Below are 57,671 nucleotides of genomic sequence, written 5' to 3' on the forward strand. Positions count from 1 at the left end.
AAGGCTTTAATATTATTTTAGCGAATACAGGCAAAGCGAAAAAGTATGCTGACGCGTTAAACATAATTCATAAAACAGACAAATCTGATGCAACGATGCTTGCCCACTACGGCTGTGCAAAGCACGCAGTCGTTGATTATTGGCAACCTGAAGCGTTAGAAGTTAGAGAGCTTAAAGCCCTTATCCGTCGTTTAGATGCGCTTGAGAGTAACCGGCAACGAGAAACTAACCGATTAGAAGCAAGTGAATTCAGCAACGTTTCAGCACGTGTTCGCCAATCGATAAAAGTGACTATCGCATTTTTAGATGACGAAATTAAACAGCTTAAATCTGACATTGATGATCACATAGATAATGAGCCTGGTTTAAAAAGAAACAGGAAACTACTAGAGTCTATACCTGGCATTGGGCCTGTATTATCGAGAGAGCTGACATATTTGTTTGCGGCTAAAAAGTTTAATAAAGCCAAAGAAGCAGCAGCTTATTGTGGATTAATCCCACGGCACAATGAATCGGGTAAATTAAAAGGGCGAACAACAATCAGTAAACTTGGGCCAGCCAGAATTCGCTGTAAACTCTACATGGCAGCCATTGTCGCTGGGCAATGGAATAAAAGAATAAAACGACACAAGTTAACATTAATAAATAACGGTAAAACACCGATGCAAGCTGTATGTGCGAATATGAGAAAGCTCATCCATATATGTTTTGGTGTAATAAAAAACCAAGAAGCGTTTAAGCTCCAAGTAAGTTAAGTACGACCTTGAAGCTTAAAATGAGAGATGGTATCTACCAATAAAAAAGCACCGCGTTTATTGTAAACGCGGTGCTTAATATTTATTTTTGCTAACAGCTTAAAGCTTAAAGCTTACAGCTTACAGCTCTAACGTAAACGTTATACCCGCTACTCTTGGCTCACCTAATTGCACGTAGGTGTGTGTAGCGTAACCATCAAGTGGGTCGTTACCAAACTCAAAGCCGCGGGTTGGTACTTCTTCGTCAAATACGTTACGTGCCCATGCGCGCACTGCCCACATGTCGGCTTCGTAGCCTAGGCTTAGGTTTACTAAATTACTGCTAGGTGCTTTTGAATTATGGCTATCTGAGAAGTAGTAATCGTCCTTACCTTCAACACCAATCATACCGTACAGCTCATTAGTAAAGTTGTAACGTGCGCTAAATGCGTATTGGTATTTAGGTGATTGCGCTTGCTCACGACCGTCTTGATTTAAGCCTGATTGCGTTACAAAGTCGTCAATTTCTGTGTTTAAGTAACCCACACTACCTGTTAAGAATAAATCTTCGGTAAGTTGGTAACTACCTTCAACTTCTAGCCCGTAGTTGCTACCAGAGCTTGCGTTATCAACGTAGCCTGTAAATTGCTGACCTTCTACTTGCCATGCTTTTAACTGAATGTTGTCGCGGTGCATATAAAATGCTGCTAAACGCAGGGTAAATTTATCATCAAGCGATGAACCCTTAACGCCAAACTCGCCGCTCCAAAGGTATTCTGGGTCAAAGCTTGTATGCTGCTGGAAAAAATCAGCATCTAGGTTTAAGCCTTCATCTTTAGCTTTGGCTAATGCTTCTGAATTAATACCGCCAGCTTTATAACCACGGGTAATGCTGGTGTAGATCATAGTGCGATCAATCACTTGGTATTCAAGTGCTATTTTACCGCCTACCATTACGTCGTCAGTCTCTTCAATAAAGCCGTTGCTGTCGGTGTAATCACCTTGGTATTGCTCTACACGTAAACCGGTAATGAGCGTGGTTTTAGGGCCGATAGGTGTGGCTACTTGGCCGTAAACAGCTACGTTACTGGTTTCGTAGGTTGATGCAAATGGACTTGCAAGCCAAGTGTATTCGCGCTCTAAATCTACGTCGCGGTTTTGATAGTAAACACCGGCAACCCAATTACCTGTTTTAGAATTAAATTGTAAATTAGCCGATTGATCATCGCGATCACGCGTGTACACATCGGTTGAGCTATAACCCCAAGGATGTAAGCCAGCTGCACATAATTGTGGCTCGCTTGCATCGTTACATACCCAGTCTTCATCAAAGCTGTAAAGTAGCTCTGTATCAATGGCTGAAAGGTTTAAGCTTACATCAAAGGCATCAAAACCTGTGTAGGTATTATTAATACCAATGGCGTAGCTTTGTTGATTATCTTGGCCTGGCTCGTCGGCTACACTATTACGGCTGTTATCAAGCGTGAACGCATCGTAGCCGTTGTTTATATCAATGTAGTGCAGGTTTAACTCTGTGTTTAAATGCTCAGTAAGTTGGCTGTTTAATTTAAAGCGGGCTACTTGCTCATCCTGTTGTTGAGTTTCGTCGTTTAAATATAGGTTATCTACGTAGCCGTCTGATTTTCTACGAAAGTAGCTGACGCGGGCACTTGTGTCGTCGGTTAATCCTGTACTTGCTGCAAGGCCTGCTTCGCGCGAGTTATAAGTACCCATACCCACTTGTAATTTTAAGCTCGGATCGGCAGTTGCCTGAGCTGATTCCATTTGGATCATACCGGCCATGCCGTCTGCACCAAAGCGAGTGCCTTGCGGGCCGCGGTAAATTTCTACCTGGTCTATATCAAATAATAATGAGCTGCCACCTAAACCCGAGTAGTTAATTCCGTCAATAACTAAGCCAACCGATGGGTTAATTGGATCTACAAATTGTGAACGAAGTCCCACTCCACGAATTTGAATATAACGACCACGAGAGGCACCAGATGTAAAGTTTACGTTGGCTGTACTACCTAGCATTTCGTCTAAGTAACTTGCACCACGTTGATTAATTTCATCTTTGCTAAATAGGCTAGCGCTAGCGCTTAATGTTTGAATGCTTTCACGTTGAAAGTCGCCTGTAACAACAATTCGTTCTAGGTCGCTGTCATCAGCGTTTGCTATAAGTGGTGTACTAATTAGCGGTAATAACGCCGCAGTAATTAAAGACAAACGTAAGTTCATTAGGTTACTTAACTCCATTTTGGGGACTCGTATGGTAGCAATTATTTTAATACTTGTGTTATAACGCAGCGATTATACGTTAAATAATCAGGATTACTAATATGACCTTTAAAGTTGATTTTAAAGTGCGCCATTACGAATGTGACCTACAAGGAATTGTAAATAACAGTGTGTACTTTAATTATTTAGAGCATGCTCGCCATGAGTTTTTATTTGCAAATGGGGTTGATTTTGCACTACTAGCAAAGCAAAAAGTTAATTTAGTGGTGATACGCAGTGAGGTTGATTATAAACATTCGCTTGTACCAGATGATGAATTTTATATAGCAGTTGAACCTGAGCGTATAAGCCGTATAAAGTTTGCGTTTAAGCAAACCTTAGTGCGTAAACACGACAACAAAGTAATGCTACAAGCCAAGGTTATAGGCACCTCGGTTAATGAAAAAGGGCGCCCTTTTTTACCTCCCGAAATAGATAATTTATTTAAAAATTACACCCAAGATTAGCCAGTATAATTTTTAGGGGTTGTGACCTTTGGGGTTAAATTTAACCAAGTTTGTTTTATAGCAGCGCCTAGGCAGTGGGGTTGTTTATCGTAAATAGCGGGTAGCGTAGGTGCTGTTATCGAGCCCACTAAGTTACAAATCAAGCAAAGCGATTAAAGCGCCCATAATGTGAACACGTTTTAATCTGCAAAGTTCAACACTCTCTAAACTATCATAGAACAAAAATTTACATTTAAAACATGCATTTTTAACGGATAAACCGCATAAAAATTGTTACTATTACGATAATTAAATATTTAGTTAGAAATAGCATGAAATTAGCAGCACTACCGATGCTTTTAATCGGTTTATGTATTGGTTGTACAGCCACAGGGACGGTGACCACTGAGCAGCTAAAGTACACACAATGGCAACTATCAAAGGTTGATGGTTTAGCTGTGCCGACCTCTTACAGTGCATCAATGAGCTTTATTGAAGCGTTGCAAGTAAACGGGTTTGCAGGATGTAATAAGTTTTTTGGTGAAGGCGAGCTTAAAGACAGCAGTATTAGCGTTAATAAACTTGGCATGACGCGTAAGTCGTGCGGAGCAGACGTTGATGAGCTAGAGCAGCAGTTTTTACAAGCGCTAAGAGAAGGTGCAATGCTTACCATGCAAGGCTCAGAGTTAGTTATGCAGGGCGATCAAACTTTTTTATTTATTGCAAAGTAGTGGCATGAGTATTTAAAACTGCCCCTTGCAGGCAATTTTTAACTGGCGTACACTCAACGCTGATTTGATAAAAATAGCAAATCAACGAACATAATTTTACTTGTCGGAGTGCCTTAAATAATTAAGGCTGAGATCGCGAAAGCGGGATCCGTGAACCTGATCAGGTTAAAACCTGCGTAGGGAACAAGCTGCCTAAAATGGGACGCTTGTGCGTCTTTTTTTATGCGCACAACAAAATAACTAGCCATTTTAGGCCGCAAAGCAGCGTAACCACTGCTTTACGATCTTTCTCTATTCCTTATGGAATATCTGACAAGACAACCCTTTAGCAATGAGGTAAGTCATGTCAAACACTACAAATAAGTCTACACGACGAGAAACGCGCGCTGCTGCGTCAGATTACATTTATAATTTAACGGGTCAGCCATTTCCAAGCTCACAAAAAGTGTATGTTGAGGGCAGCCAAAGCGGTGTACGCGTGGGTATGCGCGAAATTACATTAAGCGATACGTTTATTGGTGGCGATGAGCAAAACCCTGTGTATGAGCCAAACGATCCACTGCGTGTTTACGATACATCAGGCCCGTATACCGACCCTAACTTTGAGCTAGACGTACGTAAAGGGTTACCTAAATTTCGTGAGCAGTGGATAAAAGAGCGCAACGACACCGAAGTGCTCGACTCAGTCACTTCGCAATTTGCTCAACAACGTATGGCCGATGACGGCCTTGATCATATTCGCTTTGATCATTTACCTAAAATTCGCCGTGGTAAAGCAGGCAAAAACGTGACGCAAATGCATTATGCTCGCCAAGGCATTATTACCCCTGAAATGGAATACGTAGCCATACGCGAAAACATGGGCCGTGCACAAATTAGAGAAGAGCTGCTAGCAGTACAGCATAAAGGCGAATCGTTTGGGGCGAGTATTCCCGATTTTATTACCCCTGAATTTGTACGCGACGAAATAGCCCGCGGTCGCGCTATTTTACCAAATAATATTAACCACCCCGAAACCGAGCCCATGATAGTTGGCCGTAACTTTTTAGTTAAAGTTAACGCGAATATTGGTAATTCATCGGTAAGCTCATCAATCGAAGAAGAAGTAGAAAAAATGGTGTGGTCTACCCGCTGGGGTGCCGATACCGTAATGGATTTATCAACCGGGCGTTACATTCACGAAACCCGTGAATGGGTAGTACGTAACTCGCCTGTGCCCATTGGCACTGTACCAATTTATCAAGCGCTTGAAAAAGTAAACGGAGTGGCCGAGGATTTAACCTGGAAGATATTTCGCGATACGTTAATTGAACAAGCCGAGCAGGGCGTTGATTACTTTACTATTCATGCCGGCGTATTACTGCGTTACGTGCCAATGACGGCAAAGCGTGTAACCGGTATTGTATCGCGGGGTGGCTCAATTATGGCTAAGTGGTGTTTAGCGCACCATAAAGAAAACTTTTTATATACGCACTTTGAAGATATTTGCGAAATTTTAAAACAATACGATGTGTGTTTTTCGCTCGGAGATGGCCTTCGTCCAGGCTCGATTGCTGATGCCAACGACGAAGCACAATTTAGTGAGCTACGTACGTTAGGGGAGCTTACAAAAATTGCGTGGAAACACGATGTACAAGTATTTATTGAAGGCCCAGGCCATGTGCCAATGCATATGATTAAAGCCAATATGGATGAACAATTAGAGCATTGTGGCGAAGCGCCTTTTTACACATTAGGCCCATTAACGACCGATATAGCACCAGGGTACGACCATATAACATCGGGTATAGGCGCTGCACAAATAGCGTGGTACGGCTGTGCCATGCTGTGTTATGTAACACCAAAAGAGCATTTAGGTTTGCCCAATAAAGAAGATGTAAAAGAGGGCCTAATTACCTACAAAATTGCAGCGCATGCGGCCGACTTAGCCAAAGGCCACCCCGGCGCTCAAGAGCGCGATAATGCGTTATCTAAAGCGCGCTTTGAATTTAGATGGCACGACCAATTTAACATTGGTTTAGACCCAGAACGTGCCCGTGAATATCACGACGAAACCCTACCGCAAGAGTCTGGCAAAGTAGCGCACTTTTGCTCTATGTGTGGCCCTAAATTTTGCTCAATGAAAATTACCCAAGAAGTACGCGATTACGCCAAAGATCTCGAATCACGCGGGATCGATCCTAACAATGTTGGTGATGCAATTGAGATCAAAATGGTTGATGTAGAAGCGCAAATGAAAGCGAAATCGGAAGAGTTTAAACAAACGGGCTCAGAAATTTACCACAAAGCAATATAAGCCAATAACAGGTTAGCGGCTTATGGCTGCTAGCCTGTTATTAAAAGGAGGTTTTATGTTTTACAACATTGCTGTTGTGGGGTTTGGTTTAGCTGGGCGCTTAGCTGCCCTTGAGCTTAGTAAGTCGCATCATGTAACCGTGTTTGAAGCCAGTGACGAACACACACAAAATAGTGCCGGTAAAGTGGCTGCGGCAATGCTTGCTCCGCTTGCTGAGTCGGTATTGTGTGAAACAGATTTAGCCATCATGGGGCTAAATTCACTCAAGCGCTGGCCAGAGATAGTAAGCGAGCTTGAAGGCGAGGTTTTTTATCAGCAAAAAGGCACGCTGGTCGTGGCGCACCAGCAAGATAAAGGTGACTTACAAAGCTTTAGCCAGCGTATTAAGCCTATAGCAGGGCACAGCGCGCAGGCGTTAAATGCTCAGCAAATAACACAGTTAGAACCCGAATTAGCTAATCGTTTTAACCAAGGTGTGTTTTTACCCTGCGAAGGGCAAATAGATAACCAGGCCTTTTATAAAGCAAGCTTTACCATGCTTAATAAACGTAAGGTTAAGTTTGTTTTTAATCAACGCGTTAGCATTCAAAACGGCGAGGTGAATAACCGCGCGTTTGATTACATTATTGATTGTCGTGGCTTAGGGGCTAAAGGCGATAAACCCCTTAGAGGCGTACGCGGTGAAGTGGCTAGGTTACATGCACCTGAGGTGAATTTAACGCGGCCAGTGCGTTTAATGCACCCGCGCTACCCAATTTATATAGCGCCAAAACCTAATAATGAGTATGTAATTGGTGCAACTGAAATAGAGTCTGATGATAGCGGCCCTGCAACGGTGCGCTCTACGCTTGAGCTACTTTCGGCGGCCTACACTGTGCACAGCGGGTTTGCCGAAGCGCGGCTGTTAAATATTCAAAGCGGGTTACGCCCCGCATTTAGCGATAACCGCCCTGCGGTTTTAAAAACAGGTAACGTAATTAGCATTAATGGCTTATATCGTCATGGCTATATGTTAGGACCCGCCTTAGTGGCTGATGCGTTATCTCAAATAGGGTGAGTAATAAATGACTATAACAATTAATGGTGAGCTGCTAACTATTAAAAGTGCAATGCTTGTTGATGTATTACAAAATTTTGGTGCAAAGCCTCCATTCGCGGTGGCACTAAATGGCGAATTTATTCCACAAAGTTTGCACGCCAGCACCGCAATTAACGAAGGGGATAGCATTGAATTGCTATCGCCTATTCAAGGTGGGTAGCATTATGCAAGGTAACGATTGCTTAATTATTTATGGCGAGCAACTAAATAGCCGTTTATTAATAGGCTCGGCGCTTTACCCCTCTCCAGCAGTGATGGAAGAGTCTATAAAAGCCTCTGGCGCGCAAATAGTAACGGTGTCATTAAGGCGCCAGCAAAGCGCTGCCGCAGGGGATGACTTTTGGCAGCTTATAAAAAACACCGGCCTTAAAATACTGCCTAATACCGCAGGGTGTCACAGTGTAAAAGAAGCCGTAACACTTGCTAAAATGTGCCGTGAAGTATTTGCAACCGATTGGATTAAGCTTGAACTAATAGGTGATGACTACAACTTACAACCCGACCCATTCGCATTGTTAGAAGCCACAAAAATATTAATTGATGATGGCTTTAAAGTATTACCCTACTGCACAGATGATTTAGTTCTTTGCCAGCGTTTAAACGCGCTAGGGTGTGAGGTGCTTATGCCTTGGGGCGCGCCTATTGGCACCGGTAAGGGGCTTTTAAATAGTTATAATTTAAAAACAATTCGTGAGCGCTTACCAAACACAACATTAATTGTAGATGCAGGGCTTGGTTTGCCTTCGCATGCCTGCCAAGCGCTTGAATTAGGGTATGATGCGGTATTATTAAATTCAGCGATAGCAGGGGCTGGTTGCCCAATTACGATGAGCCGTGCATTTAAAGCCGCGGTAGAGGCAGGGCGCTTTGCGTATAATGCCAAAGCAATGCCTGAAAAAGACTTAGCAGCCCCCTCAACCCCTACAATGGGTATGCCGTTTTGGCATCAGCAGTAAGGAAATAAAGAGTATGAATAATTTAGTGTGGACAATTGCAGGCTCAGACTCAGGTGGTGGCGCAGGCATTCAAGCCGATATAAAAGCAATGCAAAGCTTTGGCGTGCATGGCTGTACTGCAATTACCGCGCTTACGGCGCAAAATAGCTTAGGTGTAGAGGCCATTAACGCGGTATCTATCGATATTATTGAATCGCAATTACTCGCACTCGAAAGCGACATGAAAGCCAAAGTAATTAAAATTGGCATGCTGGCTAATGTGCAGCAAATTCAATTGATAAGCGAGCATATAGCGCATTATAAAGCTAAATGGCCTGTACCGCCTGTAATTGTTTACGACCCCGTTGCAATTGCTTCAAGTGGTGATGTATTAACAGAGGAAGATACCGTAAGTGCCATTAAAGAATGCTTAATGCCGCTGGTGGATGTAATAACACCTAATACGCACGAAACTCAATTATTAACAGGGGTGTATTTAATTGGCCCAAGCGCCGTGAAAGACGCTGCTAAAAAGCTATTAAGCTGGGGCGCAAAAGCGGTTGTTATTAAAGGCGGGCACTGGGATTACCCAACAGGTTATTGTATAGATTACTGCACACAAAACGGCGAAGAGTATTGGCTTGGGAATAAAAAAATTCAAAGCCCTCATAGTCATGGTACAGGTTGTAGCATGGCCTCGGTTATTGCCGCGTGTTTAGCAAAAGACTACCCCTTAAAAGATGCTTTTATTTTAGCTAAAGCTTATATAAATCAGGGCTTAAAGCAGTCGGTTAGATACGGAGAAGGAATAGGCCCTGTTGCACATACTGCTTTTCCTACACAGTTAGATGACTACCCGCAAGTAATAGAGCCTGGCAGCTGGCTTGGTGATGAGCTTGATTTTGATGTGCCGCTTGAATTTAATATGGCGGCTGATTTTGCACCTTGTGAGAGCAAAAAGCTGGGCTTGTATGCTGTGGTCGATAGCCTAGATTGGCTAGATAAATGTTTGCAGCAAGGTATTACTACTGCGCAGCTTCGCGTTAAAAATAAAACCGACCTTGAGCTTGAAGAGTTAATTAAGCAGGCCGTAGAGCTGGGTAAAAAGTACCACGCTCACGTATTTATAAACGACTACTGGCAGTTGGCAATAAAGCACGGTGCCTACGGCGTACACTTAGGCCAAGAAGATTTAGAAACCGCTAATTTAGCAGCGATTAAAGCTGCGGGGCTAAGGCTTGGGCTTTCTACCCATGGTTTTTACGAAATGTTACGTGCGCACAACTACCGACCAAGTTATATGGCATTTGGTGCTATTTACCCAACCACGACCAAAGATATGAGTGGCCAAATACAAGGTCTCGATAAACTTAAAAAGTGTGTGCCATTAATGCAAAGCTACCCAACTGTTGCCATTGGCGGCATAGATTTAACCCGCGCAAGCGAGGTTGCAAGTACAGGAGTAGGCAGTGTTGCGGTTGTACGAGCGATTAGTGAAGCGGATGATTATATTGCTGCAATTAGTGCGCTACAAAGTGCTATAAACCAGCCTAATGAATAAGCTTAGCGATAAAGAAACCCTGCGTTATAGTCGCCACTTGTTATTAAAAGAAGTGGGGTTAGAAGGGCAGTTAGCACTTAAAGCAGCCACCGTTGCAGTAGTGGGAGCGGGCGGGTTAGGTAGCCCTGCACTTTTGTATTTAGCTGCGGCGGGTATTGGTACACTTATTTTAATAGATGATGATGCGGTTGAGCTTTCTAACTTGCAGCGCCAAGTGCTTTATAAAGTTAATCACTTAGGGCAAAACAAGGTCGCGGCTGCTGGCAAAGTATTAACAAGCCTTAATAATCAAATAGAAATAGTGACTCATTGTAAAAAGCTTGATGATAACAACGCAGGTGAGCTTTTAAAAAATGCCAACATAGTACTTGATTGCTCTGATAATTTTGCCACACGTTACAGTGTTAACCGTTATTGCTTTACTCATAAGTTGCCTTTAATTGCAGGTGCCGCGATTGCAAGTAGTGGGCAACTTATGGGCTTTGACTTTAGGCAAAACAATAGCCCATGTTATGGCTGTGTTTTTGCAAAAAGTGACGCCGCTCCTGCTGTAAATTGTAGTAATGCGGGTGTAATAAGCCCACTGTTAGGAATTATAGGCTCTATGCAGGCACAGCTTACGCTTAATATGCTGCTAGGGCATGTTGCAGGTAGTGTGTTTATCAGCTTTGATGCGCTGAGCTTAAAGCAACAGCAATTTAAAATGATTAAAGATATAAACTGCAAAGAGTGCGGTGAATAAAGTATGAGGTAATTCGCGTGGCTAAACTCGGGGTTAAGCCATGAGAAGCTGCGCTTCTAACGTAAGCAAGCTCTTCGTCTACAGCTAAAATTAGCATCGTAGTTTAATTAATCTATAGGCGCCTTGCTTGCTGGCGCGTTGATATAAAATCTATTTACGCTTTTTCTTTTTTGCGTGAGCAAGCTTCACGCCTACCAATAAAAAAAAGCACCGCGTTTATGGTAAACGCGGTGCTTAATATTTATTTTTTCTTACAGCTTACAGCTTACAGCTTACAGCTTACAGCTTACAGCTTACAGCTTACAGCTTACAGCTCTTCACTTTCTTTAATTGTTGCAAATGCGGTGTTTAAACGTGTTACTGTTTCAGGCAGTTGGTCGTCTAAAATGTCTGCTTTATCTGCACCCCATGCTAGTACCACTGTTGAGCCTAGTTTAAAGCGGCCCATTTCTTCACCTTTTTTAAGGGTAATGGCGTTTTCGCCTTTAGTAGGGTAGTTCCAGCTAAACACATCGCTACCGGCGGGTGGTGTTACGGTGCCAGCCCAAATGGTCTCTATGCTGGCAACAATGGTTGCGCCTACTAGTACCATAGCAAGTGGGCCAATTTCGGTTTCAAAAATAGCCACTACACGTTCGTTACGAGCAAATAAATTAGGGACATTTCGCGCTGTAAGCGGGTTTACCGAAAATAAGTCGCCCGGTACGTAAATCATTTTACTTAGTGTGCCGTCTATAGGCATATGAATACGGTGGTAGTCTTTTGGCGCTAAATAAATAGTAGCAAATTTTCCGCCTAAAAATGGTGTTGTATCATCTTCAGAGCCACCTAATAGTGCTTGTAGACTGTAGTCATGACCTTTTGCTTGTATCAGCTGCCCATCAACAATGTCGCCCAGTTGGCTAATTGCACCATCAACAGGGTGAGTAATTACGTTCTCGCCTTGCGCCATTGGACGCACACCATCTTTTAATGGGCGAGTAAAAAATTCATTAAACGTTTTGTAGTGCGCAGGGTCTTCATACAAAGCCTCGTTCATGTCTACTTTATATTGTTTAATAAATAGTTTAATAAGCGTTGTAGTTAAAGCACCGGCTTTTGCTGCTGCTAATTTACCTACTACGCGTGAAATAAAGTGCTTTGGCATTGCATACTGCATTGCAATTTTAAATTTGTCTAAACTCACAGATTGTTTCCTAAATTAAACGCGAGGTGCGCGTGCACCAGCACGGCCATCGGCCATTGTTTCTAAAATACGGTGGTAGCTGTCGAATCGCAATTGCGAAATATCGCCATCGGCTACCGCTTGTTGAATTATACAGCCTGGGTCGTTTAAATGCTTACAGTCTCTAAAACGACATCCACCTATAAACTCTCTAAATTCTTTAAAGCACCAGGTTACCCGTTCAACATCTAAGTGCCATAAACCAAACTCACGTATTCCCGGTGAGTCAATTAGGTTACCACCACTTGGTAGGTGATGTAAGCGCGATACAGTGGTGGTATGTTGCCCTAAGCCACTGTTTTCTGATACTTCTTTAGTTAATATTTCGGCATCAGGAAGCACAGTGTTAACTAAGGTTGATTTACCTACGCCACTTTGACCAACAAAAATATTATTTTTATCAACCAGTACGTTTTTTAAATCATCTATGCCTTCGCCGGTTACACTACTTACAAGCAGTACCTGATAACCAAGGCCTCGATAAATATCGAGTACTTTTTGAATTTCATTTAGGCCTTCGTCGTCGATTAAATCGATTTTATTAAGTACTAAAATAGGTTCTATACCCATGTCTTCACAGGCAATTAAGTAACGGTCGATAATACTGGGCGTAAACTCTGGTAGTACCGCTGAGACCATTAAAATTTGGTCAATATTTGCAGCGATTACTTTTACGCCATCGTAAAAGTCGGGACGCGTAAGCTGTGAGCGGCGTTCTTGTGTTGCTTCAATAACGCCCGCTAAGTCGCCTTCACTTACTTTTGCGCGGCGAAATAGTACTTCATCACCACACACTAAGTTAGTAACGGTACGGCGAATATTACAGCGTAATACGTCACCTTCTTGTGTTTCTACATCGGCGTGTTGGCCAAAACGGCTGATCACGACAGCGTTTTCGGTTGCGCCCAGATTATCTGTTTGCCACTCTTGTGCGCCACCTTTTGCCAATTTTGTATCGGCATTATTTAAGCGCTTTTGATGATTAGCCTTGATCCTGCGAGATTGGCCTTTACTTAATTTTTTCTGTTTTGCCACTTTTGGCCTATAACCTTGGTTTAAATGTCGGCTTTGCGTATAAAAAAGCTTTAGCTCGACGGTTGATGCTAATATGATATATCGAAATGCGTTGGATCTAAAGAAAAGCACTGTTTAAGGTTACTATGACTATTAATGAATCTAATTTAATTTGGCTTGATCTGGAAATGACTGGACTTGAGCCGGCCACAGATAAAATACTCGAAATTGCAACAGTAGTAACTGATGCCGATTTAAATATACTCGCGGAAGGGCCTACTATAGCTATTCACCAAAGTGATGAGTTGTTAGATGGCATGGACGAATGGTGTACTACACAGCATGGGAAATCAGGTTTGACTGCCCGTTGTAAAGCCAGTACATACGATGAGGCTTATGCGGTTGAACAAACGCTTAATTTTTTAAAGCAGTGGGTTCCTGCGGGTAAATCACCGATGTGTGGTAACTCAATAGGTCAAGACAGACGCTTTATGAATAAGTATATGCGCGAGCTTGAAGACTTTTTTCATTATCGAAATTTAGATGTAAGCACAATTAAAGAGCTTGCCCGACGTTGGAAGCCTGAGGTACTAGAACAGGTAAATAAAAAAGGCTCTCATTTAGCTCTCGATGACATTAAAGATTCTATTATGGAATTAAAGGTGTATAGAGAAAAATTCTTTAATTTGTAAAAAACACTTGCAAACACATTAGATTATTGTAGAATCCTGCCCCGCTCAAGACGATAACCCTCGCGGGGTTGGTGTGTTTGAGTGGTTTAAATACTATCAGTAAGTTCGGCACTAGCTCAGTTGCCAGAATGTAGGACGCGACCTGTCGCGCACCAACGGACAAATTACTGACAATCTTTAAAGCGGCACTAGTTCAGTTGCCAGAATGTAGGACGCGACCTGTCGCGCACCAACGGACAAATTACTGACTAACTTTAAAGCGGCACTAGCTCAGTTGGTAGAGCGCGACCTTGCCAAGGTCGAGGTCACGAGTTCGAGCCTCGTGTGCCGCTCCAATTTCTCACCAAAAGAAATTGTAAAAATATATAGTTTATAAAGCGGCACTAGCTCAGTTGCCAGAACGTAGGACGCGACCCGTCGCGCACCAACGGACAAATTACTGACTTACTATGAAGCGGCACTAGCTCAGTTGGTAGAGCGCGACCTTGCCAAGGTCGAGGTCACGAGTTCGAGCCTCGTGTGCCGCTCCAATTTCTAACCAAAAGAAATTGAAGTATCGAATAAAATGTAATGTGGCACTAGTTCAGTTGCCAGAATGTAGGACGCGACCTGTCGCGCACCAACGGACAAATTACTGACAATCTATAAAGCGGCACTAGCTCAGTTGCCAGAATGTAGGACGCGAGCTGTCGCGCACCAACGGACAAATTACTGACAATCTATAAAGCGGCACTAGCTCAGTTGGTAGAGCGCGACCTTGCCAAGGTCGAGGTCACGAGTTCGAGCCTCGTGTGCCGCTCCAATCTCTCTAAATATCTCACTAAAATAAACACTTCTTTAAAACAATATTTTGATCTGATTAATACCTACGAAAATTATTTATAAATATTAAACGCACGAGTGGCCGCATGCCGCCGCGCGATATAAAGGGTTTTAAATAATGCGAAGTGACGAGGGTAAAAGAAAGGGAGGGGAGGTCAATACAAGGTTAAAAGGTTTCGCCTTGCAAGGTCGCTATAATACGTCTTGCACCGCCAGCGTCGCGATGCTCGCCTAAGTAAATACCTTGCCATGTACCTAGCGCTAAGCGCCCATTGCTTATAGGAATACTTAATTCACACCCTAACGTACTGGTTTTTATATGAGCTGGCATATCATCATCACCTTCGTAATCGTGACGATAGTAAGGCTGGCGCTCGGGAACAAAATGGTTAAAGTGGCTTTCCATATCCATGCGCACTGTTGGATCGGCGTTTTCGTTTATGGTTAAACTTGCCGATGTGTGCTGAATAAACAAATGTAATAGGCCAACTTTATAATTAGCCAGCTCGCTCAGCTGCGCGAGTATTTCATCATCAATTAAATGAAATCCTCGAGCACGCGGTTTTAAGGTTATTTGAGTTTGTTGCCAGCTCATAACTTATCAAAGCTAACTTCTATATTTGCATCGCCTGCATCACAGCTAAATGGCATAATTATTTTTTTGCCCTTACTTTTATGTGTGATGGTGTGGCCTTTACCTGCAACTACAATTGGCGTAGCCATATCAAAGTCATAGCCTTTTTCGCCGAGTAAGTTTTTAGCTCCACCGGTAACCATATTAGTAATTTCCCCAACCATATCAGTTACTTCATCGTCTATGTTGTCAGGGCGCTCACCAAGCATGCGTTCCATGATGGTCAGAGCTAAGTTTTCATCAAAGGTAATTGAAAATGAGCCACGAGTTTGCGCGCCCACCATGCCAATTAAACCAGATACATCGCCACAGGCGACTTCGTCTGTTTTTATACGCGGTTTACCTGGTTTTAACTCGGTTTGTGCCATTGTAGATAACACATTGATCAAAGAAGATAAAAATGGATTAATGAACTCAACATTCATGTTAGGTACTCTTAAAATTGGTGCTAAAGTGGCTATCTAAATATGAGTATAGCTTTAAAACAAACTTTGGGTTTAGCTTCTACAAGACTCACACTTACCGTGTGCTTCAATAGTTTGCCCTGATACAACAAAGCCGCTTTCTGCTGCTAAGTTGTTTAGCTCGTGAGAAATAACCGTAGAGTGCAGCTCTTTTACAAAGCCACAACTGTCACAAATTAATAGCTGCACAGGATGAATATGATCAAAGTGATGGCAAAGCATAAATGCATTGGTGCTTTCTATTTTGTGAATAAAGCCCAGCTCTGATAAAAAGTCTAGCGCACGGTAAATTGTTGCAGGTTTTGCGCCTGTTTCTGTTACTTTTAATTGTTCAAGTAAATCGTACGCCCCAACGCCGCCTTGGGCGCTAGCTAATAGGCGAAATACTTTTTCGCGGATAGGCGTAAAACGCGCACCACGGTTGTCACAAACTTGTTTTGCTTTACTTACGAGTGATTCTATATTCATCATTCTCTTATCCTTACGCTACCGTGATATACTAACATACTGTGTTGTACTTGCAGCGTTTTTATTAAACACTTTTTATCTAGGAACCCCATTAATGCATGAACTGGTAGCTATATTTATTTTCTTTTTTGCGGTGATAGACCCTATAGGTACAGTGCCTGTATTTATTGCTGTGACACGTGGGGAAGATGAAAAGTTTAAACGAAAAGTTGTTTTTAAAGCCGTGGGTGTATCCGCTGTGGTTTTACTCTTTTTTGTTATTGCCGGTGAGCAGCTATTAAATGCAATTGAAATACCGCTGTCGGCGTTTCAAATAGCGGGGGGCATAGTCCTGCTTATTTTTGCGCTTTCAATGATTTTTGGTGAAAGTAAGCCCGAGTCTGAGATTAAAAGTGTGCGCGACAGCACAGAAACCGCTATTTTTCCGCTAGCCATTCCCTCTATAGCAAGCCCAGGCGCCATGCTTGGCGCAGTACTGATGACCCGCAACGAAGAATACACGTGGGTTGAGCAAGTTACTACATCGTCGATGATGTTGGTTGTGTTAGTTGTTGTGCTTGTGCTGTTGTTACTCGCAAATCATGTGCATAAATTAATAGGCGACAGTGGCGCAAGTATTATAAGTAGAATCATGGGGTTAATTTTAAGCTCTGTGGCAGTTACAAATATACTCAACGGTATCGCGCATTATTTTGGTTTACAAATATACAGCTAACATTGATGCTAATTAGGCTTTTGTGTAAAATACAGCGCCTTTTTATGGGCGCATTTACTTATAATCCCCGAGGCTTTTACATTGCAAAAACGCATATTAGATAATCCAACGTTAAACAGACGTTTTTCTGTTGCACCCATGCTTGATTGGACTGATCGTCATTGTCGCACTTTTCATCGTAAGATGACTAAGCACGCTGTTTTATACACTGAGATGATCACCACGGGTGCGATTTTATTTGGTCGCGGCGATTACCTACACTTTAATCAGCACGAGGGGCCGGTTGCTTTGCAGCTGGGGGGTTCTGATCCCGAGGCGCTAGCAAAGTGTGCAAAGCTTGCCGGTGAGCGCGGTTACGATGAGATTAACTTAAATGTAGGCTGCCCTTCAGATAGAGTACAAAACGGGCGCTTTGGTGCATGCCTAATGGCCGAGCCTGAGCTGGTTGCACAGTGTGTTGCGGCAATGAAAAGTGAAGTTAGTATACCTGTTACGGTAAAAACACGCATCGGTATTGATGAGCAAGACTCGTATGAATTTTTATGCGCATTAATTGAAGCCAGCCATAAAGTTGGCTGTGATGACTTTATTATTCATGCCCGTAAAGCGTGGTTAAATGGTTTAAGCCCTAAAGAAAATCGTGAAGTACCGCCTCTTGATTACCCACGCGTTTACCAACTAAAAAAAGACTACCCACAGCTCGATTTAAGCATTAATGGCGGCGTTAAAACAATTGAAGAAAGCCTAGCGCATTTAGCGCATATAGACGGCGTTATGATTGGTCGCGAAGCATATAGTAATCCATTTATACTTAATGAGGTGGATGAAAAGATTTACGGTGAGGTGGCTAATACTCAGACTCGTCACGATGTGGTGCGCGCTATGTATGATTACATAGAAGAGGAAATGCGTTTAGGTGCTAACTTTTGGCATATAGCACGCCATATGCTGGGGATTTTTCAGGGGCAGCCAGGGGCGCGCGGATTTAGACGTCACCTTTCAGAAAACGGTCACGGTAAACAGGCTGATTTGTCGGTAATGGATAAAGCATTAAGTTTTGTGCCTGAGTAATACTAAAGCGCTGAGCAGTTATAAAAAAACCACTTTTTAAAGTGGTTTTTTTATAACTAAAATTTAGTCAAAAGATAAATAAATTAGTGATTTTCGCTTATTAACATTCAGTTTTTAGTCAGTTTAAAATAACTTATTAGCTGTCTAACTAATTGAATTTAAATGCTTATAAATAACTTTTTGTTACTTGGCATAACTCTTGGAATCCTGTTGTTGTTATCAATTAAAAACAACAGGACAAAACAATGAGTATATTTAATCGCGTAAATGATGTTATCCAATCCAATATTGCTGCCATGCTGGATAAAGCAGAAGACCCAGAAAAACTCCTCAACCTTATGCTAAGTGAAATGCAAGAAGCGCTTAACGAATGTAGAAGCACGGCCGCAGCCTTGCTGTGCGAAGAAAAAACGCTTAAACGCCAAATTGCACAAAAACAAAAAGACTTAACTTTGTGGCAAACAAAAGCTGAGCTGGCAGTTGCTAAAAACCGTGACGATTTAGCCAAGTCTGCGTTAGTAGAAAAACAGCGAGTAGATGAGCAAATTGCAGCAAAAAACACTCAGCTAAATACTCTAAAAGAGTCGATAGAGAAAATTACGGCAGATTGTGAGCGTTTACAGCAAAAAATGGCGCAAGCTAAAAGCAAACAAGCTCAATTAATAAAACGCCACGATATTGTTGCTGCACGTGAAAAAGTGAACATGCAATTACACAGTGACAAGGTCGCAAATGCTTTGTCTCGCTTTGAAATGATAGAGCAAAAAGTGGAAGGCATAGAAGCACAGGTTGATGCTTATGAACTTACAAATACAGCGCAATCAACCGCTGAGCAAATTGAGTCTTTAGTTAAAAATGAAAAAATAGATGCAGAGCTGGCTCGTTTAAAAGCCAGTGTTAAGCAAAGTAATACCAATACAACTGCGCGAAGCGCTTAAGGAGTAGAGTATGAATAACTTTAAAACACAGCGTGGTTGGTACAAAGATTCACTGAATAAAAAAATATCGGGCGTATGCAGTGGATTAGCGCGTCGCCTTGATTTTCCAGTGTGGTCAACACGCTTAGTAACAATTTTATTATTTATAAGTTTTCCGTTTGCAGTGGCGCTTGGTTATTTGATTGCTCACTGCTGCCTTAAAGAGCGTGCGTATTAGGAGAGGGATATGAAAACCTTAGCAATATGTGTTGTCGTATATGTGTTACTTTTTACTGATACTGTGTCGCTAATACATTTTGATTCATGGCAGTTCCCACTGTGGATTGCAGATATGAGCTGGGTAGGACTGGAGTTGGCTGGCGTATTAGTCGCTATTATTGCAGTGGTAGCCGTAATGGCTTTAGTGACCATGGGGTTAATAGGCGCAGGGATTGTCGCGCTGGTTGGCACCATTTTGGCACTGTTATTTGGTTCAGTGATGATAGCCTGGCCATTATTATTTGTAGCTGTACTGTGCTGGTTGGTGCTCGATAACAAAAAAGTAACCTCTTAAGCCTTAATTTAACTGACTATTATTAGTTAACTATGTTAAATTTAAAGTGAAATTTTATGCTTTCACAAGGAATAAAGCGATGATGAAGCAGTGCTTTTTTATGGCCTCGGCGTTAATGATTAATGTGTTTTCGTCATCGGTTGCTGCACATGCTGGGCACAGCCACGATACAGACGAAGCTAAGCTTGAAGTAAGCCATGCACAAGTAAGGGCGTTTTTGCCTGGTAGTAAGTCGAGTGTTGGCTATTTAACAATTTCTAACCACGGTGGTGGTGTTGCTAAATTAACTAAAGCAACCATCGAAGGTTTAGGCCGTGTAGAAATACATGAGCACAAACATGTCAATGGCATGATGAAAATGCAGCAGGTTAAAGCCGTTACTATTAAGGGTCATGAAAGCCTAAGCTTTGAGCCTGGTGGTTACCATTTAATGGTATTTGATCCACAAGAGCCACTAAAAGTAGGGCAAGAACGTAAACTCACGCTATATTTTAGTGACGGTAACCGCTTGTTTACTAATGCTCAAGTGGTTTCGCTTGAAGCGCAAGCTGCGCATTCAAAGCCATCTAAAAAACAACACGCTCATCACTAGGAGGATAAATGTCGCAACATAAAGGAAAAATAGCTGGTGCCTTGGTGGTACTACTTATTATTTTTTACGCTATTGCAGTTTATTGGAGCATTGAGCCGGCACGTTTTAACGTAGTAACTAATGCAAAAGAAACCGCGCAAGCACGCAACGAAAAAATGGTAACAGGCTATACAACCACCTCAACGCTTATTACCGTTGCTAGCACATTACTTGATAAGCAAGGTGGATATTTATCAAACGATGTGATGCCGCCAAGTGTGATAATGGATGACATGCCTGCGTGGGAATATGGCGCGCTTGAAATGGTGCGTGATTTAGCGCTATCAATGCGTAAAGACTTTAGCCGTTCACAGTCGCAATCTACCGAACATGAAGCCCTTAAAAAAGCGCAGCCGCAATTTAATATTAGCTCTGAAGCATGGGCATGGCCAAGTGCCGAGGGAGAGTACCAAAAGGGAATAGACTACCTTCTTGTGTACCGCTCACAAATTGCTAACGAGCATGAGCGCGATAGCCAATTTTATTCACGTGCAGATAATCTTCGTAGCTGGTTAAAAGAAGCCGAAAAGCGTTTAGGCAGTTTAAGTCAGCGTTTAAGTGCAAGTGTTGGCCAAGACAAAGTAAATACCGATTTAGCCGGTAATTCTTCAAACACGCAAGCGACCTACACACCACTTCAGCAACAAGTAAGAACGTCGTGGTGGGAAATAGACGACGTGTTTTATGAGTCGCGCGGTGCAACGTGGGCGTTATTACACTTTTTACAAGCGGTTGAGTATGACTTTGCTGATGTATTAGAAAAGAAAAATGCACGTGTAAGCTTACAGCAAATTATACGTGAGCTTGAGGCAACACAAGAAACCGTGTGGAGCCCAATTATATTAAACGGGAATGGTTTTGGCTTTGTGGCAAATCATTCTTTAGTTATGGCAAATTATATTTCAAGAGCCAATGCGGCTTTAATCGAACTTAGCGAACTACTAGCTCAAGGATAAAAAATGAAAAAGTATTGTTTAGCAGCTGCCCTTTCAATGGCATGTTTAGCCCCTGCAGCACAGGCAGACACTCTATTAGGTTTATATGTAGGTGTTGATGGCTGGCAGTCAGATAACGACGGTCAGTTTTCTTACAAAGATAACGCACCACAAGATTTTAATTTTGAAGACGAAACCTTTATTAGCTACTACGCGGCACTAGAGCACCCAGTGCCATTAGTTCCTAACCTAAAGCTTAAATACACTGAGCTTGAACTTAATGGCTCGGCAACCCTTACTGATACGTTTAGCTTTAATGGCTCAGATTACGTAGTTGGTACAACTGCAAATACATTAAGTGATTTAACTCACATTGATTACATTCTTTATTACGAAATTTTTGATAACGATTTAATTTCAATTGATTTAGGTTTAAACGCAAAGCAGTTTGACGGTGACATTGTTGTAACTGGTACCACTCAACAAGGCGGCACTAACTTCTCTGAAACTAAAGATTTTTCGGGCTTTGTTCCACTTGCATATGGCCGTGCTGAAGCAGGCTTACCATTTACGGGTTTAAGCGTGTTTTTTGAAGGCAGCTTTTTAGCTATCGACGATAGTAAAGTACAAGACTACCAAGTAGGCGTAGCATATGAACTTATTGATAACCTAGCAGTAGATGTAGCTATTAAAGCGGGTTACCGCTCAATGACGTTAGAGCTAGATGATGTTGATGATATTAATACCGATATTGACGCATCAGGCCCATTTGCGGGTATTCAAGTTCACTTTTAATTAGTGAGCTTACAGCGTGGTGTGTTATTTATTAACATGCCACGTTAAATCAAATTCTCCCTCCAATGCATTATTAATTAATTGCTTATACACCTTATTTACCGGGTAATTTATAAGCTTAGAAAGCTCATCGCCAGTTTGGGTAAACTTGTAATAGCTTAATACTAAGTCACTGCTTTTAGCTTTTAACGTCACTTTTTGCGATAAAAACGACAGGGTGAGTTCTTGACCTGCTTTTAATACCGCCGATTCTATTTCTTTTCTGTAGAGTAAATTAAGATCCATAAGCGTTAAAATATCAGGAAAGCTGATCCCCGTTTTTCCTAAATTAAGCGATACCTTATTGCCTTTTCGTAGTAAGTCGAAAAGTGAAGGCTTTTTATAAAACCCCAATAAAATAAAGTGGCTGTCGTCTTTTGCGTTGTAGCTGCTCAGCGATACACACTTTTGTAATGCATCAGCTTCGCGTTGGGTCATATGCTTGAGTGTTTGTAAGCTTTTTATAGAAAATGTACCGGGGTTGAGCGTCTCGCCAGTTAAAATTTTAGCCCATAGTGTTTGCATCGATTCATTTGAGGTGTCTTCACATAGGGCAATAAAGCGCTCTACCCAGTCAGCATCTGGTTGTTTATTGCTTGCCACATCGGGGCAAAATCCCATTGCTTTAGCTAAAATGGTTTCTATATTTTGCTGCTGTTTTATAAGCAGTAAATCTTGGCGCTTTTGGGCGCGCGCTAAAATAGGGTTATCGCTATTTATGTGATAAAGCGGGTTTAGATCGCCTTTAGAGCCGTAACTTTGATCTGTACTTGGTTGCCCAGTATTTGTGGTTATTTTTTTTACGGGGTAGCCAAGTAAAGACTCAATTATATTGGCGAGGTTAATTCTCGCTTGGGCTGATTTTACTGTCATCGTTATCCAGCTGTGTTTTTTGGTCGCGTAATTGCGCTACTGTTTGCAAGTTATTTAAGCCAAGTGACACTGTATTGCTTAATACATACTCACTAAAAATTGATAGATAACCCGAAATTAGCGGGGTATTGGTTTGGCCATTAATATTACACGTTACATTTACCACACCTTCTACTTCGGTAAATGTAATTTCACCTTCAATAATATGCTCATTTTTTAAAAGTGCATTAAAGGCCATTTTATTTTGCGAAAGCGAAGTAATGGTCATTTCTCCATACCCCCAGTCGCTTTGCCACGATTGATGCGCGCCTATGCCGCGACTAGGTTCGCCTAAAGTAAAAGTGATAGACGGATCTACTTTGCCCCAAGGTGACCATGTATGCCAAAGGCTAAAGTCAGACACCAGCGATTTAACGGTCGCTACATTGGCATTTATTTGTATGTTTTTATTTACGCTGTAATTTTGCGGCAGGGTTAAACCAATCAAAATAACCACTAAAACTAACAATAAGAGCGTTTTTATAAGGATTTTAAAAAATTTAATAGGCACACCTTTTACGAGTTTTTTAGTTTGAAATATAACAACTTTTTATTAATCGACTATAGTATGAATTAGCCTATAAACCAAAAATATATTTTTAGCACATAGGTATGAGCTTATATAAGTATTAAAACTGATAAAGGGTAGATAATGTCGTCAGAGCAAAGCGATTTTTTATTTTTAGCGCCAGACAGCGAAGAAGAAATAACCCAAGAATTATCTGATTTTTGGGATGTTTTGATCGTTGATGACGATCCTGAAATACATTCAGTGACTAAGCTTGCATTGTCGGGCGTAGAGTTTTGGGGGGCAGGGCTGCGTTTTCACGATGCGTACTCTGGCAGCGAAGCCATCGAAATACTCAAAAACAATAATACAATATCCGTTATTTTTTTAGATGTAGTGATGGAATCTGATGATGCGGGTTTGCAAGTTGTAAAACGCGTACGCGAAGAGCTTAATAATCAGCATGTGCGAATTATTTTACGAACCGGCCAAGCGGGCAACACCCCAGAAGAAAAAGTAATTCGCGAATATGACATTAACGACTATAAAACAAAAACAGAGTTAACTCGTTCTAAATTAGTAACTTCTTTAATTACCGCTATTCGCTCGTACGAGCAAGTATGCCAGCTTGAGTATCAAAGTGATGCAATGAACACCATTGTTTCGGCTTCAAAGTCTATTTTAGGGCTTACCGATATTAAAGTGTTATGCAAAGAGATTATTAAACACTTGGGTATTATTTTAGAGTGCCAACAAGTTGGGTTGGTATGCAGTAAGCTAGATGGCGATAACTTTATTCAAGTATTGGGTGGTAGTGGCCATTATGAGAGCTACTTTGGTGAAAAGCTTGCTAATGTTGATAGCGTTGCGCTTGAACAAGTAGATCAGTGTTTTGAGTCGGCTCAGCATTGCCAAACCGATTCGAGCGTAACTTTTATTGTTAAAAGTAAGCACCGCCAGGCTGCTATTTATTTAGAGTGCGAGCATAAACCGAGTGATGCGCAGCTGCAATTTGCAGAGATTTTTCTTACTAATGTGAGTGTAGCTCTTGATAACGTAAGGCTGTTTGTAAAACTAAGAGATGCGGCCTACAAAGATGTACTAACCGGTATTTCTAATCGTACTAATTTTATTGAGCGGGTGGTGCGTTATCAAAAACCACATGTTAATGACTACGTTTTTGTATTAATTGATGTGATTGGTTTTGCAGATATTAACAATGGCTTAGGACAAGAAATTGGCAATCATTTGTTAATCGAGATTGTAAAGCGGCTTAAAGATGCTTATCCAGACGCAAAGTTATTGTCGCGTATTGGCGCAGATGTATTTGGCTTTATTATTCGCCAAACGGAGTTTGACCTTGAACAATTTAACGACGTGCTAAGTGTGCCTTTTAGTGCTGGCGAGCATTTTTTGCCTGTCGATTTTAGAATTGGTTTATGTCAACAGCAAGACTTTCAAAGTACTGGGTTAGATACACTAAAAGTTGCCTATATTGCATTAAACCAAGCTAAAAAGCTTAAATGCAAAGAGGGTATTTACTACGATATTGATATGCAAGACAAAATGGCTTGGCGCTTAGGTATTATTAGGCAGTTACGTCATGACTTTGCTCGGCAAAAGCTCCAAGTGTGGTATCAGCCTCAGCTTTCACTTGATAATTTGTCTTTGATTGGCTGTGAAGCATTGCTGCGCTGGCCATCAGAAGATGGCTCGTTTATATCTCCTGCGGTGTTTGTGCCTTTAGCTGAGGATGCCGGTTTAATAGTTGATATTGGCCAATGGGTTTTAGAACAAGCTTGCCAACAGCAAAAACGCTTAGAGGCACTCGGTGAAGAAATTTGCATTGCTGTAAATGTATCTGTGCCGCAATTTAAGGTTAAAGGCTACGCTACAACAGTAAAAAAAACCTTACAAAAGTACGATGTTAAACCCTGCAATATAGAATTAGAAGTGACTGAAAGCGTGGTAATGGATGAATTAGAAACCGTGATCAATACCCTAAAAGAGTTAAAAGAATTAGGCGTAGAAGTGGCGATTGATGATTTTGGAACGGGCTTTTCTTCGTTAAGTTACTTACAAAGTTTACCGCTTGATAGGCTTAAAATAGACCGCGCATTTGTAAAAGATTTACCCGATAACGATACCGGTGCTATTGCTGCTTTAGTGGTGTCGCTTGGTGCTAAACTAGGACTAAAAACAATTGCTGAAGGTGTAGAAACACAGCAGCAGGCAGAGTTTTTGAAAAACTTAGGGTGTGATGAAGTACAGGGTTTTATGTACGCTAAGCCAATGCCTGAGCACGAACTTTTAGAGTTTATTAAAGAGCGAAATAAAAAAACTTAATATCAACAGACTTTACAGTAGGCGCGATATCTCTAGGCAATGTTGTATAAATAAGCAATGTATTAGGATATAATTCGCGCCTTTTGTTATTCTACGGCCAAAACTATGAGCTCCCTTAAAGCTGAACGCGCGCTATTTTCATACCCCAAATATTGGGCTGAATGTTATGGCACCGCCCCATTTTTACCTACCACTCGCGAAGAAATGGACGCTCTTGGCTGGGATAGCTGCGACATTATAATTATTAGCGGCGATGCCTATGTTGATCACCCTAGTTTTGGTATGGCGGTAATTGGCCGTGTACTTGAAGCGCAAGGCTTTAGAGTGGGTATAATTGCTCAGCCAGATTGGCAATCAAAAGATGCCTTTATGGGGCTTGGTAAACCAAACTTATTTTTTGGTGTTACAGCCGGCAACATGGATTCGATGATCAACCGCTACACGGCAGAAAAACGAATGCGCCATGACGATGCCTATACACCAGGTAATGTGGGTGGTAAGCGCCCTGACCGTGCGGTGATGATTTACTCTCAGCGCTTACGCGAAGCCTACAAAGGTGTGCCTATTGTTATTGGTGGTATTGAAGCAAGCTTGCGCCGTATTGCTCATTACGACTACTGGCAAGAAAAAGTACGCCGTAGTATTTTATTTGATGCCAAAGCCGACATCCTTATTTATGGTAATGCAGAGCGCCCGCTGGTGGAAGTAGCCCACCGTATAGCCGCTGGCGAAACTATGGATACAATTCAGGATATTCGTGGTACAGCGGTTATTCGTAAAGAGCCAATACCGGGCTGGCGCGGAAGTGATTCAACAGCGATTGATAAAATAGGCAAAATTGATCCTATCCCAAACCCCTATGGGGCTGATGATGTTGGGTGTAGTAAATCAGAGTTTAAGCAAGCCGGTATTGATTTAAAAGCCGAGGCCGCTAAACCCATTACCGTTCAGCCTGCGCGCCCTAAACCGTGGGAAAAAACATATGTTAAACTGCCTGCATTTGAGCAAGTAAGCGTTAATAAACCGCTTTATGCCCATGCTTCGCGAATTTTGCACCAAGAGACCAACCCAGGCTGTGCTCGTGCGTTATTTCAGCGCCATGGCGATCGCTCTATTTGGGTTAACCCGCCGGCATTTCCGCTCGAAACCCATGAGATGGATGATGTATTTGGTTTGCCTTATCAGCGTATACCGCACCCAAGTTATGGTGATGCAAAAATACCAGCCTACGATATGATTAAAACGTCGGTTAATATTATGCGTGGCTGTTTTGGTGGCTGTTCGTTCTGTTCTATTACCGAGCATGAAGGACGTATTATTCAAAGTCGCTCGCAAGAGTCGATTATTGATGAAATAGAACAAATTAGAGATAAAGTACCTGGTTTTACCGGTGTTATTTCTGATTTAGGTGGCCCAACGGCCAACATGTATAAATTACGCTGTACGAGCAAAAAAGCAGAAAGTACCTGTAGACGACTTTCATGTGTTTACCCTGATATATGTAAGCACATGGACACAGACCATACACCTACTATCGATTTATACAAAAAAGCCCGTGAAGTGAAAGGCATTAAAAAGATTTTGATCGCCTCAGGCGTTCGTTACGATCTAGCCGTACAAGACCCTCGCTATGTAAAAGAGTTGGTGACACATCATGTGGGTGGCTATTTAAAAATTGCCCCTGAGCACACAGAAGATGGCCCTTTGTCTAAAATGATGAAGCCGGGCATGGGAGCCTACGATCAATTTAAAGAGCTATTTGATAAGTACTCAAAAGAAGCGGGTAAAAAGCAGTATTTAATACCGTACTTTATTTCAGCGCACCCAGGTACCAAAGACGAAGACATGGTTAACATGGCATTGTGGCTTAAATCTAACGACTTTAAGTTAGACCAAGTACAAAATTTTTACCCGTCGCCTATGGCCAACGCAACCACCATTTACCATACAGAAATGAACTCGTTGCGTAATATTAAAAACAACAAAGAGCAAGTACCTGTGCCAAAAGGAGCGCGCCAACGTCGCTTACACAAAGCCATATTGCGTTATCACGATCCATCGGGTTGGCCAATGATCCGCGATGCACTGCGTAGTATGGGGAAAGCCAATTTAATTGGTAAAGGCCCAAATTGCTTAGTGCCAGAAGAAGGCCGCGATGAAAAAGCACATAAAGGCGCTGGTAAAGGTAAAGGAGGGCGCCCAGCCTTAACGCGCCATACTGGGTTTAGCCAATTTAAAAAGGCTAACACTAAACCTAAAGTAGGCGGCAATCGCCAGCGTGCTTCTCGCTAAGCGTTAAAACAAGTAAATAAAAAACCCGACACTGAGTAACAGTATCGGGTTTTTTATTGCGTTAATTTACTGCTGTTAGGTGTGCATTACACCTTAAAGTTTTCTACCGATATTCTTAGCTCTTCAGCAAGTTTGGCTACTTCTGAGCTTGAAATGTTTGTTTGATTTGCACCCTCAGCTGTTTGCTCGGCTATGGCTACAATAGATTCTAAACGTTCACTAATTTCTTGTGATACTTGTTGTTGCTCTTGAGCAGCGGTAGAGATTTCTTCACTTACATCGTGCGCTTGCGATACGGCAAGTGTAATTGAGTCTAATGCGCTGCTTGCTAAGTCGCTTTGTTCAACACATGATTCTGCTTGCTGTTTACCTTTATCCATTGCTGTTACAGCCGCTTCTGCGCCACTTTGAAGCGATTCAATCATAGATTGTATCTCTTGGGTCGACTCTTGCGTTTTGCTTGCCAGTGAGCGTACTTCATCCGCTACTACCGCAAAACCTCGGCCATATTCACCGGCACGTGCCGCTTCAATTGCAGCGTTAAGTGCTAATAGGTTGGTTTGCTCTGCAATGCCGCGTATTACATCTAAAATACTGCCTATAGATGCGCTGTCTTGATGAAGCTTATTAATAACACCTGATGCATCGTCCACCTCGCGAGCAAGTTGCTCAATAGTGGCTTTGTTTTGATGAGATATACCTTTTACACGTTCAGCTTCTTTATCGGCATTTTTTATTTCGTTAAGTGCCTGCTGTGCGCTGTTGCTTACTGTTTGCGACGTGCTGCTCATTTCGGTTGTGGCGGTTGCCGCTTGCTCTACTTGTGCTTGTTGGTTACGAATAGCTTGGCTTGACTCACCGGTAATGGCTGATGTTTGCTCAGACGCCGCTGCTAATTGAGTTGAGCGTGAAATAATGCCCTTAATTAAACTACGTAGGCTATCTATAAGGGTGTTACAGCTTTTTGATAGCTCGCCAAATTCATCTTTTGCAGAGTCATCTAAGCGTTGGGTCATATCACCGCTGGCAACAATATCTAAAATCCGATTAACCTCAGCCAGTGGCTTAGTGATTCTATTAACGGTAAGAATCGCAATTGCAATTGCAATTAACGTTGCGATGATCATACCTGCCCATGTCCAGAGCGTCGCTGAGTCTACATCCTCGCGAACACCTTCTTGTAATTTGTAAGCTACAGTACTTGCTTGTGTTACTAAATCATCAATTTGCGACAGTGCCATAGTGGTCGCTTGCTCTGATTGGGCAAGTTCTTTTTCGGTAAGTGCGATAGCGTCAATAAGGCGCTGCTTATTGGCCGCTAGGCTATTATTACCGCTGATATTTTCTATCAGCGTATCAACGTATGCTTGTAAATCACTGTATAGGTCGTTGTTATCTTGCTCTATAGCTGGCTTTATTAACGTTAAAGTACGAATTACTTCGTCAAGGTAATAAGCTTGCTCATTTTTTACAATATCTAAGGTGTTTGTCGTTTTAACCGTGAGCATATCGGTACTGTTACTCACCACAGACAGAAAGTTGTTTTCTAAGTTGTTTGCAGCTTGGTAAGCGCGTGGGTGGTTTTGCTCAAAGTTAGTAATATCTGTGATATCAAGCACGACTGAGTTGGCATCTTCAGCTGCAATCTCAATTGTTTCAAGCTGTGCTGTGAGGGTTTTCTTAAGTGCTAGTTGTTTATCTTTATCAGCTAATAGGTTTTCGACCGTACCTAAAAAGCTTAAGTAGGTTTTTTCTACTGCTTGGCTTTTTTGACTCAGTGATGCATCGTTTTTTACTACACGTTGAAGGTCGGCGTGCAGCGAGTTGAATTTGTCTTTTTGCTCAAGTACTTTTTGTTTTATAGGGGTGAGCTGTGCGTTTGAGGTGGTATAAAAACTAGCTTGGGCTGCTTTACTCATTAAAATAAATTCAGCTTGTAGTTCTGAGCTTTTATTAAGCGCGGGCAGTGATAACTGGTTTACCTGCTGGGTAGAGCGGTCAATGCTCGCAATTTTTATTAAAGAGTTACCACCAATGATTATGAGTAATAAGGTGATAAATATAAAACCACACCAAATTCGTTGGCTTACTGTCAGATTCATATGGATTTCCAATTAAAGTACTTCAATCACATCTTATCGGCTTTTTAACCAATAAGTTAAGCAATTAATATCTATTAATTTAAATTTAACATATGTGCTGGGGTTTTACAGTTTATTTAGATAAAAGCGTCGGCTTTTCTACTATTTTTTGCTTAGTTTGCAAGTTCATCATCGTTAAAGCACCGCCCCATACGCATCCGGTATCGAGCGCATGTATGTGATTGAGCTGAGTAACCCCTTCAAGAGCGGCCCAATGGCCAAATATAAGGGTGTTTTCTAATGCTTTTATATTAGGGTGAGTGAACCAGGCTGTTAACGTTTTATTATCGCTAATTGCGCCTTTCGCACTAAGCTCTAACGTGTTGTTGCTGGTTAAAAAGCGCATGCGGGTAAAGTAGTTAACAATGTACCTAAACTTATCAAATTCGTTTAAATCGTCATGCCATATAGCGGGATGAGGCTGATACATTTTTTCAAAAAAGTGCTTAGCATTTGCCGATTGATAACAACGCTGAGCAAACTGTGCGTGTTTAAGTGCGCTTTCTATAGACCAATTAGGGTTAAGCCCTGCATGCGATATAAAGCTGCGGTGCTGTGCTAAATAAATAGCAAGCGGCTGAGTTTGCAAATAGGCGATATAGTGAGGAAGCTTTTTACTATCAAAAATAGCACCGAGTTTATCTTTGGGGTTGATTGGCTTATTAAGATAGTGACAGGCAACCATGTGTAAATCATGATTGCCTAAAGTAACAGTCATGCTGTCTTGATGGCGATAAATATAATCTAGGCAGGCCAGAGAGTCCGGCCCACGTGCGACAATATCGCCCACTAAATAAAGGTGATCTTTGCTTGGGTTAAAGTCAACCCGTTTGAGCAAGCGGCTAAACTCTTTAAAGCAGCCTTGTAAATCACCAATTGCGTAATCAGCCATGGCGCTTTTTACTAATGTAAAATGTTAGGGCACGCTAAACGAAATACGCTTATAGGTGCTTCAAACTCAGAGCCAAACTCATTGCGCAGTGTGTAGTGTCCCTGCATGGTGCCAACAGGGGTGTCTAATATTGCGCCACTGGTGTATTTATAAGTTTCGCCTGGGCCTATAACGGGGGTTTCGCCCACAACGCCTTCGCCTTCTACTTCAACTTCTTTACCATTGGCATCGGTGATCAACCAATAACGGCTCAAAAGTGTAGCGCTGCAAAGACTGTGGTTTTTAATTGTCACTGAGTAGGCAAAAACGTACTTTTCTAGCTCAGGCTGAGATTGCCCTTCAACATAAAAAGTCTCTACAGAGACTTTTACAGGAGAGCCAATATTACTGCTTGTTGTCATAAATCCAATTAGCTATATCAATAAATTGTTGTAACGTTAGGCTTTCAGCACGCAAAGTAATATCAATACCAATGCTGGTAAGCTCATCTGCGGTGAGTAAGTTGCCTAAGCTGTTACGCAATGTTTTACGGCGTTGGTTAAAGGCTTCTAAACACACGGTATTTAAAATTTTCACGCTTTTAGCGGTACGTTGCTCGGCTTTTTTAGGGATCAGACGAATAACCGCAGAGTCTACTTTAGGTGCTGGTTTAAAACACTCTGGCGGTACTTCAACCACGGGCATTGCGTGGCAGTAGTATTGTGTCATCACACTTAAGCGGCCAAAGGTTTTGCTGCCTGGGCCTGCAACCATACGTTTTACTACTTCTTTTTGCAGCATAAAGTGCATGTGCTCAATATGATCAGCAAACTCAAAAAGATGAAACAGTAATGGCGTAGAAATATTGTAAGGCAGGTTACCAAACACTTTTAATTTTTTGTCATCGCGTACAAGGCTTGCAAAGTCAAACTTCATTGCATCGCCTTGGTTTACGTTTAATTTAGGACCTAAAAAAGGGTGCTCAATTAAACGCTGAGCTAAGTCTTTATCTAGCTCAACAACAGTAAGTTGGCCGCTTAAATCGGCAACAGGCTCGGTAATTGCGCCTAAACCTGGGCCAATCTCTACTAGGTTGTCTTGTGGTTTAGGATCGATTGCAGTCACTATTTTATCAATGATAGATTCATCAAATAAAAAGTTTTGCCCAAAACGTTTACGGGCGCGGTGTCCTAAATGTACTTTATCGGTCATTGATTCTGTGCTTTTTCATGGGCGAGCTTAATTGCTTCGCGGATCGCTAATTCAAAACTGCCAACTTCAGCGTCACCGGTGCCTGCTAAATCAAGCGCAGTACCGTGATCAACCGAAGTGCGGATAAATGGTAAACCTAAGGTTATATTTACCGAGTTACCAAATCCCTTGTATTTTAGCACAGGTAAACCCTGATCGTGATACATAGCAAGCACGGCATCGGCTTGAGAGAGGTATTTATCCTGAAATAGGGTATCGGCAGGAAGCGGACCAATTAAATTCATGCCTTGGCTGTTTAAAAGCTCAAGCGTAGGTGAAATTGTTTCTATTTCTTCAGTGCCTAAATGACCGTCTTCGCCGGCATGGGGGTTTAATCCACACACTAAAATTTTTGGTTGCTCAATACCAAACTTAGTTTGTAAGTCGTGGTTTAAAATACTAATAACTTTAGTTAAGCGCTCTTGTGTAATAGCACGCGATACATAAGCCAGTGGTATATGCGTTGTTACTAGGGCAACACGCAAGCCTTCAGTTGCTAGCATCATTACTACATCAGAGGTGCCCGACTGCTGAGCAAAGTACTCCGTGTGGCCACTAAAGGAAATACCGGCTTTATTAATAATCCCTTTATGAACAGGGCCCGTGACAACGGCATCAAAGGTACCGTCCATATTTTTTTCGCTGGCAATACGTAAGGTATCAAGCACGTATTGGCCGTTTAAGTCGTCTAGTTCACCTAGCTTAACGTCAGTGCCTAAATCTACTTGGTGAATATAAATGCTACCTGCAGGCGCTATAGCTGCAGGGGCATTTTCATCAAAATCAATTAGCTCAATATTAAGGCCCAAGTGTTGAGCGCGTTCTTTTAATAACTGTTTGTCGGCGATAGCGACCAGTTGAGCTTGCCATGGTTGCTGCGCTAATTGCAGCAGCAAGTCAGGGCCTATCCCCGCGGGTTCACCCGGGGTAATTGCAATTCGTAATGTCATAATTACTCGTCTATAGGGAAAATTTCAACATGGGCTTGTTCGCGCATTTCTTGCTGCCAGTTAAAACTTTCTTCTTTAAATTTACGATTAAACAACATGCCGTGCGCACGGTTACGTTTAGCTAGCTCGGTTTTATCTGCTACACGTTTATCTAATAGTTGTACTATGTGCCAACCAAATTGTGTTCTAAATGGTTCACTAATTTGATTTTTATCAAGTGATAACAAAGTATCTTTAAACGCCGGTACATACGTTGTAGGGTCAGTCCAATCATACTCACCGCCTTTAAGGGCTGAGCCTGGATCTTCTGAGTATTCTTTAGCAAGCTCAGCAAAGTCAGCGTTTCCTGCGCGTAAATCTTTGGCAAATCCTGCTAGCATGCTACGTGCTTTTTCTTCACTTAAAATAATTGAAGGCTTAATAAGAATATGGCGTGAGCGTACTTCTGTAGTTTCTACTAATTGGCGACCACGTACATCTTGCACCTTAATTATATGAAAGCCAGCACCCGAGCGAAGCGGGCCAACAATAGCGCCTTTCTTTTGTCCTTTTACAGCTTCGGCAAATAACGAAGGCATTTCGTTGATACCCATATAACCGAGTTGTCCGCCTTCAAGCGCTTTTGAGCCACCTGATGATGAAATAGCGATGCGTTTAAACTCTTGGCCATCGTTTAATAGCTCAATAACTTTGTCAGCACGGGTTTTCGCACTGGTGATTTCATCTGCTGTTGCATCGTTAGGAATATCAATAAGGATGTGGCCAATATCATACTCTTCAGAGTTTTGACCTTGGCTTTCCATTATCTTTAACAGGTTATCTACTTCTTGTTGGCTAATATAGATTCGACGATCTACATTGGCACGGGTAACCTGTTGGGTGGTGATCTCTTTACGAATTTCTTCGCGGTAGGCTTGAAAGCTCTCGCCAGCGGCTTCAATGGTACGACGAAGATCGGCAATGCTGCCGCCTTGATCTTTTGCCATATTCGCGAGTGTTTGGTCTAACTGGCTGTCTGAAATTTCAAGGCCCATACGTTCAGCCATTTGCATCATAAGCGTTTGGTTAACTAAACGCTCAACGGCTTGTACGCGAAGCGTTTCGTCTTTAGGAAGTTGTTGGCCTTGCTCTGCGGCTTGCTTTTTAACACGATTAATTATGGTGTCTACTTCACTTTTTAAAATTACGCCTTGGTTTACAACACCAATTACTTTGTCGATTTCCTGTGGGGCGGCAAATGCGCCATGGCATAAGCTTAAGCTTAAAATAGCTGTTGATAATAGTTTTTTTAAATTCATATTCTTTTTACTACTCTTCTAATAGTACTGCTTTAAAACAGGGCGTACTGCATTTTAGGGCTTTAAAGTATCACCTTAATTGCTCGTTTGCCTTAATTATTAAGAAAATACGGTCTACGGTAGCCAAAAATACCTTGTTGTAATAATTTTTGTGCATCGTAACGGCTCTTACTGCCAAGTCCTTTTAATACAAAGTTTAAACTAATACCTGAATCAAAAGTGGCTTGTTGCTGCCCGATAGACTGATTTAAATCGGTTTCAATCTGACGGTGACCAGTAATTTGGATTGCCCAACAGCATGATTCATACTGTAATCCGCTTAAAAATTCGATGCTTCGATTATTTTCAAGGTCCCGGTGGTAGCTTGCAATAAATTGCCACTGATCACTAATTGGGATACTTGTAAATACACCCGTTTGCTCGATTGTATTTCCTGAGACATCATTTGCATAGCGATGGTTCAATTGAACTAGCTCATTATTGTCACCTTTGTAATCGAGGGTGACATTTGACTGGATCATTTGCTTACCATCCGTGTCGTATTGCATACCCGCTGAGAGGTACCAACGGCGGTGCCAATGTAGCATTGTTTGCGCTGCAAAAAGGGCGTTGTAGTTTGTCTCTGAGTCTAAATCTTGCTCGGTAGGTTTAGCTGAGTCGTTTAGGTAAAAAATTTGACCCGCGCTAAAGTTAAACACTTCTTCGTGTTTATTATCAAATAAGCGTGTTGTTGCACCTAACGTAAATTGGTTAGCTGCGGCTATACGGTCTACACCCGAAAAGCGCGTATCTCTAAATAGGCCAAAAAAGTCATCCTGTAAGCGAGTGGTGTCAAATAGGCCTATCTCAGATTGATCCTTATTAGGGGTATATAAATACTGTATTTGTGGCTCAAGAGTTTGAATGCCATCTTCAAAAAAGGTCGAGGTGTCACGTTCAAAATTAAGCTGCGAGTACAAACGTACTTTTGGCAAGGTACGCGAAACGCTATCGCTATATTGAGTGCCCGTTAAATTACCACTTTGCTTGTAGTTAGTTTGCAATAAGCTCACTTCTGAGAGAAACGACCACGCATGTGTTGCGTAGTTAAAGCGTGCTTTTGGCTCTACGTGTACACGGGTAGCACTGTCTATGGCAATTTCTGAAGAGTCGTTGGTAAAGTGGCTTACTTCACCCGACAAACTAAAGTCAAAGTTATCAAAACGCCATGGGGCGGTTTGTGTAAAGCTAATTTGTGGAACTGCGGCATACGACTCTAAGTGATCGCCCAGTACTTCAAAGTTTTGAAATTTAATATCGGTACGCCATGTGTCACCAAGGTGAGTCACAGAGCCGGTACGATAAAGTTGGGTATCGGTTTTATTTGCGTAATTAGAGCTTAAATCGGTGATGTAGTTGTCATCACTGACGTTAGTTACATCAATATTGGCGCGCCAGTCTTCACTTAAATAGCTTTGTTGCTGCCAATGAAACATATAGCGCTCATCAAGGCTTGGCTCCGAATCATCGCTATCTAAATACTCAATACCGACTAAGCCTTCATGTTGCTCCGTGAGGTATCTAAACTCAGTTTGCAATTGTAAGCCTTTGCGCGACATATAACGTGGTGTAATAGTGGCGTCAAAATTAGGCGCAATATTCCAATAATAAGGCGTAACAGTTTCAAGGCCGTAACGGTCGGAGCTCGAAATGCTAGGTGTTAATAAGCCCGACTTGCGTCGCTCATCCAGTGGAAACGTGAAATAAGGTAAATATAAAACGGGGGTATCAAGAATACGTAAAACGGCATTATAGGTTTCGCCCCAGCCTTCTTCACGAGAGAGGTTAATTTCGTCGGCTTCTATTTCCCACACGGGTGTATCGCTTGGGCAAGTAGTAAAGCTTGCATTCATTAACAATAAGCCAGACTCGTTGACAGTGAGTTTTTCGGCGCCACCTTTACCTTGTTGCTCTGTTAAGCTGTAATCGGCACCTAGTAGGCTTATTTCTGAATTATTTAAATCGGCATTTAAACCTGAGCTGTTTACTTGGCTTACACGGTCTTGATAAGTAATAGGGCCTGTTGCATTAAGTAAACCGCGCTGTTTATCTATAAGCGCAGTTTGTGCGGACAAACTCATATCAAGGGTGTTAATATCAACATTGCCGGTAAATTCAGCGCTTTGTGTGCCTAGGAGCTCTACATCGTCAGCTTGTATATCAACCGATCCTACCGCTAAATTTGGTAGAGGTTGCCAAGCTCTGGTTTGCATTGAAATGCCACATAAATTGTGTGCCAGTTCAGTTTCGGCAAGCGATGGTGCGCTAATTACGCCTAGCATCAATATGCCCCAGGTTTTGCTCATTTATCGACCTTAATGCTCTTTGGTTTATTATAAGCTAGACATAATAAAGGAAAACAATGGCAAATACAGTAATTGACCTATAAAAATAGACATCTTATATAATGACACGCTTTGATAATTTACAACTATTTATAAATACGCACTTTGATGCTAAACCACACTCCTTAGTAGCCATTACTGGGGATGCCAGCTTTCGCCGTTATTACCGTTTAAGCTGTGCCGGAAAAGCGTTTATTGTGATGGACTCCGACCCACAAAAAGTAAATAACGCTCCGTATATCTCTCTTAATAAAGTATTCACCGACAACGGCTTTTTATTGCCTGAAATAATTGCAAGCGATGAAGAACAAGGCTTTTTTGTGTTAAGTGACTTAGGAAATACACACTTAGCCGATAAGCTCGATGAGCCAAATAGAGATGAATATTACAAGCAATTAATCCGTTTAGCGGCAAGCTGGGCCAAAACCCCTGAATCAGCAGCTATGCAAAATTATAATAAAGAATTTATTCATCTTGAGCTGAATATTTTTAGTCAATGGCTGGTTACTGATTTTATTGGCTTAACATTGAGTACTGAGCAACAAACGCTTTGGCAGCAAAGCTGTGAGCTATTAACGAACGCTATGCTAGCGCAGCCTACGGTCACGGTTCATCGTGATTATCACAGCCGTAATATTATGTATAGCAATGAGCAGTGGGCAATTATAGATTACCAAGATGCCGTGCGCGGGCCGCTGTGTTATGACTTAGTGTCGCTGCTACGTGATTGCTATTTTAAGTTGCCACAAGTACAGCTTAATCAGCTGCTTGAGTACGGGTATGAAGAATTTACAGCGCAAAAATTAATAACAGATACTTCTTTTGAGCAGTTTAAACAGTGGTTTGATTTAACGGGTATTCAGCGCCATTTAAAGGCGGCGGGAATATTTTGCCGGCTCTATTTACGCGATGGCAAAACCGGCTACCTTGATAATATTTTACCGACGTTGGATTACATTGTTGATGTTGCTAAAACCTATCCAGAGCTTGCAGCGTTAAGTGAGTGGGTAAGTAGCATTGTAATACCGCAGGTAACACTAAAATTAGCTAAGGAGCGCACATGAAAGCCATGATTTTAGCTGCCGGGCGCGGCCAGCGAATGATGCCGCTTACACAAGCTATGCCTAAACCTATGCTAAAAGTGGCGGGGAAACCGCTGATTGAGCACCATATTAATAACCTTAAAGCCGCTGGCATTACTAACATTGTTATAAACCTAGCTTGGCAAGGGGATAAAATAAAAAGCTATTTTAAAAATGGCGCTGAGTTTGGTGTGCGCATTGAATATAGCCAAGAGGCTGAGGGCGGCCTTGAAACCGCAGGCGGAATTATTCAGGCGCTGCCATTACTAGGTGAGCAATTTATTGTAATTAATGGCGATGTATTTACAGATTACGATGTGAGTGCGCTTACACAATTGCACCTGCAAGACGGCGAGGCTCACATAGTGTTAGTAGAAAACCCACCTCATAACGAAAAAGGGGATTTTGCGTTAAGTCACTTATCGGCTGAGAGTCAAAAGTATACATTTTCGGGGATTAGCCGTTACCACGCTAATTTTTTTAAAGGTTTAGAGCCTGGCATACGCCCGCTTGGGCCAATACTGCGAGAAAAACTCGCCCAACAGGTTATCTCAACTGAGCTTTATATTGGTCAGTGGGACGATATCGGCACACCACAGCGACTCGCGCAGCTCAACGAGCGCATACAAAACACACTTTAATAGAGGCAGTTAATTAGATGTGGGGAAAAATACTCGGTTTTTGTTTTGGCTTTATGTTTGGCAAAATTTTTGGTGCCATTTTAGGTTTATACCTCGGCCATTTATTTGATAAAAGCTTAAAAAACGATTTTGATAAAGCCGGGGGCTTTTCAGGTTTGTTTAAAGGTGATGATGTAAACGAGCGCCAAGCGTTGTTTTTTTCGAGCTGCTTTGCGGTTATGGGGCATATTGCAAAGTCGAACGGTCGCGTAAGCGAGGTGCATATAAAAGCGGCAAGTATGTTTATGGATGAAATGGGGCTAAAGGGCGATGAGCGCCGCGAAGCTCAGCATGCATTTCAATCAGGTAAAGACAGCGACTTTTCGATTAAAGAAACAGTACACGACTTTAAAGAACGCTTTGCAAAACGTTACGACTTACTGCAACTGTTTTTAGAAATTCAAATTCAAATGGCGTTTTCTGATGGCGTGCTCGCAGAGCAAGAAAAACAGCTGTTGCAAGAGGTAAGTAAGCAATTAGGTATTTCTAAAACTCATTTTGCTTTTATTCTTAAGCGTTACCAAGCTGAATTTAGTTTTAGACAGCAGCAACAACAGTATAGGCAACAGCAGCAAGGTCAAAGTAGCAGTTACCGTGAAGGGTCTGGTCATCATGTGCCCCCTAATAACAGCATGAACCGCTCACAGGCCTTGGCTTTATTAGGGTTAAGTAGTGACGCGACGCAACGAGATATTAAAGTAGCGTATCGTAAATTAATGGCGCAGCATCACCCTGATAAATTAGTCTCTCAAGGGCTGCCTAAACACATGATGGAAGTAGCAGTTAAAAAAAGCCAAGATATTCAAGCGGCTTACGAGTATTTAAAAAAGGCGGCGTAAAAAACCGTCTATCACTTTAGTTAACCGTGCATGCTGCTCTGGCGCATCACGCAGGCCAAAGAGTTGGCGCTGGCGGTAATCAAATTTAGCATTTCGATTTACCCAGCGCTGGCGGTTTTTAAGGCTCATAAGTATATCGGTATTGTCATTTGCATAGTAAATATCAAGCAAGGCGGGGGTCACCAGCGATGTGGTTTGCGCTAAACCTTTATTGCGCTGTGTATTAGGTAAATAACTACTTAAGCTTATAAACGCATCTATTCGCGAGTCAGGAAAATCGGCATAGTATTCTAGCAACACTCCGGCACTGGTACCTTGTGCTATGACGACAATATTATTTGGCTCGCTCATCGCGTTTTGATAGAGCGCCTCATAACGCATTATTAAATTAGTTTTATAATTGCTTAGTACCTCGTTACTCACCAAATCAATGGCATTAACAAAGTGTGACTCTTGAGCCGTTGTAACAGCACCGTCGCTGTTACTTTGCGCCGTTTTTGTTGGCTCTTCACTTTGCGCTTGCGTACTTGATTGCGTGCTTGATTGGGTATCTGCTTGTGAAGCCATTTTACTTGCTTGCCAATCTATATCGGGTACTGTCATGGCGTAGGTTGTGTAACCTAAATTAGTAAGCTCTTTTCGCAGGTAACTCATGCCAGCATTGCTGGTGGGGGTAGAATTCCAATCAGGGATGAGTAATACAATACCTCTAAAATCGCGGCTCATGTATTCGCTATACAAACTTAAAAATTCTGTATCACCAGCAAGTATGGGTTTAACTTCATCATTGGGTAGTAGACGTTTTATATCGCTATTTTCGATACTTGATAAAGAAGGTGGGGCTATATGCTCTGCAGCACTGGCATATGCGCTTAAGCATAACGCAGAGCAACAACATACACCTTGTAGCGTTTTTTTGATTAGCTGCGCAGATATCATAGTAAGCCCAAAACGTGAGTAATAACTAAGTATCGGCGCGCTAAGGTAAAAGTTTAGTACTAACTTTGCGGGCTTTACCTATTAAAAGTCGGGCTCTACCTCAAAGGTCAGCACTTGCTCAGTCACGGGGTGTTTTAGTTGCAACATTTGCGCATGTAGTTGTAAACGTGGAGCCGCGGCTAGGGCCTCTTTATGGGCATAAAGTCTATCGCCCAGTATTGGGTGACCAAGGCTTAGCATGTGCACGCGTAATTGGTGCGAGCGCCCCGTAATTGGCGTGAGCTCTACACGTGTTGCGCCATCTTCTCGTGCAAGTATTTTAAAGTGGGTTAGTGAGGGCTTACCGTTTTCATAATCAACCATTTGCTTAGGGCGATTAGGCCAATCACATATAAGTGGCAAATCAACCGATCCGGTATCTTGCTCAAGTTGGCCGTAAACACGTGCAATATAGCGTTTTGCAGTTTCACGTTCTTGAAACTGCATACTTAAATGCCTATGAGCTGCCTTATTCATAGCAAGGCAAAGTATGCCCGAGGTTGCCATATCTAGGCGGTGCACTATTTTAGCTGTAGGAAAAACACGGTTAACGCGATTAATTAAGCTATCGGCATGTTTTGGATCTTTACCTGGGACGGTTAAAAGTTCGCTGGGTTTATTAACGATGAGCAAGTCGTCATCTTGGTGCAGTATTGTTAAATACGGACTCATTGGGGGATTGTAATTAACTAACACGGCCGACCTCAGTAATTTTGCAGGGCGCTATTCTAGGGGAGCGAGAGCAAAGGCTCAAGGAAAAGATAAAAGTTTAATTGCGTATTTTTCATGCTGGTGTGAAATTGCACCAGCTTAAAGTTGTAGGAACACATTATGGCAAGGCAAAGTATTTCACTTACTGAACAGAATGATTTATGGCTTCGTAATCACGTTGAAAACGTGGGGGGATTACACAAATAAAAGTGAATTGGTGAATGATTTAATTCGCCGTGCAAGAAGAGCAGAAGCGATAAATGGTAAGCTTGCTAACTCAGAAAAAAGCGGTTTTAGTGATCAATCGGCCGATCAAATGTTAGCAGAATTCAAATCAAGCATTAAGTAGTGCTCACATTTAAACTTTCAAACGATGGCAAAGAGGATTTGCGCCGCATTTATCAATATGACTGCCAAGCATTTTCACAACAGCAAGCGGACAACTACTTTTATAGTTTCTTCTCTATGTTTGAAAAACTACCAGCAAACCCCTATTCCTACCAATCAGTTGACCATATACGTATAGGCTGTCGACCTGACGTTTGTTGCTCAGACAGCATTTATTACAGAGTTACAGAAATAGGTATTGAAATAATGGCTACATTAGGTGGCCAAGATACTGATGAGTAATTGTAGAGGTGAATGTAAAAAGCACGGCCTATAAACCGTGCTTTTTGAAGTGTAGTTTAGTTAAATATTGATCTAATTAACGGCTGATAGCTATAAACTAAACGCTCAAAAACCCTTTAGTGTGAAACTACGATTAAGCGTATCGCATCAAGTTTTAACTGGGCTTTTTCGATATGCGTTGTCAGCTCGCTGCGCTGCTTATCGAAGAAGGTAATTTCTTCTTGGCGAATATTAGGGTTAATTTGCTTAAGCGCTTCAAGGCGAGCTTGTTCTTCACCTAAGGTTCTTTGCATTTTTTCAAGTGACGCACTGCGAATAACCTCAAGCTGTTGCTGAGCCATCTCTTTTGCGGTGTTGATCATTGGGTGAACCGCACCTTGTAAAGCGCCTGCTAATTTACTTGCAGTTTGACGACCAACGGCTGAAAGCTGTTGGTTAAAGCTATCAAACGCCACGTTTTCGCCGAGGTTATTACTGGCTTTATCAAGTAATATGCGAATAGGCGTTGGCGGTAAAAAGCGACCTACTTGCAGGGCTTTTGGTGCCATAGCTTCGGCTACAAATATTAGCTCAACAAAAAAGGTACCTGGTGGTAATTTTTTGTTTTTAAGTAAAGCAACAGAGGCACTACCAAAGTCATCATCACAAATCATGTCCATTGTGCCTTGCACCATAGGATGATCCCAGCTAATAAAATGTACGTCTTCTTGCGAAAGGGCGGTATCGCGGTCAAAGGTAACCGTCATGCCATCTTCTTTTAAGCTTGGGAACGATGCACTTAGCATATGCTCTGTTGGCTTTAAAATAATGGTGTTTTCGCCTTTGTCTTCTTGGCTTACTCCAAATGTGTCGAATACGTTGATCATGTAACTTGGTAACTCAAATTGGTTATCAAGTGCTTCAATTTCTTCAACCAATGAATCGGCAGCGCCTTGGCCAGATGAATGCAGCTCTAATAAACGGTCACGGCCACTTTCCATTTGTTTGCGTAGCAAGGCATTTTGCTTGGCTACTTGCTCAAGTAGAGGGTCGAGCTCTTCTTCATCGCAATTATGGGCAGCAATGTAATCAAGTAGGTCTTCACTAAATTCTTTATACAATAGCTGGCCAGTGGTTGATGTGCTTTCAAATGCATCAAGGCCTTCGTTGTACCAACGCAGTAATACTTCTTGCGCTGTATTTTCAAAATACGGCACATGAATATTAACATCCTTTGTTTGCCCAATACGGTCTAATCGGCCGATACGTTGTTCAAGTAAGTCAGGGTTTAGTGGTAAATCAAATAACACTAAGTGATGCGAAAACTGGAAGTTACGTCCTTCTGAGCCAATCTCTGAACACAGCAGTATTTGTGCATTGTCGTATTCATCGGCAAAAAAGGCGGCTGCGCGGTCGCGCTCTATAATCGACATGCCCTCGTGGAACACAGATGCTTTTATTGCTTCACGCTCACGCAAAATTTGCTCAAGGCTAATAGCGGTTTCGGCTTTGGCACAAATAAGCAGTACTTTTTCGTGCTTTAGGGTTTTAAGTGTTTCGATTAACCAATCTACACGTGGATCAAATGCGCCCCAGCTTGCACTTTCACCTTCAAACTCTTGAAAGATTTTCTCTGGAAACAGAGCGCGTTGTGCGCTTAGCTCTGCACTTTGTATACCGCTCATGCTGCCAAGTACCGACATTGCTGTTTTATATTGCTTTGGCAGTGCCATTGGGTAAGCATGTAATTTACGGCTAGGATAGCCATCAATTCCGCTGCGACTGTTCCTAAACAAAATACGACCTGTGCCATGGCGATCAAGCAGCATGTTAAGTATTTCTTTACGCGCCGGTAAATCACCTTGCTGAGCTTTTTCAAGCACATCAGTTATATCGGTTTCTTTTAATAGCTCAATGAGTGTGGCTTTGGCTGTATCATCAAGGGCTTGTGCTTGCAGTAGCTGATTTGCCGCTTCGGCAACGTCTTTGTAATTAGCTTCTTCTTCTTTGAATACGTCGTAGTCGTAAAATCTATCTGGGTCGAGCAATTGCAAGCGGGCAAAGTGGCTACGGTGACCAAGTTGATCAGGCGTTGCTGTTAATAGAATAAGACCCGGAATATCTTGGCTAAGCTCAGCCATGCGCTGATATTCGGTGCTCGGCTTACCATTGTTAATGCTTAGGTGGTGCGCTTCATCAATAACTAATAAATCCCAATCAGCAAGTGTTGCTTGTTCAAACCAGCGTTTTTTCTTGGTTAAAAACTCAAGACTGGTAAGCACTAGCTGCTCGGTATCAAATACGTTTGGCGAGTCTGCAAAGGCTTCGTCGCAGCGCTCTTCATCAAAAATAGAAAAACGTAAATTAAAGCGGCGTAGCATTTCTACTAACCATTGGTGCTGCAGGTTTTCTGGCACCACAATGAGTACACGGCTAGCACGGCCACTAATGATTTGTTGGTGTAATATCATGCCGGCTTCGATGGTTTTACCAAGGCCTACTTCATCTGAGAGCAGTACCCGTGGGGCAAAACGTTTACCTACTTCTTGTGCAATATAAAGCTGATGCGGAATAAGGTTAGCGCGCTGGCCAATTAAGCCTTTAATAGGCGATTGCTGGCGCTCAAATTGGTGTTGCCATGTTTGGTAACGTAAGGTGTAGCGATCAAAGCGATCTACTTGGCCTGCAAATAAACGATCTTGCGGTTTATTAAACTTAATAAAATGATCTAAAAAGGTTTCTTTTAGCTTTGCTTCTTCGCCGGTATCAACGCGAGTACCTACGTAGCAAAGTAGTTCACCTTGCACTTCAATAGACTCTACTTCTAATTCCCATTCTTCAACGCTTTTGATCACATCACCTGGATTAAATGCCACACGGGTAACCGGTGCTTCTGCACTAGAATAAACACGGTTTTCACCACTGGCAGGAAATAAAATGCTGACCTGGCGGCCTTCAATGGCAACTACGGTGCCTAATCCTAAATCTGACTCTGTATCACTGATCCAACGCTGACCTAAGGAAAAATTCATGTATGTCTCGTCTATGAAGAAAAAGGCGGCTATGTTACCTGTTACATAACACCACTGCAAGGCGCTATTTGACTCACTTTTAATTAATTTTATAAGTGCGAATTAATCCCATTAACAGTGCTAACAAATGGCTCTTTTTTAGGTAAATAAAAACTATATCGTGTTTGTAATAAAACGGACTTTTATGACAAATAGACTAAACTTAGATTATGCCTTAGCAATTAAGTATTGCAGGTTTGAATTTAGGCCCGTTTTACTTAGTTATTTTGGTATAGCATAAAAATCATAAAACGTAAGGAAAGTGCTATGGAAAAAGCTTCGAACCTTGAAAGTAAAATGTATGTGCTAGACACCAATGTATTACTCCACGAACCCCTCGCTTATTTGTCTTTCCAAGAACATAACGTTGTCATTCCCATGACTGTTTTAGAAGAGCTTGACCACATTAAAGATAGAAAACACGACGTAAGCCGTGATGCACGAGTGGCTATTCGCGGCTTAGATGAGGTACTAAAAGACGCAACTCCAGAGCAAATGTTGCAGGGTGTTGCACTGCCTAGCAATAAAAAGGCAAATGCCAATTCCACCGGCACGCTCATTATTGTTAATGATCATCTTTTTGCAGATTCTATTTCTGGTTTACCGGGGGATGAAAACGACCACCGTATTATTAACTGCGCCGTGTATTTACAAAAACAGCACAGCGATTCAAAAATTGTATTGGTGACAAAAGATATAAACATGCGCCTTAAAGCAAAAGGTGCAGGCCTTAAATATGTTGAAGATTACCGTACCGACCAACTAATTGATGATATTGCTTTATTAACTAGCGGCTATAAAAAAATAGAGGGCGATTTTTGGCAGCACGTAGGGCAATGCGAAACACAGCAGCACGGCCGTGATACGTTTCATTATGTGGCTAAAAACTTAATTCCAGATGTGTTTTGCAATGAGTACATACTTGATGGCAGCGAGCACTTTGCTGCGCGGGTCAAATCTTACGATAACGAGCGTATTAAATTAAAAGATATTAGTGTTGAGCGTTTAATGCACCAGCAAGCGTGGGGCGTAAAACCTAAAAATATTTACCAAGGTATGGCACTCGACGCCTTGCTTGACCCTAGTATTGAGCTGGTTATCTTAACCGGCCCAGCTGGGTGCGGTAAAACAGGTATTACTGTAAGCTTTTTTTCAATATTTGTGCAGACCTATCTACAGGCCCTAATTTTACTGAAGAAATTGAGTGTTTATAACAGGTCCAGATCTCATCTCTCTAACATGTCATTCAGTGTTACTTAAAGAATAGAACTATTAATCAATAAATATAAATAACGGATTTAACCTGCGAGAAGGCACAAACAAAAATAATAAAGCTAAGGTAAATCTAAAATGCTAATTTATGAAAATCGTTCTCAAAGGAGAACTAAAATGAATAATCCAAGTGAAATTAGAAATCCAAGAGTATTAGATACATCGGCACTAGTTCATGATCCAAAGTCATTGCTCGCTTACGGTGAAGATGTATACATCTGTCTAACAGTTTTAGAAGAATTAGATAACTTAAAAGAGAGAACTAATAAATCGGTAAGCGCTGATGCTCGTGTATGTATCCGTATGCTTGAAGACATTATAAACGGGCACAGTGCAGAAGAAATGGAAGCTGGTATTCCACTGCCTTCTACTGAAACAGCTAAAAGAGGCAAGTTGTTCATTGGTATTGATACTCAATTGGACATGGCAAAAGAGTTAAAGCACACGATTGGTAGCGATGCTGACAACAGAATAATTAACTATGCACTACACCTTCAGAAAGAGTTAGATAAAGACGTTACCATCGTTAGCCGCGACATTAATATGCGACTAAAAGCTCGAACTGTTGGTGTTATAGCCGAAGATGTATCCGTGGATAATCAAATCGCAGATATAGATTTGTTATATACAGGAGTGGAGGCTTTTGAAGGTGATCTTTTTGATCAAATTGAATCAGATAAAGATTTCAAAGTCTCAGGAGAGGTTTATACATTCCCAATAAGCTTGTTCAACGGTGAAGTTCAGCCAAACATGTATTGGTACGATGAAGCCGGACACATTGGCCGGATTTCAGAAGTGACTGATACTGAGGTATACACAAAGTTATTGCCTCGTAAGCAAGAAAAGGTATGGGGCATATTGCCAAAAAATCAGCGTCAAGCGGTAGCTTTAAGCCAATTAACAGACCCTTACTATGACTTAAATATCATCCTTGGCCCTGCTGGCTCCGGAAAAACAGGTATTACTGTAAGCTTTTTTTCAATATTTGTGCAGACCTATCTACAGGCCCTAATTTTACTGAAGAAATTGAGTGTTTATAACAGGTCCAGATCTCATCTCTCTAACATGTCATTCAGTGTTACTTAAAGAATAGAACTATTAATCAATAAATATAAATAACGGATTTAACCTGCGAGAAGGCACAAACAAAAATAATAAAGCTAAGGTAAATCTAAAATGCTAATTTATGAAAATCGTTCTCAAAGGAGAACTAAAATGAATAATCCAAGTGAAATTAGAAATCCAAGAGTATTAGATACATCGGCACTAGTTCATGATCCAAAGTCATTGCTCGCTTACGGTGAAGATGTATACATCTGTCTAACAGTTTTAGAAGAATTAGATAACTTAAAAGAGAGAACTAATAAATCGGTAAGCGCTGATGCTCGTGTATGTATCCGTATGCTTGAAGACATTATAAACGGGCACAGTGCAGAAGAAATGGAAGCTGGTATTCCACTGCCTTCTACTGAAACAGCTAAAAGAGGCAAGTTGTTCATTGGTATTGATACTCAATTGGACATGGCAAAAGAGTTAAAGCACACGATTGGTAGCGATGCTGACAACAGAATAATTAACTATGCACTACACCTTCAGAAAGAGTTAGATAAAGACGTTACCATCGTTAGCCGCGACATTAATATGCGACTAAAAGCTCGAACTGTTGGTGTTATAGCCGAAGATGTATCCGTGGATAATCAAATCGCAGATATAGATTTGTTATATACAGGAGTGGAGGCTTTTGAAGGTGATCTTTTTGATCAAATTGAATCAGATAAAGATTTCAAAGTCTCAGGAGAGGTTTATACATTCCCAATAAGCTTGTTCAACGGTGAAGTTCAGCCAAACATGTATTGGTACGATGAAGCCGGACACATTGGCCGGATTTCAGAAGTGACTGATACTGAGGTATACACAAAGTTATTGCCTCGTAAGCAAGAAAAGGTATGGGGCATATTGCCAAAAAATCAGCGTCAAGCGGTAGCTTTAAGCCAATTAACAGACCCTTACTATGACTTAAATATCATCCTTGGCCCTGCTGGCTCCGGAAAAACTTTTTTAGCAGTTGCTTCGGCGCTGCATCAAGTATTGGAGTTGAAAAAGTACAAAAAAATTGTTGTGGTGCGATCGAGAGATTTTATGGATGATGATCCCGGATTCCTTCCGGGGGATTTAACTGAAAAATCTATGCCTTTGCTCGCAGGTATTACAGACGCACTTATCTCGATGCACTCGGATGATAATCATGAAGGTAATATTCATGCAACAGTCGAGCATGTGATCGAAAAAGCCAATATAGAATTTACTAGTATGGCTTACTTTCGAGGCCGCTCAATAGACGATGCGGTGCTAATCATTGATGAAGCACAAAATATGACCAGAGCGCAAATCAAAGGCATGTTAAGCCGTGGTGGGAAAAATTGTCGGACAATAGTATTGGGTAACCTAGCCCAGATTGACGATAAGTTTGTAACACCTGCTTCGTCTGGTGCAAGTGCGGCTGTTAATGTATATAGAAATTATGAGAAAGGATCAGTTCTGATTTTTGATGAAGTAGAACGTAGTAGCTTGGCTGAGTTCACTGAAAAGAATATGTAGACATCAAACTACAATTCACATTTCCTTATAATATTGCGACAATAGCCACTGCTTTTTGCAGTGGCTTTTCAGAGAAGCCAGTTTCCACACATGCGGACGAAATGGATTTTGGACTTCCCTGCTTTCACTAGACAGTTTTTAATTCAGAATAGTGCACTTCCTTAAACTCTTAGGTATACCGTTTGTCTTTGCTTATTGTACACCTCTTATTAGACGTTACAGTGAAACTTATTAGGTGTCTGGCAAACTATGGGAAATCCATACAACGATAAAACTTTCTTTGCATAAGACGTTCGAAAACATCATCCCGAATATGTAATCTTTAAATTCTGAAGCATCCATGTTGCTACGTAAAATATCGGCAGTTTCCCATAGGAAAGATTCTAATTGTTGGAGACTGCTTTGAGTCATATTGGTATTTATTGCTTAAATTCCGTCATTAAGCGATTAAATGAAAAGCTTTGGTTAATACTGCAATTACTTACTTTTGCTTAGCTGTATATCTACTTCTGATGGGTCGGGGAAAATCTCTTCTAGTCCACAGTTTAGTATTTTAATTATTTGATAAATTCGCTCACAAGAAACAGGAACTCGCCCTTTTTCAATACGGCTTAAGTAACTTGCCTCAATACCGAGTTTACTAGCTAGCTCAGCTTGAGGTATTGAGCATTTTGTTCGCGCTAATTTTATATTCATACCAATCAGCGTTTGTATGGGCTGCATTGCTAATATCCACAGGCAAAGTGTAAATATTCCCATATTGCAGCCTGCCAACCCATGACATATAATGAAACTTATTTACATATATATCAATAAATGAACCTTTCTATCAATTAAATTTGTTTAAGTTGTCAATGAAGCTAGATCCCTTAATTAAAACCATTATATGCAAGCGTAATATTGATCGCTTTACTGTAGTAGAAGTTAGAACTGCGTACATAGCTCTACATCAAGATCAAACACTTGATCCTGTAAAAATTAGAAAGCTTGTTTACGCACAGCTTAATAAACTTGTATGCAAAGGTTGGTTACACTCATCGACATCATTAAATAGAAAAATAACGACTTACACAAAAACACGTTATTTTGAGCCAAGTAAAATCATCCCTACTCATTCCTCTGTGCCAAATGTCAGTAATTTTAAAGCTGATTGCCAAAAGGATCTAAGTGATTGCAATAACGAGTTATTGCAATGTATAGGCACGCTCGAAACTTATATAAATCTTTGGAACAAACACCCACAACATCAAACGCTATTTAAACGGCAATATTTAATTGCCCAAGAACGACAACAAAATTTAAAAGGCCGAATTGCCGCTTTAAATATACTTTTAGAAAATATAACTGAACAAGGCACTCTAAATGCGGCTACGTGATTGGCAACAAAAATGTATTAAAATAGCGCTAGCAAAGTACAAAAGCAACGTTAAGCACTTTTTAACATTAGCTACACCCGGTGCTGGAAAAACAGTCATGGCCTCGGTATTAGCAAAAAGACTATATGATGAAAAGCTTGTAGATATCATACTCTGCTTTTCTCCTTCATCTGTTGTTTCTGCTGATTTTGCCGATGAATTATCTCTGCAATTTAATGCTCGATTTGATGGCTCTATAGGTGCGCTAGGTGATTCATACACATATCAAGCACTAAGTACATTAAATGGAAATGTATGGCAATTATTTGAGCAATATAGAGTTTTTGTAATATTTGATGAAATACACCACTGTGCGGGTTCTTCAATTGAGGATGCAAACTCCTGGGGGAGCCCTATCCTCAATTTAATTAAAGAAAAAGCTGTATTTACACTCTCGCTGACCGGCACGCCTTGGCGATCTGATTCCTTGCCAATAGCACTATCAAATTACTGTAATGAGTCTGGTCAAATAAACTGTGATTATGTATATGGGTTAAAAGAAGCCATATCAGATAAAGTATGCCGAGTGCCACAAATAATTGCGTTAGATAATAATAAAATTACATTAACAAGCTCCGAAGAAACAACGACCTTTACTAATTTTATTGAATTACTCAAGGCAAAAGTTATTTCATACTCTGAGCTTGTTACAAACGAATTAGTTATTGAAAATTTGCTCCTTAGAGCCACTGCTAAACTAAAAGAGATTAGAAGTATTAACCCTAAAGCTGGAGGGTTAATTGTGGCTTCATCAATCTCACATGCTCATGTAATTAATAGGATAATGCGTAGCAAATTCAACTGCAGCGCAATTATTGTTACTAGCAGCGAAAATGAGCCAGACAAAATCATAAAGCAATTTAGGCATAGCGATAGTGAGTGGCTGATTAGCGTTGGAATGGTAAGTGAAGGCACTAATATTCCTCGGTTACAAGTATGCTGTAATTTAACAAATTACCGCACTGAGCTTTATTTTAGGCAAATATTAGGACGCATCCTGCGTATGACTGATTCAGTTAACCAAGATGCATTTATGTTTATGCCAGCAGAGCCTAACTTAATTGATTTTGCATTACGTGTTACAGAGGACGTTCCTGGTGAATTAGGCAAAGTTAAAATTTTTGATATTGAAATTGAGAATGAAAAAAGCATTGTGCTCGAACCATTGGATAGCCTACCTAAAGTTTTAGCAGAGGAAGGCGATTTGTTTGATATTAATTTAGATAGATTAATTAATAATGAAAAGACGGCTAAAACATATCTCAAAAATAATTCAAAAACACCTTTGACTAAAGTTTCAAATAACCTAACCCTGGATGGTGATTTTAACCACAGACCTATTAAACCTGAAGGGTTGGATGAATTATTACTCTTTGATATTTCTGATGAGGCGCATGCTAAATTAGAGCAATTGAATAGGATTTTGATTTAGGTGCAAACTATAAAAAGAAGATGGGAGGTCTAAATTACTCTCAAAACCTTGCACTTCAGTATAAAGAATTCAATAATTTTTATGGAGTTAAATACAAATCTAGCACATATTAATAGGCTTTTTTAAGCTATACTAGCTCAGACTTGATCTGACAGTTACCCGTTTTTCAATCGGTAACTGTCAGTTTAGATTTGAGCTAAATTCTTCTCAGCTGTTAACACCAAGCGACTTTGTCTTATCTTAATTACCAAGCGATTCTGTCGTAATCGCTAATTACCAAGGGAATTTGTCGGTCACTTTTTTACGTGTCTGTTAGTGTTTTGTTTTTGGAATACTAATAAGGCATGTTGAGGATGATTGTGATGGATTCAAAAGCTCAACTCACCGTTGATATCATAGCTAAAGTGGTTGAAGGCAGGATAACAATTGCCAATGCTGCTAAGTTACTCAGTAAGTCTCGACGCACTGTTGAACGCTACGTAAAGCAATATCAGCAAGTCGGTATTCAATTCGCTGTTCATGGTAACAGTGGCAAAGCCCCACCCAACAAAACGCCGGTATCAATAAAAAAGCGGTTCAAAAATTGATTCAGGAAAAATATTACGATTTGAATCTGTTGCACTTGGCTGAACAATTAGCTATGAATGAGAATATGGTTATTAAGCGTGAAACCCTTCGCGGTTGGGCACATGATATTCATCACGTTAAACGAGCCAAAGGAAGACGTAGCAATGTTCGAAAGCGCAGAAAGCGCATGAAAGCACCGGGTCTAATGATGCAAATGGATGGCAGTCCACATCGCAGGTTTGGGGATAAAAAGCACTGTTTAATTGCCATGATTGATGATGCGTCGATGTAATGAATGGTTGCAGCGAAGGTCAGTAAGAATAGAAATATAATTTTTCATTCTTTCACCTATGATAGCTTCATGTAATTCAAGATAAATCAAAGATAGTAGTCTGTAAATAACACATTAAAGAGGTACAGCTTAAATAAGTGCAAACACTACAATCGGGTTTTAATGTGTTGGATTCCATGCTACCAGGTGGCGATTTTAGCTGTTGCTTAGGCTCAAAATAACAAGTTTTGAACATTGGCTATTTTATTAAACGCTACTATGATCGTAAAATTACGAAAATTTAATAGTAGATTTAAGGACTAATATAGTATTAAAGTTGTTTACAATTGACACTATTAAAACGCTTACAGTCACTTGTATAGTGTTATGTAAGCGTTTGCGCTTGATTTCAACGTTACTTTATCAATATATCGTCATTAAGCCATGAATACCCAATATCACAAAAACACTGGCCGCAATAGCTCTTACTGTTTTTAGTGGAATTCTTTGTAACAAAGCTTTACCAACGTATATAATAGGGACATTAGCAATTAACATACCTACCGTTGTCCCTATGGTAACCCATAGTACTGATTGATATTGCGCACCAAGCAATACGGTTGCGATTTGTGTTTTGTCACCAATTTCAGCAATAAAAAATAAGATTAAAGCTACTACAAACGCGCCATAGCAGTCATATTTGTGGCTCACTTCTTCATCCTTATCTGGAATAAGTAGCCAAAGACCCACTACAATAAAGCTTGAATTCACTATCCAAGGTAAGTATTCCACGACAAAGTTCCCACTTAGCCAATCACCAAACCAAGCAGATAAACCATGATTAATAATTGTTGCAGCGAGAATACCTAAAATAAGCGCTATTTTATTATGAAAGCGGGCTGCTAAGAGTAAAGATAAAAGTTGGGTTTTATCGCCTATTTCAGCAAGAGCGACAGTAACGGTAGAGGTTAAGAAAATATCCATAAATTTTAGTCTTTTGGCGGGAAATATTAAACCGAGGCAAACAACTATCTCCCGCCATGAGGATAGTGTCTACCTAGGTCTTGCCGATAATGCTTGCTACAACATTACAAACTTACCATGCACATGAGGCGCAATTATGTTGATAAGTTTACTCACTAATGAGCAGGCTACTCCCCTAAGAGGGTGGCTATTTTCCCACAAAGTAAAATACCAGTAAATATTTAATTATAAGTTTTACCGATGAGCATCTATAAAGTTGGACAAGTTAACGCTGCCACTACACAAGCATATTAAGTCAAAGCCGTTAATCTTCATCAGGGCATCTCATTTTCGACCATATGTTTAAAGCAAAAAGTATACGTTTTAATAACTAGGCTAATTACCGCTTCAAATCACTTACTGTAATAGATGTTTGTAAGCGATTTCTCGTTGTTTAAGAAATTTACCAAATAAAAAACATAATTATTTTTAGAGTGTAATTTAGTTAATAAATTTCAATTTAAGTGCCATATTTCATTATGAATCAATAAGTTCTCAACGCGCCGTGTATTCTCGACTTAAGTGGCACTGATCTAACGAGTACAGTGTAGTGGTCAACTAATTTTGGCCTCAAATATCAGGCTCTGTATACGAGCTTCCCGTTGATGAAGAAAATGGCTATACCTTCTACACTGGCGCTGTATTAGATGAATTGTTAGTAAAAGGGTATCGCGATGGTACTAAGCTAAAGCGCATTGCACTTAAAGATATTATGGAAGATAAATAAGGCGATTAGCGCCTTCTAATCTGTCTATTTTACTTTTAAAGGTCATGAGCTCTACATTACGGTAGATACCTAGGGGCTTTGGTAGGCAAAGATGAGAATCTGTATTATGTAAATGTTGCTAGTTCTACATTAAAAGCTAATAAATGAATACAGTAAAAGCTAATGTGGTCAAATTTACCCATCTACTACAACCTCCACTACGCGCTTATCGTGTTAGGTCTGTATAGAGCCCTTTAATATTTGGTAAATCCATAAAAACAGAAGGAGCCCCATCTTTTAGTTCTAGATTTGAGTTTAGCCTGCTAGCCGTTGTTATCAGAAAACAATGGTTAATCGCGCGCGTGACTCCTACAAAAAGCAAATTTAGCTCTTGCTCATAATCGTCAATTTCCCATGTTGTAAAATCATATTTGGGAAAAATATATTGGTACAAGTCCATGATAAAAACAGCTTTAAACTCTAATCCTTTAGATTTGTGTACGGTCATTACATTTATCGACTCAGTAGTCGTATACATGTTTATGAATTTCTTGTTCTCAATCACTTGAGACAAAATCTCGAACTCTGTTTGCGTGAGTTCTGACTCTAGCAATAGTGGGCATAGATTCTTGATGTATATAACTAACGCTGATTGTTCGATATCCCGACATATTTTAATGACGTCAATTAGCTGAGACTTATGTTTCTGTGATTTCTTCTCACAATACTTTTCAACAATGTCAGTAGCACTCCAAGCTAGATCATAACGAAACTTTAATATGTCGTGACACATCTGAAGATGGGAGCTATTGGAATTGTGCAGTGGATTTTCTCTATAGACGACATGTGGCAATGGTAAGTGTTCGTCAAATAGCTCAAGACTGATGTTATTTCTTACTAATATTGCAATATCAGAGTATTTCAGTTCTGTATATTTCTCTCTTAACTTGTATACAATCTGCTCAACCTGCTTGAACGCATCTAGCTGTGTGCCTGTAAAACGAGCATGGTAAATCCTTTTATGGTCGCACTTGGTAAGTTGACTATTTGGCTCCAATAACCTGTTAGCGTAGTTAGTTATTGAAGGATGACACCTATGGTTTATATATATAGTATGCTTAGCGAAGTCGCTGCGTTCAGATAACTGCAAGAGATACTCAGGCTTCCCATCCCGCCACTTATAAATAGATTGATTTATATCACCTACTACTATGCCTTTTAATCCATAATTTAAAATCGATAGGAATAGTCGATGCTGTTCTGAAGACGTATCCTGATATTCGTCGATGTATATTGCTTTATACCGAGCTGCAATATAGCGTTGACAACTGTTTGACTTACTTAAGACAAATTGTGCCAACTGACTAGTAAAGTTTAATAGTATTATTCCTTTCATGAATAGAAATTGTGACACTTCGATAAAATTGCTGGACATTTGACTAACATTATTTGCACCGAAGTTACTTTGCAGCTCATCCAATACACTTTGTGGCAAATCTTGAAACTTAATACACTCTAGCTCTTGATGGGGCATACTAAAAGCATGCCTACCAAACGGGTATATTATTTCGGACAAGCAAAACTGATCTATTGTCCCTATAAAACTAGAGTTTATACTGAAACAACCTTTAGTAATTTTCTGGGTGATTTCTTTACTAGCCTTTTTAGTAAATGTTATTCCGATGATACCTTGATAATGCGGGAGGCTGACTAGGTCCTGTTTAATTTTTTCTACTATGACAGTGGTTTTTCCGCTACCGGGACATGCAACAATCACCATGTTACCAGCTTGTGCTATTGCATCTTTTTGCTCAGCTGTATATTCAAAGCTCATCCTTATAACCCTTTTGCTCGTTCAATCGCTTGGAGTAAAGGCTTTGCTAATTCACCATTCTCAATTTTGGCTAAAGATGACCGATACCGACTAATAAACTGACGCATATTGATAGCCTTACTAGACTTTAAGTAGTTGATAGCTTTGAGCTTATCGTTGCTTCCAGAAAACTCTTCCATTTCCAACGCGAGTTCGTCATAAAGGTCTGTTTCTAGGTCGACTCTAGCTACGAACAAACCTCTAGGGTTTAACAGCTTGCTGTAATCTTTCCACACATCTGAACTTGCTATTGATTCTGGAGTTTCATCAAGTCCAACTCTTGCTATTGGAGGTATAGGAATAGTCATATTGGCAATCTCTATACAGCGATTAAAGCCAGCTAGTGTTCGTTCATCTCTATGCGGAACTTTGGAAACATCATTATCAGTACGCACGACATAGGGGATACCCATAGCGGATAAAATCTGGGTATAAACCTTAAATTGAACGCCATCAACGGAAATTATGGATACATTGAAGTAGTCGAGACATTTATCGAACTCTTTTGACATTTCTTGATACAGTAACTTTTCTGAAGGCCCTTCAACTAATAGCACGCAAGAAGAAAAAAAGGCTTCAGCAGGCAAAATACTCATTCGATACCCAAGATCATCCCATGCATCATTTATACACTGTGAACACCCCTCTGATGCAGCGACGCTAGTATCTTTATCTATATACAAACGAATAATAGAGCTTGGTTTAAATTGCTCTACTACTTGTGGCGAATGGGTGGTGATTAGCACTTGACCGCATAAAGATTCATTAAGGTATGAGGCTAGCCTTCTTTGTTGATGAGGGTGCAAATGGGCCTCAGGTTCTTCGACACAATAAAATGTAACGTGATGTTGAGGATCATGTTCGCGTTCACTTTTCGCTTTCCATAGCGCCAACAAGATTTGATTGTCTCGACCATCACCACCTAACAATAATGGTGCTCCATTTTTTTCGGCACCAAGTTGAAGGTTATCAATAAATTGTTGAACTTGTATCGCACCAGTATCTAAAGTTACTCGATAGCCAGAGTTTAGATGAGAAAGAGACTTAAGCTCTTCATTCACCAAGCTAGTTGATTGTCTAACGTAATTAAGGTTTTTTATTTGGCTATTTATAGTAGTCAAACTTTTTGAAATTAAAGAGGTATGAGTATCATCATTTTTAACTTCTTGCTCTGGTCGTTCTTCTTTTGCGATCTTAAGGAGATGTTTCTTTTCTGATTCGATAAACCTTTTCAAATCTCTCCTTGATTGAACATACTTTAAATTTATAGCCTTAAGATAAAACCGAGAATTCGCTTCCTGTAGATCATCCATGCTACTACCTGTAAGTATTTGATAGTCGCCTGACAGTTTTGCTCTAAAAGAGAATACTGAAGTGTCATCTTCAGACACATGTCCTCTCAAAATCGAACGAGCTGAATCTTCGCAAACGTTCTTGAAAAATAGGTTTACTTCAAAGTCAGAAACTTGCTGACCGTTTGAGTCAATGTAAAAGTCTGTCGTTTGCGGTTCAATATCGCGCTCGGATAGAGACCGATCTAAAAGTAGTCGAAGTGCAAAAATAAGGTTTGTTTTACCAACGTCATTTGCACCCAGAATAAGTGTATTTGCGTTAAAGTTTATTGTGCTTCGAGAAAAATTTCTAAACCCAATCAGCTCTACTTTTTCGATTTCCATCAATATTCTCAATCAGTTGCTCTGCAATTATTATGATATTAACCCCTTTTTTTGTTGAGGGATATCTAGAATCGAAATAACTAAGGGGGGCATTG

52 protein-coding genes, 3 tRNA genes, 2 pseudogenes and 2 riboswitches are annotated in these 57,671 nt (G+C 41.0%); of the genes and pseudogenes, 34 read left to right on the forward strand and 23 right to left on the reverse strand.

Annotated elements, in window-relative coordinates; translation table 11 throughout:
- Positions 1-755: transposase (locus PSH48_RS16615; RefSeq protein WP_273611898.1), on the forward strand; the 755-nt coding region annotated here is incomplete at its 5' end.
- Between the two features lie 120 nt (positions 756-875).
- On the opposite strand, the gene PSH48_RS16620 is transcribed toward PSH48_RS16615, so the two are convergent.
- Positions 876-2,993, reverse strand: a complete 2,118-nt coding sequence (locus PSH48_RS16620) for a TonB-dependent receptor (protein ID WP_273611899.1) — start codon at positions 2,991-2,993, stop codon at positions 876-878.
- Positions 2,994-3,076: 83 nt separating this feature from the next.
- On the opposite strand from PSH48_RS16620, the gene PSH48_RS16625 reads away from it, so the two are divergent.
- The 8 genes from PSH48_RS16625 to PSH48_RS16660 all read left to right on the forward strand — a co-directional run bounded on the left by PSH48_RS16625 (position 3,077) and on the right by PSH48_RS16660 (position 10,824).
- The gene (locus tag PSH48_RS16625) at positions 3,077-3,481 is read left to right on the forward strand and encodes an acyl-CoA thioesterase (protein ID WP_004589047.1); all 405 of its coding nucleotides are present in this window, start codon (positions 3,077-3,079) and stop codon (positions 3,479-3,481) included.
- A 311-nt stretch (positions 3,482-3,792) separates the two neighbouring features.
- Complete coding sequence (locus PSH48_RS16630; protein ID WP_273611900.1) at positions 3,793-4,191, forward strand: META domain-containing protein; 399 nt, start codon at positions 3,793-3,795, stop codon at positions 4,189-4,191.
- 94 nt (positions 4,192-4,285) lie between these two features.
- A riboswitch (TPP riboswitch) is annotated at positions 4,286-4,391 on the forward strand.
- Between the two features lie 143 nt (positions 4,392-4,534).
- A complete protein-coding gene (gene thiC / locus PSH48_RS16635) occupies positions 4,535-6,487 on the forward strand; it encodes a phosphomethylpyrimidine synthase ThiC (RefSeq protein WP_273611901.1) in 1,953 nt (650 codons plus the stop codon).
- 55 nt (positions 6,488-6,542) lie between these two features.
- Positions 6,543-7,544, forward strand: coding sequence for an FAD-dependent oxidoreductase (locus PSH48_RS16640; RefSeq protein ID WP_055252896.1), 1,002 nt, complete (start codon positions 6,543-6,545; stop codon positions 7,542-7,544).
- Between the two features lie 7 nt (positions 7,545-7,551).
- Positions 7,552-7,746, forward strand: coding sequence for a sulfur carrier protein ThiS (thiS, locus tag PSH48_RS16645; RefSeq protein WP_248463295.1), 195 nt, complete (start codon positions 7,552-7,554; stop codon positions 7,744-7,746).
- Between the two features lie 4 nt (positions 7,747-7,750).
- Positions 7,751-8,542 (forward strand): thiazole synthase, encoded by a 792-nt coding sequence (locus tag PSH48_RS16650; protein WP_273611902.1) that lies wholly within the window; start codon positions 7,751-7,753, stop codon positions 8,540-8,542.
- A 13-nt stretch (positions 8,543-8,555) separates the two neighbouring features.
- Positions 8,556-10,082, forward strand: coding sequence for a thiamine phosphate synthase (gene thiE, locus PSH48_RS16655; RefSeq protein ID WP_273611903.1), 1,527 nt, complete (start codon positions 8,556-8,558; stop codon positions 10,080-10,082).
- Positions 10,075-10,824: a HesA/MoeB/ThiF family protein gene (locus tag PSH48_RS16660; RefSeq protein ID WP_273611904.1), complete on the forward strand. Its 750-nt coding sequence runs from the start codon at positions 10,075-10,077 to the stop codon at positions 10,822-10,824. The genes thiE and PSH48_RS16660 overlap by 8 nt, the downstream gene beginning before the upstream one ends.
- A 307-nt stretch (positions 10,825-11,131) precedes the next feature.
- Here the strand turns inward: PSH48_RS16660 and asd are convergent, their stop codons facing one another.
- A complete protein-coding gene (gene asd / locus PSH48_RS16665) occupies positions 11,132-12,010 on the reverse strand; it encodes an archaetidylserine decarboxylase (protein WP_273611905.1) in 879 nt (292 codons plus the stop codon).
- Positions 12,011-12,025: 15 nt separating this feature from the next.
- Entirely contained in the window at positions 12,026-13,084 is a 1,059-nt protein-coding gene (gene rsgA / locus PSH48_RS16670) for a small ribosomal subunit biogenesis GTPase RsgA (protein WP_004589056.1), read from the reverse strand.
- Between the two features lie 125 nt (positions 13,085-13,209).
- Here rsgA and orn point away from each other — a divergent pair, with 125 nt between their 5' ends.
- From orn to PSH48_RS16690, 4 genes are all read left to right on the forward strand, one after another.
- Entirely contained in the window at positions 13,210-13,755 is a 546-nt protein-coding gene (gene orn / locus PSH48_RS16675; protein ID WP_004589057.1) for an oligoribonuclease, read from the forward strand.
- A 259-nt stretch (positions 13,756-14,014) separates the two neighbouring features.
- Positions 14,015-14,090, forward strand: a tRNA-Gly gene (locus PSH48_RS16680).
- Positions 14,091-14,209: 119 nt separating this feature from the next.
- Positions 14,210-14,285 (forward strand) — tRNA-Gly (locus PSH48_RS16685).
- 196 nt (positions 14,286-14,481) lie between these two features.
- Positions 14,482-14,557 (forward strand) — tRNA-Gly (locus PSH48_RS16690).
- A 186-nt stretch (positions 14,558-14,743) separates the two neighbouring features.
- Here PSH48_RS16690 and PSH48_RS16695 read toward each other — a convergent pair.
- From PSH48_RS16695 to PSH48_RS16705, 3 genes are all read right to left on the reverse strand, one after another.
- The gene (locus PSH48_RS16695) at positions 14,744-15,172 is read right to left on the reverse strand and encodes a secondary thiamine-phosphate synthase enzyme YjbQ (RefSeq protein ID WP_054983902.1); all 429 of its coding nucleotides are present in this window, start codon (positions 15,170-15,172) and stop codon (positions 14,744-14,746) included.
- Positions 15,169-15,636 (reverse strand): chemotaxis protein CheX, encoded by a 468-nt coding sequence (locus PSH48_RS16700; protein WP_029773279.1) that lies wholly within the window; start codon positions 15,634-15,636, stop codon positions 15,169-15,171. The genes PSH48_RS16695 and PSH48_RS16700 overlap by 4 nt, the downstream gene beginning before the upstream one ends.
- Before the next feature lie 72 nt (positions 15,637-15,708).
- Positions 15,709-16,143, reverse strand: a complete 435-nt coding sequence (locus tag PSH48_RS16705; protein WP_029773280.1) for a transcriptional repressor — start codon at positions 16,141-16,143, stop codon at positions 15,709-15,711.
- A 94-nt stretch (positions 16,144-16,237) separates the two neighbouring features.
- On the opposite strand from PSH48_RS16705, the gene PSH48_RS16710 reads away from it, so the two are divergent.
- The 8 genes from PSH48_RS16710 (at position 16,238) to PSH48_RS16745 (ending at position 21,781) form a co-directional block, all read left to right on the forward strand.
- Positions 16,238-16,858, forward strand: a complete 621-nt coding sequence (locus tag PSH48_RS16710) for a MarC family protein (protein WP_004589061.1) — start codon at positions 16,238-16,240, stop codon at positions 16,856-16,858.
- An 81-nt stretch (positions 16,859-16,939) separates the two neighbouring features.
- Complete coding sequence (gene dusA / locus PSH48_RS16715) at positions 16,940-17,929, forward strand: tRNA dihydrouridine(20/20a) synthase DusA (RefSeq protein WP_273611906.1); 990 nt, start codon at positions 16,940-16,942, stop codon at positions 17,927-17,929.
- A 245-nt stretch (positions 17,930-18,174) separates the two neighbouring features.
- Complete coding sequence (locus PSH48_RS16720) at positions 18,175-18,867, forward strand: PspA/IM30 family protein (protein ID WP_264390090.1); 693 nt, start codon at positions 18,175-18,177, stop codon at positions 18,865-18,867.
- Positions 18,868-18,877: 10 nt separating this feature from the next.
- On the forward strand, positions 18,878-19,084 hold the full coding sequence (locus PSH48_RS16725; protein ID WP_029773288.1) for a PspC domain-containing protein: 207 nt from the start codon (positions 18,878-18,880) through the stop codon (positions 19,082-19,084).
- A gap of 9 nt (positions 19,085-19,093) precedes the next feature.
- Positions 19,094-19,420, forward strand: a complete 327-nt coding sequence (locus PSH48_RS16730) for a hypothetical protein (protein ID WP_024031509.1) — start codon at positions 19,094-19,096, stop codon at positions 19,418-19,420.
- A 79-nt stretch (positions 19,421-19,499) separates the two neighbouring features.
- Positions 19,500-20,012 carry a copper chaperone PCu(A)C gene (locus tag PSH48_RS16735; RefSeq protein WP_029773289.1) on the forward strand — a complete coding sequence of 171 codons (513 nt, stop codon included), beginning with the start codon at positions 19,500-19,502 and terminating at the stop codon, positions 20,010-20,012.
- A gap of 8 nt (positions 20,013-20,020) precedes the next feature.
- On the forward strand, positions 20,021-21,007 hold the full coding sequence (locus PSH48_RS16740; protein WP_004585847.1) for a DUF2333 family protein: 987 nt from the start codon (positions 20,021-20,023) through the stop codon (positions 21,005-21,007).
- 3 nt (positions 21,008-21,010) lie between these two features.
- The gene (locus PSH48_RS16745; protein WP_004585848.1) at positions 21,011-21,781 is read left to right on the forward strand and encodes a TIGR04219 family outer membrane beta-barrel protein; all 771 of its coding nucleotides are present in this window, start codon (positions 21,011-21,013) and stop codon (positions 21,779-21,781) included.
- A gap of 24 nt (positions 21,782-21,805) precedes the next feature.
- On the opposite strand, the gene PSH48_RS16750 is transcribed toward PSH48_RS16745, so the two are convergent.
- Both PSH48_RS16750 and PSH48_RS16755 read right to left on the reverse strand, forming a co-directional pair.
- On the reverse strand, positions 21,806-22,693 hold the full coding sequence (locus PSH48_RS16750) for a TIGR03899 family protein (protein ID WP_121636978.1): 888 nt from the start codon (positions 22,691-22,693) through the stop codon (positions 21,806-21,808).
- Complete coding sequence (locus tag PSH48_RS16755) at positions 22,662-23,243, reverse strand: SRPBCC family protein (RefSeq protein ID WP_273611907.1); 582 nt, start codon at positions 23,241-23,243, stop codon at positions 22,662-22,664. Before PSH48_RS16755 ends, PSH48_RS16750 begins: the two co-directional genes overlap by 32 nt.
- Before the next feature lie 141 nt (positions 23,244-23,384).
- On the opposite strand from PSH48_RS16755, the gene PSH48_RS16760 reads away from it, so the two are divergent.
- Together PSH48_RS16760 and PSH48_RS16765 are read left to right on the forward strand one after the other, a co-directional pair.
- Entirely contained in the window at positions 23,385-25,586 is a 2,202-nt protein-coding gene (locus tag PSH48_RS16760; RefSeq protein WP_273611908.1) for a bifunctional diguanylate cyclase/phosphodiesterase, read from the forward strand.
- A 105-nt stretch (positions 25,587-25,691) separates the two neighbouring features.
- On the forward strand, positions 25,692-27,878 hold the full coding sequence (locus tag PSH48_RS16765; protein WP_064385740.1) for a YgiQ family radical SAM protein: 2,187 nt from the start codon (positions 25,692-25,694) through the stop codon (positions 27,876-27,878).
- 86 nt (positions 27,879-27,964) lie between these two features.
- Here the strand turns inward: PSH48_RS16765 and PSH48_RS16770 are convergent, their stop codons facing one another.
- The 7 genes from PSH48_RS16770 to lptD form a co-directional block, all read right to left on the reverse strand.
- Entirely contained in the window at positions 27,965-29,980 is a 2,016-nt protein-coding gene (locus PSH48_RS16770) for a methyl-accepting chemotaxis protein (protein WP_273611909.1), read from the reverse strand.
- Positions 29,981-30,092: 112 nt separating this feature from the next.
- Positions 30,093-30,911, reverse strand: coding sequence for a symmetrical bis(5'-nucleosyl)-tetraphosphatase (locus tag PSH48_RS16775; RefSeq protein ID WP_273611910.1), 819 nt, complete (start codon positions 30,909-30,911; stop codon positions 30,093-30,095).
- A gap of 11 nt (positions 30,912-30,922) precedes the next feature.
- A complete protein-coding gene (gene apaG, locus PSH48_RS16780; protein ID WP_004585855.1) occupies positions 30,923-31,312 on the reverse strand; it encodes a Co2+/Mg2+ efflux protein ApaG in 390 nt (129 codons plus the stop codon).
- A complete protein-coding gene (rsmA, locus tag PSH48_RS16785) occupies positions 31,296-32,102 on the reverse strand; it encodes a 16S rRNA (adenine(1518)-N(6)/adenine(1519)-N(6))-dimethyltransferase RsmA (RefSeq protein ID WP_004585856.1) in 807 nt (268 codons plus the stop codon). Before rsmA ends, apaG begins: the two co-directional genes overlap by 17 nt.
- Positions 32,099-33,091 carry a 4-hydroxythreonine-4-phosphate dehydrogenase PdxA gene (gene pdxA, locus PSH48_RS16790; protein ID WP_024031517.1) on the reverse strand — a complete coding sequence of 331 codons (993 nt, stop codon included), beginning with the start codon at positions 33,089-33,091 and terminating at the stop codon, positions 32,099-32,101. The genes rsmA and pdxA overlap by 4 nt, the downstream gene beginning before the upstream one ends.
- A 2-nt stretch (positions 33,092-33,093) precedes the next feature.
- Positions 33,094-34,389: a peptidylprolyl isomerase SurA gene (gene surA / locus PSH48_RS16795; protein ID WP_064385734.1), complete on the reverse strand. Its 1,296-nt coding sequence runs from the start codon at positions 34,387-34,389 to the stop codon at positions 33,094-33,096.
- 92 nt (positions 34,390-34,481) lie between these two features.
- Complete coding sequence (gene lptD / locus PSH48_RS16800; RefSeq protein ID WP_024031518.1) at positions 34,482-36,734, reverse strand: LPS assembly protein LptD; 2,253 nt, start codon at positions 36,732-36,734, stop codon at positions 34,482-34,484.
- A 101-nt stretch (positions 36,735-36,835) separates the two neighbouring features.
- Here lptD and PSH48_RS16805 point away from each other — a divergent pair, with 101 nt between their 5' ends.
- Genes PSH48_RS16805 through djlA form a run of 3 tightly spaced genes read left to right on the forward strand, consistent with a single transcriptional unit; the run spans position 36,836 to position 39,374 of the window.
- Complete coding sequence (locus PSH48_RS16805; RefSeq protein WP_273607759.1) at positions 36,836-37,837, forward strand: aminoglycoside phosphotransferase family protein; 1,002 nt, start codon at positions 36,836-36,838, stop codon at positions 37,835-37,837.
- Positions 37,834-38,496, forward strand: coding sequence for an N-acetylmuramate alpha-1-phosphate uridylyltransferase MurU (gene murU / locus PSH48_RS16810; RefSeq protein WP_004585861.1), 663 nt, complete (start codon positions 37,834-37,836; stop codon positions 38,494-38,496). Before PSH48_RS16805 ends, murU begins: the two co-directional genes overlap by 4 nt.
- 17 nt (positions 38,497-38,513) lie before the next feature.
- On the forward strand, positions 38,514-39,374 hold the full coding sequence (djlA, locus tag PSH48_RS16815) for a co-chaperone DjlA (protein WP_029773301.1): 861 nt from the start codon (positions 38,514-38,516) through the stop codon (positions 39,372-39,374).
- Here the strand turns inward: djlA and PSH48_RS16820 are convergent.
- Together PSH48_RS16820 and rluA are read right to left on the reverse strand one after the other, a co-directional pair.
- Positions 39,357-40,313, reverse strand: a complete 957-nt coding sequence (locus PSH48_RS16820; RefSeq protein ID WP_273607760.1) for a DUF3530 family protein — start codon at positions 40,311-40,313, stop codon at positions 39,357-39,359. The two genes, djlA and PSH48_RS16820, sit on opposite strands and share 18 nt — an antisense overlap.
- Before the next feature lie 81 nt (positions 40,314-40,394).
- Positions 40,395-41,048: a bifunctional tRNA pseudouridine(32) synthase/23S rRNA pseudouridine(746) synthase RluA gene (gene rluA, locus PSH48_RS16825; protein ID WP_273607761.1), complete on the reverse strand. Its 654-nt coding sequence runs from the start codon at positions 41,046-41,048 to the stop codon at positions 40,395-40,397.
- Positions 41,049-41,280: 232 nt separating this feature from the next.
- On the opposite strand from rluA, the gene PSH48_RS16830 reads away from it, so the two are divergent.
- Complete coding sequence (locus PSH48_RS16830; RefSeq protein ID WP_269083496.1) at positions 41,281-41,412, forward strand: hypothetical protein; 132 nt, start codon at positions 41,281-41,283, stop codon at positions 41,410-41,412.
- Positions 41,412-41,693 (forward strand): type II toxin-antitoxin system RelE/ParE family toxin, encoded by a 282-nt coding sequence (locus PSH48_RS16835; RefSeq protein ID WP_273605563.1) that lies wholly within the window; start codon positions 41,412-41,414, stop codon positions 41,691-41,693. Before PSH48_RS16830 ends, PSH48_RS16835 begins: the two co-directional genes overlap by 1 nt.
- A 116-nt stretch (positions 41,694-41,809) precedes the next feature.
- Here PSH48_RS16835 and rapA read toward each other — a convergent pair whose 3' ends face one another.
- Positions 41,810-44,704 carry an RNA polymerase-associated protein RapA gene (gene rapA / locus PSH48_RS16840; protein ID WP_273607762.1) on the reverse strand — a complete coding sequence of 965 codons (2,895 nt, stop codon included), beginning with the start codon at positions 44,702-44,704 and terminating at the stop codon, positions 41,810-41,812.
- A 306-nt stretch (positions 44,705-45,010) separates the two neighbouring features.
- Between rapA and PSH48_RS16845 the strand changes: the two are divergent.
- The 3 genes and pseudogenes from PSH48_RS16845 to PSH48_RS16855 form a co-directional block, all read left to right on the forward strand.
- A pseudogene (locus PSH48_RS16845) lies at positions 45,011-45,874 on the forward strand (PIN domain-containing protein); the annotation flags it as partial.
- Between the two features lie 258 nt (positions 45,875-46,132).
- Positions 46,133-47,101 (forward strand): PIN domain-containing protein, encoded by a 969-nt coding sequence (locus tag PSH48_RS16850; RefSeq protein WP_273611911.1) that lies wholly within the window; start codon positions 46,133-46,135, stop codon positions 47,099-47,101.
- A gap of 129 nt (positions 47,102-47,230) precedes the next feature.
- Positions 47,231-48,613, forward strand: coding sequence for a PhoH family protein (locus tag PSH48_RS16855; protein WP_273611912.1), 1,383 nt, complete (start codon positions 47,231-47,233; stop codon positions 48,611-48,613).
- A 231-nt stretch (positions 48,614-48,844) separates the two neighbouring features.
- Here the strand turns inward: PSH48_RS16855 and PSH48_RS16860 are convergent, their stop codons facing one another.
- Both PSH48_RS16860 and PSH48_RS16865 read right to left on the reverse strand, forming a co-directional pair.
- Entirely contained in the window at positions 48,845-49,024 is a 180-nt protein-coding gene (locus PSH48_RS16860) for a type I restriction-modification system subunit M N-terminal domain-containing protein (protein ID WP_273611913.1), read from the reverse strand.
- Between the two features lie 66 nt (positions 49,025-49,090).
- Positions 49,091-49,372: a helix-turn-helix domain-containing protein gene (locus PSH48_RS16865; RefSeq protein WP_273611914.1), complete on the reverse strand. Its 282-nt coding sequence runs from the start codon at positions 49,370-49,372 to the stop codon at positions 49,091-49,093.
- Between the two features lie 95 nt (positions 49,373-49,467).
- Here PSH48_RS16865 and PSH48_RS16870 point away from each other — a divergent pair, with 95 nt between their 5' ends.
- The 3 genes and pseudogenes from PSH48_RS16870 to PSH48_RS16880 all read left to right on the forward strand — a co-directional run.
- A complete protein-coding gene (locus PSH48_RS16870) occupies positions 49,468-49,989 on the forward strand; it encodes a hypothetical protein (protein WP_273611915.1) in 522 nt (173 codons plus the stop codon).
- Complete coding sequence (locus tag PSH48_RS16875; protein WP_273611916.1) at positions 49,976-51,460, forward strand: DEAD/DEAH box helicase; 1,485 nt, start codon at positions 49,976-49,978, stop codon at positions 51,458-51,460. The genes PSH48_RS16870 and PSH48_RS16875 overlap by 14 nt, the downstream gene beginning before the upstream one ends.
- Positions 51,461-51,813: 353 nt before the next feature.
- Positions 51,814-52,313: pseudogene (locus PSH48_RS16880) on the forward strand (helix-turn-helix domain-containing protein); the annotation flags it as partial.
- 408 nt (positions 52,314-52,721) lie between these two features.
- Here the strand turns inward: PSH48_RS16880 and PSH48_RS16885 are convergent.
- The 3 genes from PSH48_RS16885 to PSH48_RS16895 all read right to left on the reverse strand — a co-directional run bounded on the left by PSH48_RS16885 (position 52,722) and on the right by PSH48_RS16895 (position 57,576).
- Complete coding sequence (locus PSH48_RS16885) at positions 52,722-53,282, reverse strand: TMEM165/GDT1 family protein (RefSeq protein ID WP_055016676.1); 561 nt, start codon at positions 53,280-53,282, stop codon at positions 52,722-52,724.
- Positions 53,283-53,367: 85 nt separating this feature from the next.
- Positions 53,368-53,470: riboswitch (yybP-ykoY riboswitch) on the reverse strand.
- Between the two features lie 783 nt (positions 53,471-54,253).
- On the reverse strand, positions 54,254-55,861 hold the full coding sequence (locus PSH48_RS16890) for a UvrD-helicase domain-containing protein (RefSeq protein WP_273611917.1): 1,608 nt from the start codon (positions 55,859-55,861) through the stop codon (positions 54,254-54,256).
- A gap of 2 nt (positions 55,862-55,863) precedes the next feature.
- Entirely contained in the window at positions 55,864-57,576 is a 1,713-nt protein-coding gene (locus PSH48_RS16895) for an ATP-dependent nuclease (RefSeq protein ID WP_273611918.1), read from the reverse strand.
- Positions 57,577-57,671 lie beyond the last annotated feature (95 nt).

The sequence above is a fragment of the Pseudoalteromonas sp. Angola-4 genome (assembly GCF_028599265.1).
Lineage (GTDB): Bacteria > Pseudomonadota > Gammaproteobacteria > Enterobacterales > Alteromonadaceae > Pseudoalteromonas > Pseudoalteromonas atlantica.

Bases quoted from the DNA above. Each gene is read 5' to 3' on its own strand.
- PSH48_RS16620 (WP_273611899.1), bottom strand. From the start codon at position 2,993: ATGGAGTTAAGTAACCTAATGAACTTACGTTTGTCTTTAATTACTGCG.
- PSH48_RS16625 (WP_004589047.1), top strand. From the start codon at position 3,077: ATGACCTTTAAAGTTGATTTTAAAGTGCGCCATTACGAATGTGACCTA.
- PSH48_RS16630 (WP_273611900.1), top strand. From the start codon at position 3,793: ATGAAATTAGCAGCACTACCGATGCTTTTAATCGGTTTATGTATTGGT.
- thiC (WP_273611901.1), top strand. From the start codon at position 4,535: ATGTCAAACACTACAAATAAGTCTACACGACGAGAAACGCGCGCTGCT.
- PSH48_RS16640 (WP_055252896.1), top strand. From the start codon at position 6,543: ATGTTTTACAACATTGCTGTTGTGGGGTTTGGTTTAGCTGGGCGCTTA.
- thiS (WP_248463295.1), top strand. From the start codon at position 7,552: ATGACTATAACAATTAATGGTGAGCTGCTAACTATTAAAAGTGCAATG.
- PSH48_RS16650 (WP_273611902.1), top strand. From the start codon at position 7,751: ATGCAAGGTAACGATTGCTTAATTATTTATGGCGAGCAACTAAATAGC.
- thiE (WP_273611903.1), top strand. From the start codon at position 8,556: ATGAATAATTTAGTGTGGACAATTGCAGGCTCAGACTCAGGTGGTGGC.
- PSH48_RS16660 (WP_273611904.1), top strand. From the start codon at position 10,075: ATGAATAAGCTTAGCGATAAAGAAACCCTGCGTTATAGTCGCCACTTG.
- orn (WP_004589057.1), top strand. From the start codon at position 13,210: ATGACTATTAATGAATCTAATTTAATTTGGCTTGATCTGGAAATGACT.
- PSH48_RS16695 (WP_054983902.1), bottom strand. From the start codon at position 15,172: ATGAGCTGGCAACAAACTCAAATAACCTTAAAACCGCGTGCTCGAGGA.
- PSH48_RS16700 (WP_029773279.1), bottom strand. From the start codon at position 15,636: ATGAATGTTGAGTTCATTAATCCATTTTTATCTTCTTTGATCAATGTG.
- PSH48_RS16705 (WP_029773280.1), bottom strand. From the start codon at position 16,143: ATGAATATAGAATCACTCGTAAGTAAAGCAAAACAAGTTTGTGACAAC.
- PSH48_RS16710 (WP_004589061.1), top strand. From the start codon at position 16,238: ATGCATGAACTGGTAGCTATATTTATTTTCTTTTTTGCGGTGATAGAC.
- PSH48_RS16720 (WP_264390090.1), top strand. From the start codon at position 18,175: ATGAGTATATTTAATCGCGTAAATGATGTTATCCAATCCAATATTGCT.
- PSH48_RS16725 (WP_029773288.1), top strand. From the start codon at position 18,878: ATGAATAACTTTAAAACACAGCGTGGTTGGTACAAAGATTCACTGAAT.
- PSH48_RS16730 (WP_024031509.1), top strand. From the start codon at position 19,094: ATGAAAACCTTAGCAATATGTGTTGTCGTATATGTGTTACTTTTTACT.
- PSH48_RS16735 (WP_029773289.1), top strand. From the start codon at position 19,500: ATGATGAAGCAGTGCTTTTTTATGGCCTCGGCGTTAATGATTAATGTG.
- PSH48_RS16740 (WP_004585847.1), top strand. From the start codon at position 20,021: ATGTCGCAACATAAAGGAAAAATAGCTGGTGCCTTGGTGGTACTACTT.
- PSH48_RS16745 (WP_004585848.1), top strand. From the start codon at position 21,011: ATGAAAAAGTATTGTTTAGCAGCTGCCCTTTCAATGGCATGTTTAGCC.
- PSH48_RS16750 (WP_121636978.1), bottom strand. From the start codon at position 22,693: ATGACAGTAAAATCAGCCCAAGCGAGAATTAACCTCGCCAATATAATT.
- PSH48_RS16760 (WP_273611908.1), top strand. From the start codon at position 23,385: ATGTCGTCAGAGCAAAGCGATTTTTTATTTTTAGCGCCAGACAGCGAA.
- PSH48_RS16765 (WP_064385740.1), top strand. From the start codon at position 25,692: ATGAGCTCCCTTAAAGCTGAACGCGCGCTATTTTCATACCCCAAATAT.
- PSH48_RS16770 (WP_273611909.1), bottom strand. From the start codon at position 29,980: ATGAATCTGACAGTAAGCCAACGAATTTGGTGTGGTTTTATATTTATC.
- PSH48_RS16775 (WP_273611910.1), bottom strand. From the start codon at position 30,911: ATGGCTGATTACGCAATTGGTGATTTACAAGGCTGCTTTAAAGAGTTT.
- apaG (WP_004585855.1), bottom strand. From the start codon at position 31,312: ATGACAACAAGCAGTAATATTGGCTCTCCTGTAAAAGTCTCTGTAGAG.
- rsmA (WP_004585856.1), bottom strand. From the start codon at position 32,102: ATGACCGATAAAGTACATTTAGGACACCGCGCCCGTAAACGTTTTGGG.
- pdxA (WP_024031517.1), bottom strand. From the start codon at position 33,091: ATGACATTACGAATTGCAATTACCCCGGGTGAACCCGCGGGGATAGGC.
- surA (WP_064385734.1), bottom strand. From the start codon at position 34,389: ATGAATTTAAAAAAACTATTATCAACAGCTATTTTAAGCTTAAGCTTA.
- lptD (WP_024031518.1), bottom strand. From the start codon at position 36,734: ATGAGCAAAACCTGGGGCATATTGATGCTAGGCGTAATTAGCGCACCA.
- PSH48_RS16805 (WP_273607759.1), top strand. From the start codon at position 36,836: ATGACACGCTTTGATAATTTACAACTATTTATAAATACGCACTTTGAT.
- murU (WP_004585861.1), top strand. From the start codon at position 37,834: ATGAAAGCCATGATTTTAGCTGCCGGGCGCGGCCAGCGAATGATGCCG.
- djlA (WP_029773301.1), top strand. From the start codon at position 38,514: ATGTGGGGAAAAATACTCGGTTTTTGTTTTGGCTTTATGTTTGGCAAA.
- PSH48_RS16820 (WP_273607760.1), bottom strand. From the start codon at position 40,313: ATGATATCTGCGCAGCTAATCAAAAAAACGCTACAAGGTGTATGTTGT.
- rapA (WP_273607762.1), bottom strand. From the start codon at position 44,704: ATGAATTTTTCCTTAGGTCAGCGTTGGATCAGTGATACAGAGTCAGAT.
- PSH48_RS16850 (WP_273611911.1), top strand. From the start codon at position 46,133: ATGAATAATCCAAGTGAAATTAGAAATCCAAGAGTATTAGATACATCG.
- PSH48_RS16855 (WP_273611912.1), top strand. From the start codon at position 47,231: ATGAATAATCCAAGTGAAATTAGAAATCCAAGAGTATTAGATACATCG.
- PSH48_RS16860 (WP_273611913.1), bottom strand. From the start codon at position 49,024: ATGACTCAAAGCAGTCTCCAACAATTAGAATCTTTCCTATGGGAAACT.
- PSH48_RS16865 (WP_273611914.1), bottom strand. From the start codon at position 49,372: ATGGGAATATTTACACTTTGCCTGTGGATATTAGCAATGCAGCCCATA.
- PSH48_RS16870 (WP_273611915.1), top strand. From the start codon at position 49,468: ATGAAGCTAGATCCCTTAATTAAAACCATTATATGCAAGCGTAATATT.
- PSH48_RS16875 (WP_273611916.1), top strand. From the start codon at position 49,976: ATGCGGCTACGTGATTGGCAACAAAAATGTATTAAAATAGCGCTAGCA.
- PSH48_RS16885 (WP_055016676.1), bottom strand. From the start codon at position 53,282: ATGGATATTTTCTTAACCTCTACCGTTACTGTCGCTCTTGCTGAAATA.
- PSH48_RS16890 (WP_273611917.1), bottom strand. From the start codon at position 55,861: ATGAGCTTTGAATATACAGCTGAGCAAAAAGATGCAATAGCACAAGCT.
- PSH48_RS16895 (WP_273611918.1), bottom strand. From the start codon at position 57,576: ATGGAAATCGAAAAAGTAGAGCTGATTGGGTTTAGAAATTTTTCTCGA.